We start from the raw sequence: 56,702 nt of genomic DNA on the forward strand, positions 1-56,702 counted from the left end.
ATGACGGGTGGACTGGGAGGCTATGACGCTGTGGCGGAAGCCAATGCGCAGAAAAGTGTGCTCGCCATTCACTGGTCGCGCATTTGCGAACGGCTGAAGGTCGAGGTGGGGGAAGTCGAATACCGTACGTGGCTGCGCCAGATCACGGTTGGCCCGGTGGAGGAGGACGAGATCACCCTCTACCTGCCCACCCGCTTCCTGCGTGACTGGGTGCGCGGGCAGTATGGCGACCGGCTGGGCACGCTGTGGAACGCGGAAGTGCCCGCCATCCGCCGTGTGGAACTGCAGGTTGCCCGTCCCGCCGCCGATGCGGCCCCGGCAACCGTGCCGGAAGATGCGTCCGCTGCCGCACCCGCCCGTGGCGCAATGGAAACCGCTGCCGCCCGTCCGGCCACGCCTGCCCCCGTGGCGGAGGAGCCGCGTCCCGCCGAAGTCCGCACCGACCTGGCCGCCCCGCTGGACCAGCGCTTCACCTTTGACACCTTCGTTGTGGGCAAGCCCAACGAGTTCGCCTATGCCTGCGCCCGGCGCGTGGCCGAACAGCCCTCCAGCCCCGGCTTCAACCCGCTGTTCCTGTATGGCGGTGTAGGACTTGGCAAGACGCATCTCATGCATTCCATCGGTGCCGAACTGGTGCGGGAGGGACGGGTGTCGGTGGCCTACATGTCGGCCGAGAAGTTCATGTACCGCTTCATCGCCGCCATCCGCTCCCAGTCCACCATGGAATTCAAGGAACAGCTGCGTTCCGTTGACGTGCTGATGATCGATGACCTGCAGTTCCTGATTGGCAAGGACAATACGCAGGAAGAATTCTTCCATACCTTCAATGCGCTGGTGGATGCGGGGCGGCAGATCGTGGTCTCTGCCGACAAGTCGCCCTCCGACCTGTCGGGGCTGGAGGACAGGCTGCGTACCCGCCTGGGCTGCGGCATGGTGGCGGATATCCATGCCACCACGTTCGAACTGCGTATCTCCATTCTTGAAGCCAAGGCCACGGCATCCGGCGTGGTGGTGCCCGCCAAGGTGCTGGAATTCCTGGCGCACAAGATCACATCCAACGTGCGTGAGCTTGAGGGCGCGCTCAACCGCCTGATCGCGCATGCCAACCTGTTCGGCCGCCCGGTCACGCTGGAAGCCACGCAGGATGTGCTGCACGACATCCTCAAGGCGCATGACCGCCGCGTAACCATTGAGGAAATCCAGCGCAAGGTGGCGGAGCACTGGAACATTCGGCTGACCGACATGTCATCCGCCCGCCGCGCGCGCGCGGTGGCCCGGCCCCGGCAGGTGGCGATGTACCTGGCCAAGCAGTTGACCAGTCGCTCCCTGCCCGAGATCGGGCGCAAGTTCGGCAACCGCGACCATACCACCGTCATCCACGCCGTATCGCGCGTGACGGGCCTGATGGCGGAAGACCCGGCCTTTGCCGAGGACGTGGAACTGCTGCGCCGCATGCTGGAAAGCTGAGCCCGTCGCGTTGCGGGCGGCTACGCCCTTTACCCGGGTCGGGCGCGCCTGCTAGACATGTCAGCCCCGTCATGGCGTTGCGTGAACGTGGTGGGGTGTGGAGGATATCTTACCGATGAAGTTGAAGGCCGACCGCGTAACGCTGCTCAAGGCACTGGCCCACATCCAGAGCGTTGCCGAGAAGCGCAATACCATCCCCATCCTGGCCAATGTGCTGATCAATGTCGTCGATGGCGCGATGACGCTGACCGCAACCGACATGGAAATTGCGGTGGTGGAAGGCATTGCGGCCGAAACACAGCGCGATGGCGCGGTTACGGCGCCAGCGGCCGTACTGTATGAAATCGTGCGCAAGCTGCCCGATGGCGCGCAGGTGGAGCTTGACCACGCAGGCGGCGATGCGCCGCTGGGCCTGCGGGCCGGACGGTTCGCCACCAGCCTGAACGTGCTGGACGTGGATGACTTCCCCTCCATGATGGCAGGCGCGCTGCCGCATGAATTCAGCATGCCCGCGCAGGTGCTGCGTGGCCTGATCGACCGGACGCGCTTCGCCATCTCCACGGAGGAGACGCGCTACTACCTCAACGGCATCTTCGTGCATGTGGCGGAAGGCGGGGCGGGCCCCGTCCTGCGCGCGGTCGCGACTGACGGCCACCGTCTGGCCCGGGTCGAGACCGAACTGCCCGCCGGCAGTGCCGGCATGCCCGGCGTGATCGTGCCGCGCAAGACGGTGGGCGAACTGCGCAAGCTGCTGGATGAGGGGCCGGAGCAGGTGGCGGTGGCACTGTCCGACACACGCATCCAGTTCTCGATCGGCAACATCACGCTGACCTCCAAGCTGATTGACGGCACCTTTCCCGAATACGAGCGCGTGATCCCGCATGGTAACGACAGGATCCTGCGCGTGGGCAAGAAGATCTTTTCCGATGCCGTCTCCCGCGTGGCCGCGATCAGCCAGGAGCGGTCGCGCCCGGTCAAGCTGAGCATGGCGCACAACCTGCTCACCCTGTCCGCCGCCAGTCAGGACCAGGGCACGGCAACCGAGGAACTGGACGAGAACCACGTCTCCTACGATGCGGCACCCATCGAGATCGGTTTCCAGGCCCGCTACCTGAATGATATTACTGACCAGGTGGAGCGTGAGGTCGAATTCGCCTTTTCCGACAGTTCGGCCCCCACCATCGTGCGCGATGTCGACAGTCCTTCCGCGCTGTATGTGCTCATGCCGATGCGCGTCTAGGCGCGCGCGGCCCGCGGGGGCGCATGGCCTTCATCAACCGGCTGGTCCTGACGGATTTCCGGAATTACCGGCATCTTTCGTGGCAGCCCCGCCTGCCTGTCACGGTCATTGCCGGGCCGAATGGCAGCGGCAAGACCAACCTGCTTGAAGCGGTTTCCCTGCTGGTGCCCGGCAGGGGACTGCGCGGGGCGCGCATGGATGAACTGCCCCGGCACGGCACGACCCTGTGGGGCGTGGTGGCGCAGGTGGCCGACAGGCCGGGGGATGAAGCCCTGTCCATGCAGCTTGCCACCGGGGCGGACCCGCTCCGGCCTGATCGCCGGGCATTCCGGGTGGATGGCCAGACCCTGCGCAACCGTGATTCCGTTTCCGAATATTTTTCCGCCGTATGGCTGACCCCGCAGATGGACCGCCTGTTCCAGGAGGGGGCGGGGGGACGCCGCCGCTTTCTGGACCGGCTGGTGCTGGCGCTGGAACCGGGACATGCCCGGGAGGTAGCGGCGCATGACCGTGCTATGGTGCAGCGTAACCGCCTGCTGGCCCAATCTGGCGCGGACCCGGACTGGCTGGCCGCGCTGGAACGGACCATGGCCCGCCACGCGGTGGCGGCCACGGCCGCACGCATGGACATGATTGCCCGCCTGAACACGGATGAACAGGCGGTGCTTGATGGCTTTCCCGCCGCCCGGCTTGCGCTGGAGTGCGTGATTGCCGACCGGCTGGCGCAGGAACCGGCACTTGCGGTGGAGGACTGGCTGGCTGAACGCATTGCCAGCACGCGGGCCGTGGACCGTCAGCGTGGCGGCAGCCGCTTTGGCGCCCATCGGGCGGACATGCGCATGGCGGACCGGCTGACAGGCCGCCCGGCCAGCCAGTCCAGCACCGGCCAGCAGAAGGCCCTGCTGGTGGGCACAGTGCTGTCCCACGCCCGGATCCTGACGGCGTGCCGGGGGCAGGCGCCGATGCTGCTGCTGGATGAACCGCTGGTGCATCTGGATGCGGCGCGGCGTGACAGCCTGTTCCATGCCCTGCGTCGCCTGCGGACCGGCGTGCTGCTGACGGGCACGGACGCCGAACAGTTCGCCCCGCTGCGCGAAGGCGCCGAATTCGTGACCCCGGGTGAAGGTAATCTTGTCCAGCACGCATGATTTCGATGAGGAATGCTGGTTACGCGGGGCGGTTCGGGCTATAATGCGTTCTGTTATTTTGTTGTTATCCGCTGTGGAGCATCTGCCGGCATGACCGATCAATCCAGTCCCGACCAGAAACACGATGCCGAGGTCGCGGGCGGCGTGCCGCCTGCTGCGGATTACGATGCGGCGTCCATCTCGGTTCTGCGCGGACTGGATGCCGTACGCAAGCGCCCGGGCATGTATATCGGGGATACGGATGACGGATCGGGCCTGCACCACATGGCCTTCGAGATCATCGACAACGCCGTGGATGAGGCGCAGGCCGGATTTGCCACATGCTGCACCGTGACCCTCAATGGTGACGGCAGCGTGACGGTGCGCGATGACGGGCGCGGCATCCCGACCGACATGCATCATGAGGAAGGGGTGAGTGCGGCCGAAGTCGTGCTGACCAAGCTGCATGCAGGCGGCAAGTTCAATCAGAATTCCTACAAGGTGTCTGGCGGCCTGCACGGCGTGGGTGCCGCCGTGGTCAATGCGCTGTCCGAATGGATGGAGGTGCGCATCTGGCGTGACGGGTCCGAGCACGTGATCCGCTTCCAGCATGGCGAGCGTGACGGGCCGCTGCGCCTTGTGGGCAAAAGTGACGAACCGCGTGGCACGCAGGTCACGTTCAAGCCCAGCGCCCAGACATTCGCCAAGGTGGAATTCGAGTTTGCGATTCTTGAACGCCGCCTGCGGGAACTGGCCTTCCTCAATTCCGGGCTCAGGATCATTCTGCGTGATGAGCGCCATGAACCCGCGCGGGAGGAAGCCTTCCATTACGAAGGCGGCCTGTGCGCCTTCGTGGAATGGCTGGACCAGGGCAAGACCGCCATTGTCGAGCCACCGATTACCGGCAGCCTGCAGAATGACGAAAACGGCATCAAGGTCGAGTTCGCACTGACATGGAACGACAGTTTCCATGAGACCATGCTGTGCTTCACCAACAATATCCCCCAGCGTGATGGCGGTTCGCACCTTGCCGGCTTTCGCCAGGCGCTGACCCGCGTGGTGGGCCGTTACGCGGAAGCGAATGCCACCAAGAAGGACAGCCATGCCCTCAATGGCGAGGACATGCGCGAGGGCCTGACCGCCGTGCTGTCGGTCAAGGTGCCGGACCCCAAATTTTCCTCCCAGACCAAGGACAAGCTGGTCTCATCCGAAGTGCAGCCGGTGGTGCATGCCGCCGCGGCCGACATGATCTCCCACTGGTTCGAGACCCATCCCAAGGAAGCCCGCCTGATCGTGGCCAAGGTGATGGATGCGGCTGCCGCGCGTGAGGCGGCGCGGCGCGCGCGTGAACTCACGCGGCGCAAGGGCGTGCTGGACATTTCCTCCCTGCCCGGCAAGCTGGCGGACTGCCAGGAGCGTGATCCGTCCAAATGCGAACTGTTTCTGGTCGAGGGTGACTCGGCAGGCGGTACGGCCAAGCAGGGACGTGACCGGCGCTTCCAGGCAATCCTGCCGCTCAAGGGCAAGATCCTCAATGTGGAGCGCGCGCGCTTTGACCGCATGCTCGGCTCGGCTGAAATCGGCACGCTGATCACGGCGCTGGGCACCGGTATTGGTCGGGGAGACGTGGAACATGGCGGCTTCTCGATTGATAAGCTGCGCTACCACCGTATCGTCATCATGACGGACGCTGACGTGGATGGCTCGCACATCCGCACCCTGCTGCTGACCTTCTTCTTCCGCCAGATGCCCGAACTGATCGAGAAGGGATATCTGTACATCGCCCAGCCGCCGCTTTACCGTGCCAAGCGTGGCAATGACGAGCGGTACCTCAAGGATGATGCGGCGCTGGAGACCTACCTGCTGGACAAGGCGCTGGCCAATGCGGCGCTGCGTTACGGCGACGGGCGCGAGATCGAGGGTGAGCTCATGCGCGCCGAAGTACTGTTCATCCGCGACGTGACGCGCGCGCTGTCCCGCCTTTCGGCGCGGGTGCCGGTCTGGGTGCTGGAACAGGCGGCCATCGCGGGCGTGCTGCGTCCCGACCTGCAGGCCATGCCGGAACGGATCGTGGACCTGCAGGCCCGGCTGGATGCGGTCTCTCCCCCGGCGGAGCGTGGCTGGAAGGTCGCGGTCAGTGACAGCGGGCTGGAAATGGCCCGCAGCGTGCGCGGCGTGGGGGAGGTCTACCGCCTGGAAGCCACGGCCCTGCGGAGTGCGGAAGTGCGCTGGCTGGCTGAACGCCATGCGCGGCTGGTGGCGGATTTTGCCCGGCCGATCGCCCTTGTGATTGATGGCAATGCCCAGTCCTTCGATGGCCCGGCATCGCTGTACGAGCGGATTCTGGCGCAGGGCCGCAAGGGGCTGTCCATCAACCGCTTCAAGGGGCTGGGCGAGATGAATGACGAACAGCTTTGGGAAACCACGCTCGATCCCGCGATGCGCACGCTGCTGCAGGTCAAGGTGGGCGACATTGAAAACGCGGCGCAGGTCTTCTCCACCCTCATGGGGGATGTGGTCGAGCCGCGCCGGGACTTCATCGTGGGCAATGCGCTCAAGGTCGCCAACCTGGACGTATAGCGCGTTCAGGCGGGTATGATTTCGCCTGCCAGATGCGTGACTTCGGTAATGGAATCGGCGCCAACCGTGGCACCCGCTTCCATTTCCGGCCGTCCGTACCCCCAGCGGGCGAAAATGGCGGGCACATGCGCGCCGATTGCGGCGGCCATGTCGTTATGATGGTCGCCTGTCATGATCGCGCGGCGCGGGTCACCCCCGGCCAGTGCAATGGTGTCCAGCAGGTGGCGCGGATCAGGCTTGCGGGTGTCGAAGCTGTCCCCGCCACCCACGGCCACAAACCATTTTTCCAGATCAAGAACGCGCAGGATGTGGCGCGCGGCGGCAACGGGTTTGTTGGTGCATACGGCCATGCGCCATCCATCCGCCCGCAGGCCCGCCAGCATGGTTTCCGTACCGGGAAAGGGGCGGGACAGGTCGGTGGAATGGGGCGTATAGTCGGCCATGTAGCGGGTCGTGGCTTCGGCCGGGTCAATCGCCGCGGCAGCGGGGCCGGCATGGGCAAGCAGGCGCCGGACCAGCACCGCCACACCATCGCCAATCATGGGGCGCACTAGGTCGGGGGTAATGGGGGGCAGGCTGTAATGCACCAGCAGCCTGCTGGCGCAGGCGGCAAGGTCGGGCAGGCTGTCGATCAGTGTGCCATCCATGTCAAAAACGGCCAGGCGGGGCAGGGAGGCTGTCATCATGAACTCCTTGAATGACGGTGCGGGTGGAGAAGTAGCAATCGGAAATTCTAAGTGATGGTATCGCGCATGCATAAGGGTTTGACAGGGTGCGCGGGTGCGGAGTACCCGCACACTGCCATGAATACCAAGACCGATACCGCAGTATCCGCCCCCGCTTCCCCGCTGTCGACCGCCGTCATCCTTGCGGCCGGGCGTGGCACCCGCATGAAGTCGGAGCGGCCCAAGGTCATGCATCCGCTGGCGGGGCAGCCCATGCTGCGCTACCTGCTGGATAACGCGGCGCAGGTGTTTGACCGGGTGGTGGTGGTGATCGGTCCCGGCATGGATGACGTGGCGGCCCTTGCCGCCCCGCATGCGGTGGTGGTGCAGCATGACCGCCTTGGCACCGGCCATGCCGCCCGCCAGGCGGAGGCGGCGTTTGGCGGCGGCGATGTGGCGGTCCTGTATGGTGACAACCCGCTGATCACGCCGGGTACCATGCGTGCGCTGCTGGCGCAGCGGTGTCGCGATGATACGGACCTTGCCCTGCTGGCCATGGAACCGGCGGACCCGGCGAAGTATGGTCGCGTGGTAACGCGGAACGGGCAGGTCGAGCGCATTGTGGAATGGGCGGACGCGACCCCGGCCGAGCGTGAAATCGGGTTGTGCAACGCCGGGGTGCTGTGCGCCGATGCTGCCGATTTCCGCCGCTGGCTGGATGAAATCAACAACGACAATGCGCAGGGCGAATACTATCTGGGCGATGTGGTGGCCCGTGCCGTGGCCGATGGGCGCATCGTGCGCGCGGTCGTGGCACCCGAGGATGAACTGCGCGGCATCAATTCGCGTGCCGAACTGGCACAGGCCGAAGCCTGTGTGCAGGTGCGCCTGCGGCAGGCGGCCATGGCAGGCGGCGCCACGCTGGTTGCCCCCGATACGGTGTTTCTGTGTGCCGATACCGTGCTGGAGCCCGACACGGTGGTGCATCCGCATGTGGTGTTCGGTCCGGGCGTGCATGTACGGCGCGGCACGGAAATCCATGCCTTCTCGCATGTGGAAGGGGCCATGGTCGGACCCGATGCCCAGATCGGCCCGTACGCCCGCCTGCGTCCCGGCACGGATGTGGGGGCAAAGGCGCGGGTGGGCAACTTCGTCGAACTCAAGGCCACCACGCTGGGCGCCGGGGCCAAGGCCAATCACCTGACCTATCTGGGAAATGCCACGGTAGGCAGCCGGGCCAATATCGGCGCGGGTACCATTACGTGCAATTATGATGGCGTGTTCAAGCATGTGACCGAAATCGGGGCGGACAGCTTCATCGGTTCGGATTCGGTGCTTGTGGCGCCAGTGCGGGTGGGTGACGGGACCATCACCGCCGCAGGCAGCGTGATCACCCATGATGTGCCCGACGGCGCCCTGGCCGTGGGGCGCGCCCGACAGGCCAACAAGGCGGGCCATGCCACGATGTTTCGTGACCGGCTGAAGAAAAGGAAGGAACAGGGCTGATGTGTGGCATTGTAGGGGTTGTCGGCAGCAATCAGGCCACGCCGGTCATTCTGGATGCCCTGCGCAGGCTGGAATATCGCGGGTACGATTCCGCCGGCATCGCAACGCTGGAGCACGGGCAGGTGGAACGCCGCCGCGCGGCGGGCAAGCTGGACCATCTGGCGACCCTGCTGGCGCGCATGCCGCTGCCGGGTGTGACCGGCATCGGCCATACCCGCTGGGCCACCCATGGTGCGCCAACCGAAAACAACGCCCACCCCCATGGCACGGAGCGGGTATCGGTCGTGCATAACGGCATTATCGAGAACTTCGAGGAACTGCGCCACGAACTGGAGGCGGCGGGCCAGGTCTTTTCCACCGATACGGATAGCGAGACGATCGCCCAACTGGTGGATTATCACCTCCAGCGCGGCCTTTCGCCACGGGATGCGGCGCATGAATGCCTGAAGCGGCTGGAAGGGGCCTACGCGCTGGCCATGATCTTCGCGGGGCATGATGGCATGGTCATCGGCGCCCGCCATGGCGCACCGCTGGTGGTGGGGTTCGGGGATAACGAGATGTTCCTCGGTTCCGACAGCCTGGCACTTGCCCCGCTCACGCGCCGCATCGCCTATCTGGATGACGGGGACTGGGTCGTGGTCACCCCGGCTGGCGCCACTTTCTTCGACATGGCTGGCAACGCGGTCGAGCGCCCGGTCCGGCTGACCGCGCTGATCGCGGCCTCGGTCGGCAAGGATGGCTACCGGCACTATATGGAAAAGGAACTGCACGAGCACCCGGTAGTGATCGGCCAGACCCTGCAGCGCCTGATCGACCCCGCCATCCGCCGCGTGGTGATGCCGGAACTGCCATTCGACCTGGGCCAGGTGCCGCGTGCGGTGATCACGGCCTGCGGGTCGGCTTTTTACGCGGGCATGATCGGGCGCTACTGGATCGAGCAGTATGCACGGCTGCCGGTTGATATCGATGTGGCGAGCGAGATGCGTTACCGCAATCCGCCACTGGCGCAGGGCGGGCTTGGGCTGCTCATCTCCCAGTCGGGGGAGACGGCGGATACGCTGGCCGCCCTGCGGGGCATGCGCGCTGCGGGGCAGCACATCGTCTCGGTGCTCAATGTCGAGCAGAGCACCATGGCGCGCGAGAGCGATGCCGTGCTGGGTACCGTGGCGGGGCCGGAAATATCCGTTGCCAGCACCAAGGCATTTACCGCCCAGCTTTCGGTGCTGGCATGCCTGACCATTGCCCTTGGCCGTGCGCGTGGCCTGCTGGACGCCACAACCGAGGAGCAGATGGTCACGGCACTGCTCGACCTGCCCAGCAAGGCGGCGGAAGTCTTCGAGCGGCATGACGAGATCCGCCGCATGGCCACCATCGTGGCGGAAGCGCGCGACGTGCTCTATCTGGGGCGCGGGGCCATGTTCCCCGTTGCGCTGGAAGGTGCGCTCAAGCTCAAGGAAATCACCTATATCCATGCCGAGGCCTATGCGGCGGGGGAAATGAAGCATGGGCCGATCTCGCTGATTGACAGCACCGTGCCGGTGGTGGCCACCGTGCCGTCCGGGCCCCTGTTTGAAAAAACCCTGTCCAACCTGCAGGAAGCCAAGGCGCGCGGCGGCCGGCTGCTGGTGTTTACCGATATGGCGGGTGCGCCAAGGCTGCGCGAGATTGCCGAATGCGTGGTGGCGATTCCGACGGTGGCGGAATTCGTAGCCCCGATCCTGCAGACCATACCGGTGCAGATTCTGGCCTACGAGGTAGCGCTGCTCAAGGGGACGGATGTGGACCAGCCGCGCAACCTCGCCAAGTCCGTTACTGTTGAATAGACAGACGGGAGCCGCTCGGCACAATCATCGCCAGCAGGAACGATAACAGCAGCAGGGACACGGAGCGCATGGCAGAACAAACGGCATCATCCCCCGGTGCGGGGCCGTCTGTCCTTGTGCGCGGCGCTGGTGTTTCGGGGCTGACCGCTGCCGTGACCCTGGCCGAGCGGGGGGCGCGGGTCCGTGTGCATGAAAGCGGGCCACGGGTCGGCTGGGGGGCATCATGGAAGGCGGGGGGCATGCTGGCCCCGTGGTGCGAGGCGGAATCCGCAACGCCGGAGGTTACGGCGCAGTCCCTGTCCTCACTGGACTGGTGGGATGCCCATGTGCCCGGTGTCATACGCAATGGCACCCTTGTGCTCGCCCCCGCGCGCGACGTGCGCGAAATCGCGCGCTTTGGCCGCCGGACATCACATTTCACCACCATAGGCGAGGGCGAGATCGCAGATCTCGAGCCCGACCTGGCGGACCGTTTTTCCCGCGCCCTGCTGTTTGCGGGGGAAGGCCATGTCGACCCGCGCGCGGCACTGGCGTCACTTGCCAGCCGGGTGGTGGAACTGGGGGGAAGCCTGCATTTCGGTGTGCCGCCCGACGCGGATATGACGGGGTATGACTGGGTCGTGGACTGCACCGGCATTGCCGCGCGTGAGCAGATGGCGGACATGCGCGGCGTGCGGGGTGAAATGCTGCTGCTGCGCTGCCCGGATGTCGGCCTGCACCGTCCCGTGCGCATGCTGCACCCGCGCATACCCATTTACATCGTGCCGCGCGCCGACCATGTGTACATGGTGGGCGCCACCATGATAGAAAGTGAAAACGCAGGCCCCATGACCCTGCGCTCCATGGCGGAGATGCTGGGCGCGGTCTATGCCCTGCACCCCGCCTTCGGGGAGGCCGAGATACTCGAGACCGGGACCGGGCTGCGCCCGTCCTACCCCGACAACATGCCTGCCGTCCGGCGCAATGGGCGGCATATCCACATCAATGGCATGTACCGCCATGGCTTCCTGCTCTCGCCCGTGCGGGCGGGGGAGGCGGCCGATATCGTGTTTGGCGCGTGAAGCACGCACCCTCCCCCGCACAGGAGATGGACATGCAGATTATGGTGAATGACACCCGTCACGACGTAAGGGCCACCACGCTTGCGGCCCTGCTTGAAGAACTGGGCTATGACGGGAATGCGCGCATCGCCACGGCAGTGGAAGGCAGTTTCGTGCCCAGGGGCCAGCGTATGTCCATGGTGCTGCGCGAAGGCGCGCGGGTGGAAATTCTGGCCCCGATGCAGGGAGGATGACGGCAATGACACTTTTCTATGGCACGGCGCTGACATCGCGCCTGATGCTGGGTACTGCCCAGTATCCATCACCTGAAATCCTGAGTGACGCGGTACGCCGCGCGGGTGCGGGTGTGGTGACCGTATCACTGCGGCGCGAGGCTGCGGGTTCACGCGCGGGGGAGACGTTCTGGAACCTGATCCGTGGGCTGGACGTGCCCGTGCTGCCCAATACCGCGGGCTGCCATACCGTGCGCGAAGCGGTGACCACGGCGCAGATGGCGCGTGAGGTTTTTGGCACCGACTGGATCAAGCTGGAGGTGATTGGCGAATCCGACACCCTCCAGCCCGACATGTTCGCGCTGGTCGAGGCCGCGCGGATCCTGATTGACGATGGCTTCAAGGTCTTTCCCTACATGACGGAGGACCTGGTCGGCGCCGAACGCCTGCTGCGCGCGGGGTGCGAGGTACTGATGCCATGGGGCGCGCCGATCGGGTCGGGCAAGGGGCTGAACAACCTGTTTGGCCTGCGCGCGCTGCGTGCCCATTTTCCCGATGTGCCGATGGTGGTGGATGCCGGCATTGGCGTGCCGTCGCACGCGGCGCAGGCGATGGAACTGGGTTATGACGCGGTGCTGATCAACACGGCGGTGGCCAAGGCGGGCAACCCGGCGGAAATGGCGCGTGCCTTCGCCATGGCGGTCGAGGCCGGGCGCATGGCCTATGTGGCCGACCCGATGGAGGTCCGTGACATGGCCGTGCCCTCGACCCCCGTTATCGGGCAGGCAGTGCTGTGAGCGCGGCCCTGCCATCACGCATCTACCCTGTTGTCGATGCCGCCCACTGGGTTGCCCGGCTGGGGCAGGCGGGCGCAGGACTGATCCAGCTGCGGCTCAAGGACATGGCGCCGGATGCCCTGCGCCATGAAATCTGTGAGGGGATCCGCCTGGCGCGCGCGCATGACGTGACGCTCGTGCTGAATGATTACTGGCAGATCGCGATAGAGGAAGGGGTGGATTACATCCATCTGGGGCAGGAGGATCTGGATACGGCGGATATTGCGGCCATTCGCGCGGCAGGCATCCGCCTTGGGGTCAGTACCCACAGCGATTCGGAACTGGAGCGTGCCCTGTCCGTCACACCCGATTACGTGGCGCTTGGCCCGGTCTGGCCGACCACGCTCAAGAAAATGCCGTGGGGCCCGCAGGGCACCGCCAGGCTGACGGCATGGAAGCAGCGGATTGGCGGCATACCGCTGGTTGCCATCGGCGGCATCACGCGTGAACGTGCGCCGCTGTGTCTTGCCGCCGGGGCGGACTGTGTCTCCGCTGTGTCGGATTTCATTCGCATGCCCGACCCGGAAGCACAGGTAAGGGCGTGGCTGGCCGCGACCGCAGGCCCCGTTACGGTATGACAGGACGGGGCTGTGAAGCACTGGAACATAATGTGATCCAGCCTGTGTTGTTCCTGCAACGGGTATGTGGCATTATTGATACTCGGTGCGGGGGTATGTGAAGCAACGTCTTTCGCGGCCGGATACCGACCGTGTAAGTCCCGTTTCGCTGATCCGTAATATAATGAACATAATCTGTTCATGGTCGGTCGCTAGGATTGGGCTATGATCGCCATATGGCCGTGAATCGGGGATTTTGAATGGAGATAGCGGGTCTGGCAGCAATCCTGATGGCAATTGCCGTGCTGCTTGTCGTGGTCAGCGGGGTGCAGCCGCTTGCCCGCCGCCTGGAACTGTCCGAGACCGTGCTGCTGGCCATCGTGGGCATCGTCATCGGCGGGGCGGCCGATCTTGTGCTGCGCAATTCCCATCTGGAAATATTCAATGGCGCGGCACAGACGCTGCTGGATTTCCCGCTCAACAGCGAAGCGTTCCTGCTGATCTTCCTGCCCATACTGGTGTTCCAGGGGGCTCTGGGCATTGACGTGCGCAGGCTGGCGCATGAAACCGCGACCGTGCTGCTGCTGGCGGTGGTGGCGGTTGCGGTATCCACCGCCGCGATCGGCTTCGCGCTCTATCCCTTTGCGGGCATGCCGCTGGCGGTCTGCCTGCTGCTTGGCTCCATCGTGGCCACGACCGATCCGTCGGCCGTTGCGGGCATATTCAAGGAAATCGGCGCCGCAAGCCGCCTGACCCGGCTGGTGGAAGGCGAGGCGCTGCTCAATGACGCCGCTGCCATTTCCATCTTCACTATCCTGCTGGGTTCCATCACCTCGCATCACAAGATCATGCTTGGTGGCGCGATGCTGGAGTTCCTGGTCTCCTTTGTCGGGGCGCTCATCATCGGCGTGGTGTTCGGGCGGCTTACGCTCATGGTCATTCCGGCACTGGGGGTGGCACCCGCGGCGGAGGTCACGCTGACCGTGGCGCTGCCCTACCTTTCCTATATCGTATGCGATGAATTCTTGGGCTTTTCCGGTGTGGTGGCCACGGCGGCGTCCGGGCTGACCATTTCCATCTATGGCCCGTCCACCTTCCGGCCACAGACATGGCGATTCCTGAACGAGCTGTGGCAGCAGCTTGTATTCTGGGCGGGGTCGCTGGTGTTCGTGCTGGCGTCCATGCTGGTGCCACGCCTGCTGGTGGGCATGACGAAATGGGACTGCGTGCTGATCCTGCTGGCCGCGGGCGCCGGGCTTCTGGCCCGTGGGGCGGTGGTGTTCGGCATGCTGCCCGTCCTTGCCGCGACCAAGCTTTCCCCGCCGGTACCCACACCGTTCAAGGTGACGATGGTATGGGGTGGGCTGCGGGGCGCGATCACGCTGGCGCTGGCGCTGGCGGTGACCGAGAACGAGCATGTTTCGAGTGGCATCGCCCACTTCATCGGCATCATCGCCACCGGCTTCGTGCTGATCACGCTGTTCGTCAATGGTCTTTCACTGCGCTACCTCGTGCTGTTCCTCAAGCTGGACCAGCTGCCGCTGATCGATCAGGCGCTGCGCCACCAGATCCTGGCCATCGGTCTGGGGGAAGTCCGTGACCAGACGCGCGAAGTGGCGGGTGAGCTTGGTTTTTCCCGCAATGTCACCAATACCGTGGTCGAAGTGCTGGACCGCCGCGTCCATTCGGAGGAACAGGCCAACACCTTTGACACGGCCCTGGGTGACCGCCAGCGCGTGACGCTGGCGCTGATCGTCATTGCCAACCGCGAGCGTTCCATCCTGCTGGACCTGTTCCGCATACAGGGACTGTCGCGCCGGGTGATGGAAACGCTGCTGCGTTCGGCCGAGGCCATGGTCGATGGCGCACGGCTGGAGGGGCGCTTTGGCTATGTACGCGCCCTGCGGCGCAGGCTCCGGCCTTCGCTGCGTTTCCGCGTGGCGCAGGTCATCCATCATCGGTTCAATTTCGATACACCGCTGATGTACTGCATGATGGAGCGCTTCGAAATGCTGATGATCGGCTATTTCGTCTCGCTGTCGCTCACGCGGTTCATGCGCCAGCGCATGGAGCCCACGCTTGGCACCCGTATCAGTGAAATCGTGGGGGAGGTGCTGGGCCGCCAGTGCAAGCTGCTGGATGAAGCGCTCCAGACCCTGCGGCTGCATTACCATGGCTATTCCGAAGCGCTGGAAAACCGGATGCTGCGCCAGATCGCACTCAGGCTGGAGGAGGAAAAATATGATACCCTCATGGCCGATTCGCTGCTTAGCGAGGAACTGCACCGGGAATTGCACAAGGATGTGGAGCATCGGCGCGAACAGCTTGATTTCAGGCTGAAATTCAACATCCGTGCCGGGATCGAAAGCCGTATCCACAACTTCCCGCTGTTTGAGGGGGTGCCTGATGGCGTACTCCATGACGTGGCGATGAAGATGTCCATCCACTTCTCGTCCCCCGGTGAGCGGCTGTACCGCAAGGGGCAGAAGGTGCGGACGGTCTACTTCATCAGCGCCGGGCTGGCGGAAACCCATTACCCCAAGCATGATGTCCGGTTTGGCGCGGGTGCCGTGCTGGGGGCGGAGGAAGCCCTGAAGGACGAACGTGTGACCGTAACCAGCTGCTCGTTGCAGTTCGGTCACTTCATGACCATGAGCGCACGGCATTTCCGCGCGTTGGTGGAAGAGCATCCCCGCATTGGCGAGAACCTTGAGCGCCTGGTGAAAGCCCGCAGCAAGGGTGAACTGCCCGATGCCCAGCTTCTGCCACAGGACGGAAAAGACACGCCCGAAAGCCCGCCATCCTATGACGCCATTGACCTGGCCATGGCCCCCGTCAACCGCGTCATCCCGATAAAGCATGACAATGAAGCGACCGATGCCTGAAACCCGCGCCATCCCCTGAACGCCCGCGGGCTTTTGATTCGCCCGTTGGTCGTGTCGCTGGCGACGGGTGTCAGATCGCACGCATGGACGGGAAGGATGCGCCGGGCGGCGGAGGTCAATCTGATGATAAAGGCTGGCAAAAACCACCAGCTAACGTGATACGACCGTATAATCGGGTGATCTGGCACCCGGGTCCGACATCACCGTAATGATATCATGCATGATACGGTCCGCTGTCATCAGTCGGTAATGGATGGGATCCCAGAACAGGTCACGGTCATCAGTAATGGGGCCAGGTATGTCGAAATCCAGTACCAGCGTGTGGGGAGCGGTGGCGGCAACGGATGCCACGTAGCGGTGGCATGCTTCGAACATGCTGTCATACATTGATCCCCGCGGGTTATGTCGGGTTGCCTGTACCGGCGGAAACCACAGGATACGGACCGTCGTATCCGGTACGGCGTCAAGGATGGCGGGAAGGTACGTCCGCATGGCCGGTGCCGCTTCAATCGGTGTGGGCGGCGGGCGCATGGGGTCAGGCCCCCATGCGGCAAAGACCCGGTTGGCGCGTGCGCGGGTATAGAGACTGTCGGCCGCTACGAAGTTCGTGTACCCGTCCTCGCCATAATGGTCGTGACGCAGGCCAAGCTGCAGCATGAATTCGTTGGCGGCTTCCTGCAATGCGTACAGGTTGGCCATGTGCAGGTAACCCAGCCATGATGACCCCTGATAGATCCAGTCGGGCCAGGGCTCATTATTCAGTGGAACCTGCTTGGGGCCATACAGGCACCATGATCGATCCAGGTCCACCATCAGAAACCTGGGGCTGGGATGATGGCGCAGGAACTCGCGCAGCAGTCGGTACTGCTCATGGGGCCGGGCATTGTTCATGGCCATGTTGAGGAAATGCGCGCCAAGCGGGCCATCCAGTATTTCAGGCCGCATCAGGCGTGCAGTCGATGTGCCGAGCATGACCGAATCAAACCTGTTTTTCCGGGCCAGCATCGGCATGGTAAAGCGCGCATTGCTGGTAACGGGCACCCGATGCAGTGGAAGGGAGAGCGGCAATGCCCCCCATGGGTCAATCAGGATTATAAAAAGGTAAAGGCTGCCACCAACCGCCAGTATCGATGCCAGGAACAGTATGCAGCACCGCTGCCATGGGTCTTTCCTGACTGTCTGCAAGGCTCCGTACACTCCAAATACCGGGAGTGATAGGGTATTTTATTTCCGTCGCAAAGGTCATTGCCGTTTTTTCCACTGAATACCGGCGCCTGCATCATAGCTCCGGTGTCATGACCAGCCCGCAGCCGGGAGGCACGGCCACCCGGCCATGCCGGATTACGGCACGTCGTGATCCCGGCAGTCAGAAGGCGCGGAGCAACCGGTCGAGATATTCCAGTTCCTCTGGCGGGCGGGTGCGGTCGGCATCGCGGCGGCGCAGTTCCTGTTCGATCTCGCGCGCACGTTCGCGGCTGGCCTGATCGGGCAGGTGCGTATCGTTATCCATTCCCGCATGGGTGCCCCCGGTCTTGCGGCCCAGCGGGTCACGGTCGCCGCTGCCTTCGGCCTGCTGGTCCGTATCGTCCTCGTCATCCTCGCTGGCGGGATGGTTGCCGCCGGTGCCATGGCTGCCCTTGCCGTTCTCCTGCGACAGCATGGGCAGGAAAACGGTCATGCCCCCATGGGCAGTCTGGCTGCGCATGGACTGGCGCATCTGCTGGTCGCCCTGCTGAAGGTCGGCCAGCACCTTTTTCTCGGCGGCGGCGGCGTCGGGGTCCTTGCCCGCACCCAGTGCGGCGCGCACGGCTTTCATGTCCGTCTGCGCCTTGTCCAGTGCTGGCATGTCCTTGCCAACGGCCTGCCTGAACTCGCGCTGCAGTTCATGCACGGCGCGGGCAAGGGCATGCTGCACCGCACGGTCGGCATGCTGCTGGGCGGTGCGGGCTTCGGGCGTCTCGCTGGTTGGGGGCGGTGCGCCGGCTTGCGGCCGGGGGGGCGTGGCATCGGGCGGGGTAATGCCCAGCTGGCGCAACAGGTCACCCGTGGACATGGAAGACAGGTCCGCCCCGTCCTCATCCATGTCGGTCTGGCGGCCTGCGGCCTCGCGCTCGGCCTGACGCTGGTCCTGATCCATGCGTGACTGGGCGTGATCAAGCAGCTGTGACTGGCGACTGACCAGATCACGCAGGGCGCGGCGCAGTTCCTTTGCCTGCTGGCGGGCCTGCAGCTGCCGGGCAAGCTGCACCATGTCCTGCGGGGTGGCGTTGCGCATACCCTCGGCCATGTCCTCCATCTGCTGGAGTTTGCGCATGGCGTCGGCGTTGTGGCCACCCGCCGCGTCCTCCTGCAGTTGCTGCATCATCTGTTCCAGATTCTGCTCGCCGCGCGATGTCATTTCGGGAATGGCCGGCATGGCGGAATGATCGCGCATGGCCTGCTGGGCCAGCGCCTGCATCTTGCGTGAGATCGCATCCCTGAGCGCCTGCATCCGGTGCTGGAGTTCGGCCTGCTGGTCCGGCCCCTGTCCCTTCGCACCCATTTCGCGCATGTGTTCAAGCTGCTGGCGCACTGCCTCCTGTGCCGCCTGCACGCCAAAATCGGCCTGTTCGTCATCCAGGTCATGACGGTCATGCTCGATATCCAGCGCCAGGAACCACAGCCGCCCGGTGGCCTGACTTATGGCGTAGTCATCCGTTACGTCCCCGCTGCCCAGCACGGCGGCAACACTGGTCAGCGCCACCAGCAGGCCGACACGGCGGGTCAGCATGGTATCGGCCTGCCCCAGGGCAAGCAGTTCCCGCCCGGCCTGCACACGGTTTTCACGATGCAGGGCAACGCGTTTGCGTATGTCCAGTATGGCCTTGGCCAGCGGGTTGGTGAACGGCCGCGCCCCGATGCGCAGATGCACGGGGGCAGAGGTGGCGCTGACCCCGCTGCTGCTGGTGGCGACCAGCCGGGCGGTCACGTCCTCTCCCGCCCATGGGTTCTGTGACAGGTCGGGTGTCGCGACATCATCGACCATGCGCGGATGGCCATTGAGCGGAATGGGCACGTCCAGCACATCATGCGGGCTGTCGGGCATGACCAGTTCGGCATGGATGGAGGCGATGCCGTAGGGCTGGGCGGCATGGTAGGGCAGTCGGGTGCGCCATTCCCCCTCCTGGCTGCCGGGATTTTTACCCCATGCAATGTCCGGGGCGGGATTGGGGGTGACGTGCAGATTCCATTGCGCCAGGGTGCGACCCCGGCCACGCAGGGTCACGCGGCCGGAGGCAAGCAGGGTGGCCTGCGTATTCCAGCTTCCATGGCCCAGCGCGTGGAATCCGTGCGGTCCCATGCCCGGCTGCCCGGCTGCGTGCATGCGCAGGGCGGGCTGACCGTTCAGTCCGTTCAGCGTAACACTCAGCTGCGCGCCTGCGGGAATGGTGGCGCTGTCATGCGTGGCGTCCAGGAAGACCGGCGCACCGGGGGCGTAGTCGGGCAGGGTGATCCATGCATTGATCTGCGGGGCGGGTGTATCGGCATCATCCATGCCGGGCACGAAGGCCGCCATGATCCGGCCGGGCGCATGCGCACCGCTCCATGCCATGCCCCCGGCCAGCAGCGCGGCCAGAAGCGGGGTGGCCGTCCACCATCGCCCCGGTGGTGGACGCAGGCGGGGCCACCCGCCGCGCAGGTGCCCCAGGGCGAGCATGGTGCGACGCAGATGCAGCTGCCACAGATAGGCTGTCTGCGGCGTGGGGGGGCTGGCGGGGCGGTCGTGCAGGGTGCGCAGGGGCTGGCCAACCAGTCCGGATGCCTGTTCTACCCGCCGGTCCGTCTCTGCCGCGGTGGGAGTACGTACTCCGCGCCACTGCCGCCGTGTGGCGTAGATGGCCACCGTGGCACAGCCGGCCAGCGCCAGCGCGTGCATGCTGTCAGGCAGGCTCTGGGGCAGGCGTGTCAGGCCCAGCAGGGCCACACCCATGACCGTATCGGCCACGGGCAGCATGAGCGGCCATAGCCGTTCCGCCCACAGGGCGCACCGGGCCTGCCGGCGGGCACGGGCCAGGCGTTGCGGCAGGCCGCCGCTGGGCTGTGGGCTGTGTTGCCCGGCTGTCATAGGCCTCCGCCAGATGGGAGAAGGGTTTCATCCACCCATTGGGGAATGCTGTCGGCGGCCCAGAGTTCCTCAACCGCCTGCCGTTCGCGGATCACGGCCCAGCGGCTGCCATCAACCATGACCTGTGCCGCCAGCGGGCGGGCGTTGTAGGTGGAACTCATCACCATGCCGTAAGCGCCGCAGTCCAGCAGGGCAAGGCGCGATCCGGCCTCCATGTGCGGCAGGGTGCGGTCATGGCCGAACGTATCGCCGCTTTCACAGACCGGTCCCACCACGTGTACCCGCTCGTCTGCTGCGACGGCAGTGGCGGCGGACAGCGGTATGATGCCATGCCACGCATCGTACAGGCTGGGGCGCATCAGGTCGTTCATGGCGGCGTCCAGCACCAGAAAGGGCGGCATGCCGTCATAACCGTGCTTGCGCAGGATGACGGTGCTCAGCAGTACCCCGGCGGGACCGGCCAGCCAGCGCCCCGGCTCGATGGCCAGACGGGCGCCCAGCCCGCCCAGTTCGGCATGGATCGCTGCCGCCAGCGCCTCGGGCGCGCCTTCGGTTTCATCACGATAGGAAATGCCCAGTCCCCCGCCGCAGTCCAGTACCGCAACCGTCAGTCCGCGCGCGCGGATGGCATGGACCAGTGCGGCCAGCCGGGCATAGGCCGTGCGGTAGGGCTGCATGCGCACGATCTGGCTGCCGATATGCATGGCCAGCCCCACGGGGCGGATACCGGGCAGGGTGGCGGCATGGGCATAGAGTTCAACCGCGCGATCATAGGGAATGCCGAATTTGTTGGTGGCAAGTCCGGTTGTTATCTTGGCATGGGTGCCGGCATCCACATCGGGGTTGATGCGCAGGGCAACCGGGGCTTCCACCCCTTCAGCCCGCGCCACGGTGGAGAGGAGTTCAAGCTCCTCGGCGCTTTCCACGTTGATCTGGGCGATCCCCGCGCGCAGCGCAAGCTGCATCTCGGCCACGGTCTTGCCCACGCCGGAGAAGACGATCCGGTCCGCCGCGATTCCCGCCATCATGGCCCTGCGCAGTTCGCCGCCGCTGACCACGTCCGCCCCCGCGCCCTGTGCCGCCAGCACGCGCAGGACGGCCAGATGGTCGTTGGCCTTGACGGCGAAGTGAATGGAAACCGGCAGCCCCGTGGCCCCGAATGCGGCGGCAAGGCGCCGGTAGCGCGCGCGCAGCGTGCCCGCGCTCATGACCCAGGTGGGCGTGCCCAGCGCATCGGCAATGGCGTTCAGGGGCACGTCTTCCAGTACAAGCCCGTCCATGGCATGCATGGACAGCGCCGGACGGACGGCCAGGAGTTCGGCAATGGTGGGATCCTGTCCGTGACAGGTGGGGGGAGCTTCAGCCATGATGGAACGCACGATACCGCCTTGCCCCGTCCCTTCCAAGGTGCCTGATGCAGGAAAGAACGAGAAGGACAGGCCGGTCATGGACAATAGCGCCCTGGTCAAGGCGGCGGTTGACGTACGCGCACGGGCTTATGCGCCGTATTCCCGCTTTATGGTGGGGGCGGCGGTCGAGACGGATGATGGCCGCATATTTGCCGGATGCAACGTTGAAAACGCGGCCTACCCCGAAGGAACCTGTGCCGAAGCCGGCGCGCTTGCGGCCATGGTGGCGGCGGGCGGGCGGCAGGTGCGCCATGTGGTGGTGTGTGGCGGGGGGAACGCCGCCTGCACGCCATGCGGTGGGTGCAGGCAGAAAATCCGTGAATTCGCGCGCCCCGATACCCCGGTTACCATGGTTTCGGACAGCGGGCGGGTGCTGATGGTGCGTACGCTGGCCCAATTGCTGCCCGACAGCTTCGGGCCGGACAGCCTGGCCTGACGCGGTGGCCTAGCGGTCCCGGCTGGGATAGGTCCGGTAGTAGTCGTGCGAAGTGCTGGGCTGGTGTGGCGGTCCGATGCGCCCGCAGGCCCCGAGCGTTGTGGCCACGGCCAGCAGCCCCGCAGCCACCAGCATGAGAGAGCGCAGGCGTGCGCGCAGTGTGGTCCGCATGTTCATTGTGCCGCCCCCGGTTTTTCCGCCCCCAGTGTGTCGAGCCAGCGCGTGGCCTGCGCGCGCACGTTCTGCGCCGCCGTGCCGCCATGGCTGGTGCGTGAGGCGATGGAGGAATCGACTGTCAGCACCGAGAAGATATCGGCGGTGATGCCCGGCTCCTCCGCCTGCATCTCCTCCAGCGTCAGGTCGGCCAGGCCAACCCCCCTGGCTTCCGCCCTGCCCACAAGCCGCCCGGTCACATGGTGCGCGGTGCGGAAGGGAACCTTGAGTACACGCACCAGCCAGTCGGCCAGGTCGGTGGCGGTGGAGAAACCGGACCCGGCATAGGCGCGCATCTGGTCCGCGTTCACGCCCAGATCCCGGATCATGCCATCCATCGCGGCAAGACTGAGGCTTGCCGCGTCGGTTGCGGCGAAGACGGGTTCCTTGTCTTCCTGCATGTCCTTGGCATAGGCCAGCGGCAGCCCCTTCATGACCGTAAGCAGGCCCACCAGCGCGCCGGTAATGCGCCCGCCCTTGGCGCGCACCAGTTCGGCCGCATCCGGATTGCGCTTCTGTGGCATGATGGAGGAGCCGGTGGTGAAGGCATCGGACAGGCGGATGAAGGAGAAGGGGGCCGAGCACCAGATCACGATTTCTTCCGCCAGCCGTGACAGGTGCATCGCCATGATGGACAGGGCGGAAAGGTATTCCAGCGCGAAATCCCGGTCGGACACGGCATCGAGCGAATTGGCGGTAGGGCGGTCGAAGCCCAGTGCCCTTGCCGTCATCTCCCGGTCGATGGGAAAGGAGGTGCCCGCGAGCGCCGCCGAACCCAGCGGCGATTCATTGAGCCTGCGCCGCGCATCGGCCAGTCTACCCCGGTCACGCGCCAGCATTTCCACATAGGCCATCAGGTGATGGCCGAAGGTAACGGGCTGGGCGGTCTGCAGGTGGGTGAAGCCGGGCATGGGGGTGGCCGCGTGTTCCAGCGCGCGCCGCGCCAGCGCGCGCTGCAGCGAGGCCGCCTGCTGCTCCAGCCCGTCAATCGCATCACGGACCCACAGGCGGAAATCGGTGGCCACCTGGTCATTGCGCGAGCGCGCCGTGTGCAGGCGCTTGCCCGCCTCGCCGATCCGCTCGGACAGGCGGGCTTCGATATTCATGTGAATATCTTCCAGCGCCGTGCTGAACGTGAATGTACCGGCCGCGATCTCGCCGCCGATCTGCTCCAGCCCTGCGGTAATGGCCGCGGCATCCGCCTGCGAAATGATGCCGGTCTTTGCCAGCATGGCGGCATGGGCTTTCGAGCCCGCGATGTCCTGCCGCCACAGGGCCCTGTCAAAGCCGATGGAGGCGTTGATGTCCTGCATGATGGCCGCAGGCCCGCCGGCAAACCGCCCGCCCCACTGTGCATTGGCCTTGTGCGCGTCCTGATCCGTCGGCGTTTTTGCGTTCCCCGGCATCCTGTCTTCCAGCTACCCTGAAGTGTGAAAAATGATCGTGTCGTGTCCATCGTGGCGTGTTGCCATCGCGTGCCGCACCCTACCGGGCCGGCGCGCCGGATACAATCGCTCCCGCCATCATCGTGACGGCGGGTTGTGGCAGGGGGTCTTTTACTCGCGCGGCGGGGCCTGTAGGGTTCAGTCCGAACCCGCCATGGCAGAGGACGCCCCGCTACAATGCAACATGCAGCCCTTGCGCAAGAACCGTCACGCCTGCTGGCGCATGCCGACCCCGCCCCTGTCATCCAGTTCGGCACATCGGCGATGGAGGGGCCGCTTCCGCCGCCCGGCCTGCCTTTCGTGCTGGTCAGCGATCATGCCGGTCGCGCCATTCCCACCGCCCTGGGGGACATGGGGGTCAGTGCGCAGGACCGTGCGCGCCATATCGCATGTGATCTTGGCATGGCCGAGACGGGGCGCCTGTTGGCCGGGCATCTGGACTGCGTGCTGTTCGAACAGGCCTATTCCCGTCTTGTGATCGACTGCAACCGCGCGCCGGGGCACCCCACCTCCATCGTGCGGCGCAGCGATGGTACCGTCGTACCCGCCAACACCGACATCACCGCGGCGGAGGAAGGCTGCCGGGTGGAGGAGATATTCCTGCCCTACCACAACCGGATCAGCAGCGAGATATCGACCCGCCTCGAAGCGGGATTGCCGGTGGTGCTGGTCTCGCTGCACAGTTTTACCGACAGCATGAACGGCATGGACCGCCCGTGGCATACCGGCGTGCTGCACAACCGCAATCCCGCCTTTGGCCTGCGGGTGCGCGACCTGCTTGCAGCGGAGGACGGGCTGGTGGTGGGCAGTAACGAACCCTATGCCCTGACCGACGTCAGTGACTATACCGTGCCGGTGCATGCCGAAGGGCGGGGCCTGCCCTATCTGGAAATCGAGATACGCCAGGACCTGATCGCCACGGCGGATGGACAGGCCGAATGGGCGCAGCGGCTTGCCCGCATCCTGCCGCAGGCATGGCACGAGTTCAGCCACTAGGCTCCGTGCATGTACAAGGGGAAACCGTGATGGAAAAGGCAGGAAAAGGCAGGCGAGGGATTGACGGGCATACGCTTCTGGCCGGGGTGATCGGCTGGCCGGTGGCCCATTCCCGTTCGCCGCTCATGCATAACTGGTGGCTGGAACAGTACGGGATCAATGGCGCCTATGTGCCGCTGCCCGTGGCGCCGGGGCAGTTCGACACGGCGGTGCGCGGCCTGCAGGCAGCAGGCTTCCGGGGGGCGAATGTCACCATCCCGCACAAGGAAGCCGCTTGCCGGATCGTGGACCGGCTGCATCGTTCCGCCCAGCGTTCGGGCTCGGTCAACACGCTGGTCTTTGCCAGCGATGGAAAGATCGAAGGATATTCCACCGATGGTGACGGCTTTGTCGCCAATGTGGAGGCGCATGGCGTGAGCGTGAAAGGGGGCCGCGCCCTGCTGCTGGGGGCCGGCGGTGCCGCGCGCGCCATAGCCGCCAGCCTGCTGGACCGGGGTGTCGCGGTGGTGATGGCCAACCGCACCCGTGCGCGTGCCGACGCCCTTGCGGCGATGCTGGAGGGGATAACCGTTGTCGACTGGGAGCAGGCGGGGGATATCCTGCCGTCATGCACCATGCTGGTCAATACCACCTCCATCGGCATGGAGGGCGCGGCCCGGGCGCGCTTCCCGCTTGATCTGGCGCAGGCCGATCCGGCGCTTGTGGTGTGCGATATCGTTTATGTTCCCCGGCAGACCGCCCTGCTGGAATGGGCTGCGACCCACGGGCTGCGCACGGTTGACGGGCTGGGCATGCTGATCCACCAGGCCGGGCTGGGGTTTGAAAAATGGTTCGGCGTGACCCCGGTTGTCGGGCCGGAGGTCGAGGCGCTGCTGGATGCCGACCTGCACCACCCGGCGGCCGATGGCGCGGGCTGAGCATGCGCGTACTGGGGCTGACGGGCGGCATCGGCATGGGCAAGTCCACCACGGCGCGGCTGCTGGTGCAGGCGGGGATAAGGCTGTTTGACGCCGATGCCACGGTGCGTGCCCTGCAGGGCCCCGGTGGCGCGGCGCTGCCCGCCATTGCCCGGCTGGTGCCCGGCTGCGTGCGGGACGGGGTGCTGGACCGGGCGGCGCTGCGGGCCGCGGCCCTGGCCGACCCCGCGGTCATGCGCGGGCTGGAGGTGATCATCCACCCGCTGGTGCGCAGGGCGCGCCAGCGTTTTCTCGCGCGTGCGCGGCGTGACGGGTGCCGCTGGGTGGTTCTTGATATTCCGCTCCTGTTCGAGACGGGGGCCGAGCGCCTGTGCAACCGCGTGGTCGTGGTCAGCGCGCCTGCCGCCATCCAGCGTGCGCGCGTCCTGCGCCGTGGCACCATGACGCCGGGGCAGATCGATGCCGTGCTGGCCCGGCAGATGCCGGATGCCACGCGTCGGCGCAGGGCGGACATGGTGATTGAAACCGGCCTGTCGCGACACGAAACGGTGCGGCAGGTCAGGCGTTTGCTGCATGCAATGCGTGAGGGAAGTCCCGCCGCGTGGGCAGCAGCGGGGGGGAAGCCAGCATGAAACGGACCATCCTGTTCGATACCGAGACAACCGGGCTTGATCCGCTCAGGGGGGACCGGGTGATCGAGATCGCGGCGCTGGAACTGATGGGGGACCTACCCACGGGTCGCAACTTCCATGTGCTGATCGACCCCGAGCGCGACGTGCCGGAAGAAGCGTCCCGCGTGCATGGCTTTACCCGTGCCGACCTGGAGGGAAAGCCGAAATTTGCCGAGGTGGCATCCGGCTTCCTGGAATTCGTGGGGAATGATCCGCTGATCGCGCATAATGCGCGCTTTGACTTCGGCTTCCTGAACGCGGAACTGTCGCGCGCGGGCCGGCCGGAACTGGATATGGCGCGCATGGTCGATACGCTGGACATGGCGCGCGAGCGCTTTCCGGGCATGCCGAACAGTCTCGATGCGCTGTGCCGCCGCTTTTCAATCGACCTGTCGGAACGTACCACCCATAATGTCCTGCTGGACTGCAGGCTGCTGGCCGCGGTCTATCTGGAACTGACCGGTGGCCGCCAGCGTGGACTGGGCCTGGCGGTGGAGGATGGCGGCGGCGGCATCGCCACCTATGACTATGTCCGCCCGGCGGGGCGTGTGGGCGTGCGGGTGCAGCCTGATACGGCTGAAATCGCGGCCCATCAGGCCTTTGTCTCCCGTCTGTCCAGCCCGCTCTGGACGGGCTGAATGGGCGCTATGTAACAAAGACGGTGGTCGCCCCGGTCCATCTGGGGTACATTGGCGCCATTACGCGTAACGGATGTCTTGAACAGGAAGAGAGCATTGTCCACGGACGAGATTGTCGATCCCACGATTGCCCCTTCTGACCAGGCCAGGCGTTTCCTGTTCCATATCGGCATCCCGGTGGCCGGGGTGGTGTCGGCCATAGCCATCATCGCCGGCGTGGGGTGGCATTCCTACCGCACCGTGCGCACCGGTGCCCTGACCCTGACGCACGACCTGCTGGTCAGTCAGCAGGACTATATTGCCAAGGAAGTCAGCTCCTTCCTCATGCCGGCCTCATCCGGGGCCATTGTCGCGCGTGACATGCTCGAACATGGCGCGCCGGAGGTCGAGCAGAAGATATTCACCGGCTACAGCAGCACCATGCTGCGCAACGTGCAGCAGATCCAGTCCTTCTACATTGCTGACAGTGACGGCAATTTCAGCACGCTTGAACATGGTGACAACAGTCAGGATGTCACCATAACCACCCTGCACGACGTGGGCACGCCCAAGGCGATGTTCACCCACGAACTGCGCGACCCCAATGGCAAGGTGCTCAAGCAGTGGCAGACGGCGGCGGGAAGCTACGACCCGCGTGGCCACGCCTGGTTTGCCGATACGGTCAAGGCCGGGCAACTGGCATGGACCCACCCCTATGTGGTGGAGGTGACCAAGCAGATCACCATTACCGCCGCCGTGCCGTACAAGGGGCTGAATGACAAGACGTATGTCTATGCCATCAACATGTCCCTCAACCACCTGAACAATTTCCTGAACTCGCTCCGCATCGGTGAAAGCGGCACCGCGATCCTGCTGGACCAGAACGGGCATGTCGTGGCCGGGCATGGCATGGCCGAAACGCAGGCCAGGGCGCATGGTGATTCGGACAAGATGACCCTTGACCCGGCCAATTTCCCGGTCATGACCAAGGCATTCGACCAGTATCGCGTGCATGGATACGGTGCGCGCACGGTTACGGTAAAGGACAGGAAATACGTCACCATTACCGCCCAGCTGCCGGTGGGCAAGGATAGCTGGGTCCTGCTGCTGGTGGCCCCGGAGGACGATTTTTCCCGCTTTGCCATGGCGGATGGGCGGCAGAACCTGCTGTTCTTCGTACTGGTCGTGATGATGGCATCAGGATTCGGGCTGCTTCTGTTCCTGCAGGCCCGGCGTGCCGATCGCATGCGGGGCCAGATCACGCAGGCCCGTGCGGTAGCCAGTTACGAGAGCCATGCCCTGCAGTCCGTTGCAAGCTATCCCGACCTGTTCAATCCCGAGGACAATGCCCTTGTCCTGACCGAGACGCTGGCCGACCAGTCCCAGGCGCGCCGTGCCGCGGTATGGCGCATCCTGCATGACGGGCATACCCTGATGTGCATCGATTCGTATGACCGCCAGCAGGACGTGCATTCCGGTGGTTTCGAAATGTCGACCACCGATCTCAAGAGCTTTTTCGACTCCGTCTCCCATGGCGATGCGCTGGTTACGACCGATGCCGCGAAGGATGAGCGGACCGTGGCGTTCTACCGCGTGTACATGCGCAGCTTTGGCAGTTCCGCGCTGTTCTGCAACCCGATTCTGGGCAGCAGCGGCCCTGTGGGCGTGATAACGCTGGAAGATGCGCCGCGTGCGTCCATGGTCTCGCATTTCGTGGACATGATCGCGGGGGTTGCCGCCGCGCGTTTCTCCGCCCAGCATTACAGCGCCGTTGCCGCGGCGAAGGAGGAGCTGGATTCCGAGCCCGCAGCGGATGAAGTGCAGCGTGACCCCAGCCAGGGCTTTCTGCTCACCCCCGGCGCGCTGGCCATGCACGGGGCATCCGGCACGTCCGACCCTACGTCGACGGAAGGATTCTATCCCGCCGTCGCCATCATGGTCATCAGCCTGTCCGATGTGGTTATGACGGCCCAGAACGATCCGGCGGCCAATATCAAGCTGCTCGATTCAATGGCGATCATGCTGCAGGACATCGCCCATCAGTGCGGCCTGTTTTCCATCCGCATGCTCGGTCACCGTGTGGTGTGCGTGGCCGGGTGTTCGCGCACGCCAGACAAGGGCGCGGTCTACCGTATCGCCAATGCGGCGCTCATGATGCGCGAGAGCACGCTGGCAGCACTTTCACAGGCGGACCTGGACCCGGTCTCCCGTATCGGCATTGACGTGGGACCGGTCTATGGCGGCATGCTGGGCAAGGAACCGCAGGCCTTCAACCTGTGGGGCGACGCCATGGGCATGGCGGAAATGATGGCCCAGGGCGCACCGGACGTGGGCACGATCCAGGTGTCGGAGGATGTCTATCTCAACCTGCGGCAGAATTTCCTGTTCCGTGAACGCGGGCGCTTCTTCATACCCGGTGCGGGGCTGACCCGGACCTACGTGCTGGCCGGGCGGCGATGACCGATACCCCGACCAACACGGCAGGGGGGGACGCGGCCCTGCCCGGTGGCATGACACCCCCCCCGCCGCAGGCCGCACCCGACAGTGCGGGGCGGATGGTCCTGCTGCTGCGGCGTTTTGCGCCATGGCTTGCGGCCATAGGCCGGCTGACGCGCCACCAGGTCCGTTTCACGCTGCTGCTGATCGGGGCGGGGTGGGGCACGCTGCGCGAAAGCATGCGCCCCAATTCATGGCGCAGGCCGGTTGTGTACGAATTCCGTGCCACCCTGCGGCAGGTGGTCAGCGGCGGGTTCCTCAGCATCGTGATCACCGCCACGCTGACAGGGCTCATGGTGGTGTCACAGGCGGCGTACTGGCTGGGTTATGCCGGCATGGCGCAGATGACCGGGTCCATCCTGGTCTCGGTGCTGGTGCGTGAAATCTCGCCCATCCTTGTGGGGATCATCCTCATGGGGCGCAGCGGCATGCTGTCCCTGACCGAAATCGGGATGATGGTGCTGGGGGGGGAAGTGCGGGGCCTGCAGGCCCGGGGCATCGACCCGTTCCTGGCACTGGTCATGCCACGTACCTTCGCCTTCACGCTGGGGGGCTTCACGCTGGGCATGATCTTTGCCGTGGTCTCGCTGCTGATGGGGTTCGTGGTGGCGCATGCCAACGGGGCCATCACGTCCTCGGTATGGACCTTCTTCTTCAACGTCCTTGCGGCCATGACCACCTGGGATTACCTGATCATCCCGCTCAAATTCGTGCTGGTTGGCTTCTTTGTCGGGCTGGGGGCCTGTATCTCGGGCCTGACTGTCAGCACCAGTGACACGATGGCCACCATCATGCCGCGCGGCTTCGCGCGCGGGATCATGCTGGTGCTGGTGGTCAATATCCTCTTCATGCTGGATTTCTGACCATGACAGCAAACGCCCCCCTGCTGGAACTGCGTGATGTCATGCCCTCGTTCGAGGAAAGCGGCCTCATGCCCGCGCCGTACAATCTGCGCATCATGCCCGGTGAATGTGCGGTCATAGACTGCCGCGATGTAGAGCGCGCGGCTATGTTTGCCGACCTGTGCACGGGCATGGTCTCGCTTACGCAGGGCAGCATCAAGTTCATGGGGCTGGACTGGAGCACGCTGCGTGACCGGCAGCTCAATGCGCTGCGCGGGCGTATCGGCCGCATTTCGCGCCATGGCGGCTGGCTGGACATGTTCGGCACGCATCTCAACATCATGCTGCCGCATCTGTACCATACCACGGACCCGTTCGATAACGTGGTCCGCCACGCAACAGAACTGGGGTACAGGTTTGGCCTGCCCGGCCTGCCCATTTCGGCACCGGACCGGCTTTCGGGCGCGGATCTGGCGCGGGCGGCGTGTGTGCGTGCCTTCATGGGGCGGCCGGAACTGCTGGTGCTGGAGGACATATCCGACATGTTGCCCGAAGAGACGGCGCTGCCGTTCCTTGAAATGCTGACCGCCGCGCGCGACCGGGGGTGTGGCGTGCTATGGCTTGTCCGCTCGGCAGCGGCATGGCGTGAATATCGCAAGGCGGTGAATATCCACATGCGCCTTCTCGACGAAGGTCTTTTTTCCATGCGGGTGGTGTAATGGTCCAGAAACAGCAGTCAGACGGTATCCGGCAACTCGTGCGGGTCCGTTACACCGACGAATGGGTGGGGATTCTTGTCCTTGTGGCCCTTGTCATCCTGCTGGGCGCGGTAATCGAGGCCGGTGTGCTCCGCGACTGGCTTACGCCTGCGGGCAGGCTGAGGATCGTGCTGCCCGAAGATGGGGTCAGCGGCCTTTCGGTCGGTGATGACCTGGAGGTAATGGGCATCCATGCGGGCACCGTGCGCCGGGTGCGGATCAATCCTGCCGGCGGCATGTACGCCATTGCCGAGATCGACCCGGATATCGAGCCCTATATCCGCCGTGACAGCACCGCCATCATCCGCAAGCGCTTCGTCGTGGCCGGGGCGAGCTATATCGACGTGTCACGCGGGGTGGGTGACAAGCTGGACTGGAGCTATGCCGTGCTCAGCGCCACCAATGCCCCCAACCCGGCGGATACCATTACCCAGACATTCAGCGATATCCGCGACCGGGTCATCCCGGTCCTGGACAATGCCCAGCACATGATGGCAACGCTTGATGCCACCATTACGGACATGCATGCGGGCAAGGGGTCCATCGGGCGGCTCATGACCAATGATGACCTGATCCGCCAGGCCGAGCAGATGATCACCAGCCTGAACGCCACGATCAGCCAGCTTACGCCGATTGAAAAGCAGCTTGGCACCGTGATGGACCGGGCCAATGCCAGCATGGCCAACGTGCAGAAGGCGACGGGCGACCTGAGCAATGCGACACCGGGCATTACCCGGAACCTGACGGATGCCAGCCAGCAGCTTCCCGTGCTTCTGGTGCAGGCACAGACAACCGTAAGCAGCCTGCAGAAGCTGGTCGACCAGATGCGTGGCCTGTGGATACTGGGTGGAAGCGGCAACAAGGCAAAGACAGGACATGCCCGCCTGTCGCCGCAGAAGGTGCAGCCATGAAGATGAAGAAAGAATGCCTGGCGCTGGGTCTTGTCCTTGCCCTGGCCGGATGTGGCGGCGGGGGCGGGCAGGCCGGTTCCCCCACGGATACGACCCTGTCGCAGGACATGGATACCGGGCGTGATGCCGTGGGGCTGGAGCGTCTGGCCGTGGCGGAACAGCAGTACCGCGCGGCGGGCAAGCGTGCCCTGGCCCGTGATGACGTGACCGCCATAGGCGATGCCGGCTACAACCTTGCCACCGTCCAGCTTAACGAGAACAAACCCGCTGACGCGCTGACCACCATCACGGCCACCCGCTCCGCGCTGGCCGTGCGTGGGCAGACAGCGGATGATGCCGGGCTGGATCTGGTGCAGGCGGGTGCACTTCACCGTCTTGGGCGGGAGAGCGAAGCCGCTGCCGCCGCTGCCCGCGCCGCCGCCGGGCAGGATACGGACGTTACGGAAAAGGCACAGCTTATGCGTGGCCTGATTGCAGATGATAGCGGGGACCATGCAACCCTGGCCTCTGTCGCGGCTTATTTTGCCACCCTGACGGGCAAGATACCCGAGAGCTGGACGGCTGATGCCAGGGAGATCGAGGCCCGCAACCTGCTGGCGACTGCTGGCAGCAGCCAGACGGCATGGCAGGACGCCATGCAGGCCGCAACCATCCGGCAGTCACAGGTGAACTATCGTGACATGGCGCGCGCGCTGGGGGTGGCCGCCCGTGCGGCTGACCGTTCGGGTAACGCACAGGCGGCGGCCCAGCTTTATGCCCGCGCCAGCCAGAGTGCCCGGCAGGCCGGTGACACGGTTGCGGCGGATCGCTGGGCAAAGCAGGCGGGTTCGGCCGCGGCGGTTGACCCCTTTGTCGAACCTGCGGTCCCCGCACGCAAGAAGTAGGGGGAGTGCCCGAAAGGCCTCCCGCTACAGCGCGCTGTAAATCGAAAAGAGGTTTTTGGTGAAGCTTATTTCAAAAAGCTTCAGGGAACGCCGCCTCTCCAGAAAGGCGACGCCCGCAAATCTTCATTTATTGCCAATGGTCGTTTATCAGCCCCCTGACCGCAGGCGTCAGGCCAGGTTCTTCAGACCCGTGTGCCGGCTGAGCAGCGTGCTGGTGGCCGTGTTCAGGCCGACCAGATTGACCTGCATGCCCTGTGTCTTCATCTTTCCCACCAGTTCTTCCAGCATGCCGGCCGCCGTCATGTCCCACAGATGGGCGTGGGTCAGGTCGATCGTGATGTGACGGGCCGTATCGTGCAGGTCGAAGGCATCGGCAAAGCTGTCGGATGAGGCAAAGAAGACCTGCCCGTTCACGACATAGGTACGGGCCGTGCCATCGGCGGAAAGTGTATTGCTGACCGAAAGCATGCCGGACACCTGAAAGGCAAAGAACAGCCCGTTGAGCAGCACGCCTACCGCCACGCCTGCCGCCAGGTCATGCGTGCCGACAACCACCGCAACCGTGGCCAGCATGATGATGCTGGTCGTGCGTGGATGATGCGCCAGGTCCCGTAGCGACGACCATGAGAACGTGCTGGCCGAGACCATGATCATGATCGCCACCAGCGCTGCCACCGGCACCTGTGCCACCCATGGCCGCAGCACGACCATCAGCAGCAGCAGGAAGGCCCCTGCCACAAAGGTGGAAAGCCGCCCCCGCCCGCCATAGCGCAGGTTGCCCACCGTCTGGCCGATCATGCCGCAGCCCGCGATGCCACCAAACAGGCCGACCGCGATGTTGGCCACGCCAAGCCCCATGCATTCCTGCCGCTTGCTGCTGTGGGTTTCGGTCAGGTCATCCACCACGCGGGCGGTCATCATGGATTCCAGCACCCCCACGCTGGCCATGGCCAGCGCGTAAGGGGCGATGATGTGGAGTGTCGCGAGTGAGAAGGGCACGTCAGGCCAGACCAGATGCGGCAGGCTGTCGGGCAGGCGGCCAAGATCAGCCACCGTGTGCAGCGGCATGGGGCACAGGATGGACACCACCGTCAGCACCAGGATGCAGATCAGCGGTGAGGGAATGGCCGAAAAGAAGCGCGGCACGGAATAGATGATCGCAAGCCCCAGCGCAATCATGGCATAGGTATGCCACGTTACATGCAGCATATGCGGCACCTGGGCTGAAAAGATCAGGATGGCCAGTGCATTGACGAAGCCCGTGCGCACCGGGCGCGAGACATAGCGCATGAGCACATGCAGCCGCAGGATGCCGAACATCACCTGCAGCAGCCCGCACAGCAGGGTTGCCGCCAGCAGGTACTGCACGCCATGGGCGCGCACCAGGGCGGCTGCCACCAGGGCGACCGACCCTGCCGCCCCCGATATCATGCCCGGCCTGCCGCCGGTCAGCGCGATGACCACACTTATGACAAAGGATGCGTAAAGCCCGACCGCCGGGTCGACCCCCGCCACGAAGGAGAACGCGATCACTTCGGGAATCAGCGCGAATGTCCCGACCATGCCGGCCAATGTGTCGCGCGTGATGTTGCCGAACCATTCCTGGCGGTAACGGGTAAGGGCTGACATGGGTGAGGCGGAACCTTTCAGGACTGGATATTCAGGTATCGGCGATGGTCATGTCCGCGCGGCGCCACCAGCATTGCGGCGCGGGCCGCGGCTGCGGCAGGACCACAAGCGGGTCGCCACTGTAGCGGACGGTGTTGGTGGGCGTTTCGTCAATTTCCAGGGTGGCGCAGGTCAGCAAACCGCCATCGGCGGCAAGGAAGGCGTTGAGCTTGGACATGAGCAGGCAGGCCAGCAGTTCCGTCGTGGGGTCGCCCGGTGTGACCAGTATGCGCCGGGCGCGGCAGGGTTCATGCTGGCGGAACCAGCCCAGCAGCGGGTCGTCCTGCGCCAGTTGCAGGGCATGATCAACATGGTTGTCAATGAACCGGTGCCACACGCCCTTCGCACGATGGAAGGGCAGGACCATGTTCATGCGCCCATCCAGCGGGGCGGGTGCCGTGGCATGCAGGCTGGCACGGATATATTCATTATGGCCATGGGGCAGGGCGCAGCGTTCGCTCTCGCCGGCCAGCAGGCGGTGCGCCATGGAAAAACGCCGTGTGAAGACCAGTTCAAACATGGGAGCGTTCCTTCACGAAGCGCTCCCAGCCAGCCTTGCGCAACTGGCAGGCAGGGCAGGTGCCGCAGCCATGGCCCCATGCATGCGGCGTGCCGCGCGTGCCCAGGTAGCAGCTGTGGCTCTCACGGTTGATCAGCCCGACCAGCGCGTCGCCACCCAGAGTGCGGGCCAGGTCCCATGTTTGCGCCTTGTCCAGCCACATGAGCGGCGTGTGCAGCACGTAATGGCTGGCCATGCCCAGATTGAGGGTGACCTGCAGGGACTTGATCGTATCATCCCGGCAGTCGGGATAGCCCGAGTAATCCGTCTCGCACACGCCGGTGATGATGTGGCGGATATTGCGCCGGGCCGCCAGGGCCGCGGCAAAGGTCAGGAATATGAGGTTACGGCCGGGGACGAAGGTGTTGGGCAGGCCATTCCCGTTCATCGTGATCTCGGCCTCACGCGTCAGCGCGGTGTCCGATACATGGCCAAGGGCCGCAAGGTCCAGTGTATGGTCCATCCCCAGACGCTGCGCCCATTGCGGGTTTTCGGCCGCCATGCCCCTGCGCAGGGTGTCGCGGCATTCCAGTTCCACCGCATGGCGCTGCCCGTAATCGAAACCCAGCGTTTCCACCCGGCCAAACCGCGCCAGCGCCCATGCCAGGCAGGTGGCTGAATCCTGCCCGCCGGAGAACAGGACCAGTGCGGCTTCCCGCGCGGGAATGGAGGGGGGAGGGGAGACGCTCATGTCAGGGTATCCCGATCAGCTTGTGGGTCTGCAATGACAGACGCCATTGCGGATGATGCAGGCAATAGTCAACCGCCGCGCCGGTATTGTGATCGCGGCTGGCATCATCCATTGGCTGTAGCCAGAACTGGTGGAAGTCCAGCCCCGCCACCTGTTCGGGCAGCAGGTCCGGCTGGGGGTAGACCAGCTTGAGTTCATGGCCATGTGTCTGCACCAGTGGCGCGCCCGCCTTGGGGCTGACACAGATCCAGTCGATTCCGGCGGGGGCGGCCAGCGTACCGTTGGTTTCCACCGCAATCTCGAAACCGCGCGCATGCACGGCCGCCACCAGCGCATCATCAAGCTGGAGCAGGGGTTCGCCACCCGTAAACACCACGAAGGCACGCCGCCTGTCCGGTGCGGGCCACCGGGCGGCAATGGCGTCGGCCAGCAGGTCGGCGGTGGCAAACCGCCCGCCGCCGGGACCATCCGTGCCGATGAAATCCGTATCGCAGAACCGGCACGCCGCCCCGGCCCGGTCACGCTCCAGCCCCGACCACAGGTTGCACCCGGCAAACCGGCAGAACACCGCCGCACGGCCAGCCTGCGCGCCTTCACCCTGCAGGGTGGGGAATATTTCCTTTACGGTGTAGGACATGTTCCGGATTTCATGCTGCGCGCGGCCAGCACGGGTCAGCGTGGGAAAATGTCCCAGCCGGTCCCGCGCCCGGCTGCGTCGGGTTCAGCCCTGCTTGTGGGATGTATGCATGCCCAGCCGGTCCAGCAACTGCCGGTCGCGCAGGGCGGCGGGATTCGGGGTGGTCAGCAGGCGTTCGCCATAGAAAATGGAATTGGCGCCCGCCAGGAAGCACAGCGTCTGTGCCTCGTCCGTCATGTCCTCGCGGCCTGCCGCCAGGCGTACGCGGCTTGTGGGCATGGTGATGCGGGCAGCGGCGATGGTACGGACGAATTCGATCGGGTCGACCGTCTCGTCCGTCCTGTCCGCCAGGGGGGTGCCTTCCACACGCACGAGCATGTTGATCGGCACGCTCTCGGGGTGGCGGGGCAGGCTGGCCAGCGTCGCGATCATGCCCGCGCGGTCGGTGCTGTCCTCTCCCATGCCGACAATGCCGCCACAGCAGACATTGATGCCCGCGTCCCGCACGTTTTCCAGCGTATCCAGCCGGTCCTGAAAGGTGCGCGTGGAGATGATGTCGCCATAATATTCGGGCGAGGTATCGATGTTGTGGTTGTAGTAGTCCAGCCCGGCCGATTTCAGCCTGTGGGCCTGCGTATTGTCCAGCATGCCCAGCGTTACGCAGCTTTCCAGCCCCAGTGCCTTTACGCCCTCGACCATGGCGCACACGGTTTCCAGATCATGGTCCTTGGGGCTGCGCCAGGCGGCCCCCATGCAGAAGCGCGCGGCCCCGGCGGCCTTTGCCGCACGGGCTTCCTTCAGCACTTCCTCCACCGCCATCAGGCGGCTGGCCTTCACGCCGCCATCCTCGTGCATCGCGCTTTGCGGGCAGTAGGCGCAGTCCTCGGGGCAGCCGCCGGTCTTGATGGACAGCAGGGTGGAAATCTGCATTTCCGTGGGGTCGAAGCGCGCGCGGTGGACCGTCTGCGCCCGGTAGATCAGGTCGGGAAAGGGCAGGGCCATGAGGGCCGCGACTTCATCGCGCGTCCAGTCCGTCCTGACGGCAGGCAGGCTGGTGGGGCCGACATGCGGCAGGGTGTCCGGGCTGCTCCCATCGGGCATCGGTCTGGCTCCTGTGGCGGTGATGAAGGTGGAAAACGGCACAGGCTGTGCCATAGAAAACCGGCAATGACTACATTTTTATCATTATGGAGCCATTGCCGGGACAGGGGTTTCAGCCCAGCACGCGGGCAAGCGTGGTGCCCAGTTCCGCGGGGCTGCGGGAGATGTGGATGCCCGCCTCCCGCATGGCCTCGATCTTGGCGCTGGCGGTTTCGTGCCCGCCGGTAATCACGGCGCCGGCATGGCCCATGCGGCGGCCCGGCGGCGCGGTGGCACCGGCAATGAAGCCCACCACCGGCTTGCGCGTGCCGCTGGCGCGGATCAGTTCGGCGCCCTCGATTTCGGACGTGCCGCCGATCTCCCCGATCATGACGATGGAATGCGTGTCCGGGTCCGCGATCATGCGTTCGAGCACATCGGTGAAATCCATGCCCTTGACCGGATCGCCGCCAATGCCGACGCAGGTGCTCTGCCCCTGCCCGATGGCGGAAGTCTGGGCCACGGCCTCATAGGTCAGGGTGCCCGAGCGCGAGACGATGCCCACATGGCCACGGCGGTGGATGGGGCCGGGCATGATGCCGATCTTGCATTCATCGGGGGTGATGATGCCGGGGCAGTTCGGGCCGATCAGCAGGCTGCCGGACTGCTCCAGTGCTGCGCGCACGCGCACCATGTCCTGCACCGGGATGCCTTCGGTAATGCAGACAATCAGGGGAATTCCGGCGGCAATCGCCTCCAGTATGGCATCGGCGGCCCCGGCAGGCGGCACGTAGATGACGGAAGCCTCGGCCCCCGTGGCCTCACGCGCCTGGTTTACCGTGTCGAACACGGGCAGGCCCAGATGCGTGCTGCCGCCCTTGCCCGGGGTTACGCCACCGACCATGTGGGTGCCATAGGCCAGTGCCTGTTCGGTATGGAAGGTACCCTGCGCGCCGGTAAAGCCCTGGGTAATGACCTTGGTGGACTTGTTGACAAGAATGGACATTCAATCAGGCTCCCGCATTACGGACGGCGGATACGATCTTGCGGGCGGCATCGCCCAGGTCATCGGCGGGGATGATGGTCAGGCCGGATTCCGCCAGCAGCGCCTTGCCGCGTTCGACATTCGTGCCCGCCAGCCGCACCACCAGCGGCACGTTCAGCCCGGTTTCGTGCGATGCGGCGATGATGGCCTCCGCAATCACGTCGCAGCGCATGATGCCACCGAAAATGTTGACCAGGATGCCGCGTACCTTCGGGTCACCGATCAGGATGCGGAAGGCCGCCGCCACGCGCTCCTTTGATGCGCCACCACCGACATCGAGGAAGTTGGCCGGCTCCTCGCCTTCCATCTTGATGATGTCCATCGTCGCCATGGCCAGACCCGCACCGTTGACCATGCATCCGATGTTGCCGTCCAGCCCCACATAGGCCAGCCCGTAGCCTGCGGCTTCGCGCTCACGCGGGTCTTCCTCGTGCTCGTCACGCAGTTCTGCCAGTTCGGGGTGGCGGAACAGGGCATTTTCATCGAACGACATCTTGGCGTCCAGCGCCAGCAGGTCACCGCTGCCCGTCACCACCAGCGGATTGATTTCCACAATGGCGGCATCCAGGCCGGTAAAGGCGTCATAGGCGGAACGCACGACGTTCTGGAACGCTCTGATCTCACGCCCCGTCAGGCCAAGGCGTACGGCGAGGCCACGCGACTGGTAATCGCACAGGCCCCTGGCCGGGTCGACATATTCCTTGAGGATGCGTTCGGGTGTGCGGGCGGCGACTTCCTCGATCTCCATCCCGCCATCGGGGGAGGCAACAATCACGATGCGGCCGCTCACCCGGTCCACCAGCATGGAGAAATACAGTTCACGTGCGATGTCACAGCCGGACTCGACATACAGCGTGCGTACCTTCCGGCCCGCGGGCCCGGTCTGTTTCGTGACCAGCACTTCATCCAGCATGGCATGGGCCGCACTGTCCACATCGTCCATGCTGCGGGCCAGCCGGACGCCGCCGCCGCCATCGGGCCGGCCTGCAAAATGCCCGGCACCGCGTCCACCGGCATGGATCTGTGCCTTGACCACGGTCACGCGGGTGGCAAGGCTGCGGGCTGCTTCCACGGCTTCCGCAACGGTGGTGGCGGCACGTCCGTCGGGTACGGGCATGCCGTATGAGCGCAGCAGCGCCTTTGCCTGATATTCGTGAATATTCATTTGGCGACCCAATCTGTCGTTCTTATTGGCGGTGTCGGGCAACGGCACTAGCACGATTTGACCGCGCAATGACAGGGGTGGGGTTGAAGGCAGGATTGGCGTAAAGATGAAACATGTGTCATGTCCTCCCCATGCAATGGCACGCGTGGCGCGCCGTCATGGAGAAAACGCAGAAGAAACGCAGAAGACAGGTTGAGATGAAACACTGGCGCATTGAACAGATGAACTGGAAGGATTTCGACCCGCGACGGGTGGATCCCGACATTGTCCCGTTGGTCAAGGCCGCATCGGTGGTGGAACGTAACGGCCTTGATTATGCCCGGTACCTCAAGAACGTCTTTGCCGATGACCCTGACTTCCGCCAGGCGGCGGACAACTGGGCGCAGGAGGAAGTCCAGCATGGTGACGCGCTGGGCCGATGGGCCATGCTGGCCGATCCCACGTGGAACTACATGGAAGCCTTTGCCCGCTACCGGCAGTCCTACCGGCTGGAACTGGATGTGGATGCCTCCATCCGCGGTTCGCGCACCGGGGAACTGATCGCGCGCTGCATGGTGGAAACCGGCACGTCATCCTTCTACACCGCGCTGGGCGATGCGACGGACGAGCCGGTGCTTAAGGCGATATGCAGGCAGATCGCGGGGGATGAATACCGGCATTTCAAGCTGTTCTATGATCATATGAACCGCTACCTGCACCGCGAACGGCTGGGTGTATGGCAGCGCGCCCGCATAGCGCTGGGACGTGTGACGGAAAGCGAGGACGATGAACTCGCATCCGCCTACCACACCACCAACGATCCCGCTGGCCTGCCCTATGACCACGGGCGCTGCATCGCGGCCTACATGTCGCGTGCACTGCGCTTTTACAGGCCACGGCATGCGACAAGGGTGATGGGCATGATCCTCAAGACCATAGGCTGGACACCCCATGGCCGCCTGCATGCGCTGCTGGCGCGCGGGCTGTACCGGCTGCTCATGATGCGTCAGCGCAAATTCGCCCGCATCATGGCCGCGACATGACCCGCCCCTTATGAACACACGACAGGATTGAAGACACACGGCAATGATGGTTGTTCAGGACATGAAAACGTGGTGCACCCCCCTTCTGGCCGCAGGCTGCCTGTTGCTAGCCGGTGCCGCGCGGGCGGATGCCCCGGCCACTTCCGCCCCCACCACGGCGGATTCATCGCCTGAGACCCAGGTCAGTGACGCCACGCGCGCGGAGCGGCTGCTGGCATCACAGATCGGGCTGCGCACCTTTACCTCCGCCGGGTTCCATCCCGGCATGGTGCGCCATATCGTCATGTTCCGTTTCCTGCCCACCATTACCGACGCGCAGCGCGCCGAGGTAGTGCGACGCTTCATGGCGCTGGGACAGGTTTCGCGCCGCGAGGATGGTTCCCCCGTCATTTCCGCCATCGAGACCGGGGCGCAGATCAGTGGCGAAGGCGTTGATGAGGGGCTGCAGCAGGCCTTTCTCGTCACCTTCCGCTCCGAAGGGGACCGCAACTACTATGTCGGCCGCCCGGTGGTGACCGATCCCGCCTATTTTGACCCGGCGCATGAAGCATTCAAGAAATTCGCGGCCCCCTATATCGTATCGGTGGTCGTGTTTGACTATGCCCTTCCCACCACCCATCCCCAGCGTTCGGCGCCGGTCCGGACCGGCCGCGCGCAGGTTCCCCAGCAGCAGGGCTGACGGGCCGGATATCCCCATCAAGGAGTGACACCATATCATGACAACCGTGACCCTCGGGCATCTGGACAGCACCGTGCAGCAGGCGGGTGCCGCAGCGGTGGCGCGCGTGCTTGAAGCCTATGACCTTGAAATCGAATATGTCGTTGCCGCCCGTGCGGAGATGGTGGAGCACATGCGCCAGGGCGATGTGGACCTGTTCGTCTCGGCCTGGCTGCCTGATATCGATGCGGGCTTCATGGCGCCCGGACTGGGCATGGAGCCGTTCGGTCAGCTTTACCGCCCCGCCTTTGGCTGGTGCGTGCCCGAAGCCGCGGCCACCGGCATGACCTCCATTGCCGCACTGGCGGCGGAATCCTGCCCTGTCGGGCGTGAAATCGTGGCGCCCGCATCGGCCATAGACCTGGTGCGTCAGGTCGTGGCCGCCTATAACCTGACCGAAGCCGGATACACCATCGCCACCCGTCCGGATGAACAGGCCGCGGACCATGCGGCGCATGTGCTGGAAAACAGCCTGCCCGAGATCATTCCCGTCTGGCAGCCTTCCTTCGTGCATTACGGCCAGCGTGTGGTCCAGCTGGAAGACCCCAAGGGCGCCTGTGGACCCGAACAGGACGCCCGTATCCTGATCCGCTCCGCCATCCGTGCGGACATGGACCAGGACCTGCTGGATGAACTGGACGAACTGACGCTGGGCAACAAGGTCGTCAGCGCGCTTGACCATGCCATGCGCACCGAAGGCATGAGTGCCGAGGACGCGGCGGAAGCCTGGCAGCGCGGCAAGCTGCTGCCCCGCTGAGGCCTGTGCCATGACCATGCATGACGGTGACACGCCCCCCGGCCATGACGCGCGCGACGCCGGCCTGCGGGCCCAGTACGAGCATTACCCCTATCCCGCCCGCGACCCGCGGGAGGAAAAAAGCAGGCTGCTGATCGGCAGCCCCAGCCACCTGCGGGAAATCGACTACTGGGTATTTGGCGCCACCCGCCCGCAATCCACCCCGCTGCGGGTGCTGGTGGCCGGGTGCGGCACGGGCGATGGCGCGATCATGCTGGCCACCCACATGGCACGTGCGGGACGGGTGGGTGAGGTGCTGTGCCTTGACCGCTCTCCCGCCGCACTGGATACGGCCCGGGCCCGCGCGGCGGTGCGCGGGCTGGAAAACATGCGTTTCGTGCAGGGCGACCTGACCGATCTTGCCACGGTCGCGCCCGGCCCGTTCGACTACATCGACTGCTGCGGCGTGCTGCATCACCTGCCGGACCCCGATGCCGGGCTGGCGGCGCTGGAGGGCGTGCTGGCCCCCGGCGGGGGCATGGGGCTCATGGTTTATGCCCCTTACGGGCGCACCGGTGTGTACATGCTGCAGGACGCGCTGGAACGTCTGGCGCCGGTGGCGGATGCGCCCCGGCAGCGGCTGGACGTGGCGCGCCGGGTCATGCGCCACCTGCCCGCCACGGCATGGCTGCGGCAGAACACCAATTTTGGCGACCATCTGAGCGGTGGCGACGCGGGACTGTATGACCTGCTGCTCAACCCGCGGGACCGGGCGTATGACATCACCGCCTTCCATGCGCTGCTGGAGCGCGCGGGACTGGCTGCGGCCTGTCTTATGGAACCCGCCCGTTACGATCCCGCCCTGCTGCTGCCCGACCCGCGCCTGCGTGAACGTATCGCGGCCCTGCCCGAACGTGCGCGCCAGGCGGTGGCGGAGGATGTGGCGGGCAACATGGCGACCCATGTCGCCTATGTCCGCCGTGTAAGTGAACCGGTGGCGCGCGCGGATGCGCTGGCACCCGGCGCCGTGCCGGTCATGCGCGAGATTCCGGGTCTGGAACTGGCCCGCATGATGGGGCCGGACGATCGCCTGCCCTTTGCCTTTGGCACCCTGCAGGTTGCCATTTCGCTTCCGCCACAGGCGCGCGGCATCCTGCCGCTGATTGATGGCGAGCGCACGCTGGCCGATATCGCGGCGATAATGGAAACGCGCGGCCTGTCCGCCACACGTTTCGCCCGGGTGTGGGAACAGATGTTCACCACGCTGGAATCGCTCAACCGGGTGCTGCTGCGCGCACCACGCTGACGGGCATGGAACCGCCGGCCGTCCCCATGCTGCCAGTCGTCATATTCGGCGCGAAGCTGCGGCCCGACGGCACGGCAGGCCGCACGCTGCTGCACAGGGTGGAGGCGGCCTGCGCCTTTGGCCGCGCGCGGAAGCGGGTTGTCTATGTGCCCACCGGTGGTCCGTGCCCGCCTTCCGGCGTGACGGAGGGGCATGTGATGGCCCGCCTGCTCCATGATGCCGGTGTGGCGTCCGGGCATGTGCTGGTGGATGAGACAGCGCCGGACACGCTGGCGTCCGTCATCGCCTGCACGCGGCTTTTGCGTGCGGCGGGCCATATGGGGCCGGTGGCCGTGGCCTCCAGCGCCTATCACCTGCCACGCTGTATCGTGCTCATGCGGATGATGGGGTGGGACCGTGTGATCCGGGTGCCGCCACCGCCCGTGCCCGCCGCGCGGGGGTGGCGCAAACGCTGGTTCTGGCGCCTGCGCGAAGGGGCAGCCCTGCCATGGGACGTACTGCTGCTGGCCATATGGCGGCTGCGGGGCGGGCATGATGGTGATTGACACTGCCTGCCCAAGCCCGCATCACGCGGGTGATGCGAAAAACAACATGAGTGTGGATGGAAGTCATGCCTGTGCAAGCCTTTGTTTTTCCCGGTCAGGGAAGCCAGTCAGTGGGAATGGGCCGTGACCTGGCCGAAGCCTTCGCCCCCGCGCGCGAAGTGTTTCAGGAAGTCGATGATGCACTGGGCCAGCATCTCTCCACGCTCATGTTCGAAGGGCCGATGGAGGAACTGACCCGCACCGACAATGCCCAGCCTGCCCTGATGGCCGTCTCGCTTGCCGTGCTGCGGGTGCTGGAGCGCGAAGGTGGTGTTGATCTGAAGCGGGACGTGGCGCTGGTCGCGGGGCATTCGCTGGGGGAATATTCCGCCCTTGCCGCCGCCGGTGCGCTGGGTATTGCCCAGACCGCGCGCCTGCTGCGCCTGCGCGGTAATGCCATGCAGGAAGCCGTCCCCCCCGGAGAGGGCGGGATGGCGGCGCTGATCGGTGCGGACATGGACATGGCGCGCGCCGCCGGCCTGTGCGCCGAAGCCGCGACCTTTACCGATGACACCGGCAAAACCCGCACGGAGGTGCTGGAAGTCGCCAACGACAATGGTGGCGGCCAGGTGGTCGTGGCGGGGCAGATGGCGGCGATTGACCGCGTGATCGCCCTGGCCAGGGAGCAGGGTGTCAAGCGCGCGCTCAGGCTGCCGGTCTCGGCCCCCTTCCACTGCTCCATGATGGCACCGGCGGCGGCGGCGATGCGCGCGGCCCTGGCCGATACGGACATCGCGGCCCCCGTCGTGCCCGTGGTGGCGAATGTCACGGCGGCCAAGGTCACGGACCCTGCCGCCATCCGTGACCTGCTGGTCCGTCAGGTGACCGGCACCGTGCGCTGGCGCGAAAGTGTCGATGCCATGGTGGGCATGGGTGTCGACAGCTTTGTCGAGATCGGGGCGGGCAAGGTGCTGGCCGGGCTGGTGCGGCGCATAAACGGCGATGTGGCGACCCGTTCGGTCGGCACCCCCGCCGATATCGAGGCCTATCTGGCCGCACGCTGAAAAAACCACGCGCCCGTGGCACCGGACCCCGGGCGTGTCTGATTGATGGATACCAAAGGGGAACGGACAGGTCATGTTCAGGCTGGACGGAAAAGTCGCGCTGGTTACCGGCGCATCGGGTGGAATCGGGCGCGAGATTGCCCGCGCATTGCATGCGCAGGGGGCTGCTGTCGTGCTGTCCGGCACCCGCCAGGGCGTGCTGGATGACGTGGCGGCCGAAATCGGCGCGCAGGGCGGGGCGGAGCGGGTGCATGTCTGTGCCGCCGACCTGTCAGACCCGGCGGCGGCGGATGCGCTGGTGGCGGGCGCCGAGGAAAAGGCAGGTGCCCCGCTGGCCATTCTGGTCAACAACGCGGGCCTGACACGCGACACGCTTGCGATTCGCATGAAGGACGAGGACTGGAACCGCGTGCTGGACGTGGACCTTGCCGCCCCCTTCCGCCTGTGCCGTGCGGCACTGAAGGGCATGCTGCGGCGCCGGGCAGGGCGGATCGTCAGCATCGCCTCCGTCGTGGGGGTGACGGGCAATGCGGGACAGGCCAATTATGCCGCAGCCAAGGCCGGGATGATCGGCATGGGCAAGTCGCTGGCGCAGGAAGCAGGCAGCCGTGGGGTGACCGTGAACACGGTGGCCCCGGGCTTTGTCCAGACCGCGATGACCGACGTCCTGCCTGATGCGCAGAAGGAAAAGCTGGTGGGTGCCATTCCGCTTGGCCGCATGGGCCAGCCACAGGATATCGCTCCCGCCGTGGTCTATCTTGCCTCTGACGAGGCAGGCTGGATCACGGGGGCCACGATTCATGTCAATGGCGGCATGGCGATGCCCTGAGGGATGTGATATTCTGCTGGACAGCCGTGTTGCAGGTGACACAAAAAAGGGTCCTGACAGCCCGGGCTGTCCCTGAATTGCGGGGCATGCGGACAGGAAATGCAATCACTGCCTTGGCGATTGTACCAAAACCGTGCTAATCGCCCGCAGCTTCGTCCGAAGCGGGCCGGTACGCAACACCGGTTTGCAGGGACGTAACAGGATGACCACGTTTCGAACCGCCCGTTTCTTTCAGGGGCAGACAGGAAGCAGAGACAGATGAGCGAAATCGCTGATAAGGTTAAGAAGATCGTAGTCGAGCACCTCGGTGTGGACGAAAGCAAGGTCACCCCCGATGCATCGTTCATCGACGATCTGGGTGCGGACAGCCTCGACACGGTTGAGCTGGTCATGGCTTTCGAAGAAGCGTTCAGCGTCGAAATCCCCGAGGATGCGGCTGAAAAGATCACGACCGTGAAGGACGCGATCGACTACATCGAGAAGCAGAAGGCTGCCTGATCGGTTTTTTCCGGTCACGTTTTTACGAATTCAGTCAGGTATCGTTACTTTCAGGAGCAGGACGGGTTGATGCAGTCTACCGGATTGACGTCTGGACAGCGGCGCGTTGTCGTAACCGGTATGGGTATTGTCAGCCCGCTTGGACTGGGGGTTGAACGCAACTGGTCACGCCTGCTGGCCGGGGAAAACGGTTTTGGCCGTATTTCTGCGTTTGATGCGTCCGACCTGCCGGCACAGGTGGCGGGCGAAGTGCCCGCCGGCCCCACGGGAAGTGGCGGCCTGACCCTTTCGGACTGGGTGCCGGTCAAGGACCAGAAGAAGATGGACCGCTTCATCCATCTTGGCCTTGTCGCGGCAACCGAGGCGGTCGAGGATTCGGGCTGGAAGCCGGAATCGGAGGAAGACCGCTGCCGCACCGGCGTCATGATCGGTGCCGGCATCGGCGGCCTGCAGACCATCTACGAGGCATCGGTGACGGTAAAGGAAGGACGGGCCCGCAGGCTCTCGCCTTTCTTCATTCCGTCCGCCCTGATCAATCTGGTCTCGGGGCATGTCTCGATCAAATACGGATTCAAGGGACCGAACCATTCGGTCGTGACAGCGTGCGCCACCGGCGTACATGCCATCGGCGACGCCGCCCGCATGATCATGCTGGGCGATGCCGACGTGATGGTGGCCGGTGGGGCGGAAGCCGCCGTATGCCCGCTGGGCATTGCGGGCTTCTGCTCGGCCAAGGCGCTGTCCACCCATTTCAATGACACGCCGGAAAAGGCATCCCGCCCATGGGACCGCGATCGCGACGGTTTCGTGATGGGTGAGGGATCGGGCATTGTCGTGCTGGAAGAATACGAGCATGCCAAGGCCCGTGGCGCCAAGATCTATGCCGAAGTGATCGGCTATGGCATGTCCGGTGACGCGCATCACATCACCGCACCCGCACCGGGGCATGAAGGTGCTTTCCGCGCCATGCAGAATGCCGTGCGCAGCGCGGGCCTGACCACGGCAGACATCCAGTATGTCAACGCCCATGGCACATCCACCATGGCCGATGACCTGGAACTGGAAGCCGTGGAGCGCCTGTTTGGCGATGATGCGCGCAGGCTGGCCATGTCTTCCACCAAATCGGCCACGGGCCACCTGCTGGGGGCCGCCGGCGCCGTGGAAGCGATCTATTCCATCCTGGCCATTCGCGACAACGTCGCGCCCCCTACGCTCAACCTGGACAATCCATCTCGGGAAAGCGTGATTGACCGCGTGGCCCATACGGCACAGGAGCGGAAGATCGATACCATCCTGTCCAACAGCTTCGGCTTTGGCGGGACCAATGCCAGCGTGATCCTGCGCGGCGTATGAGACCGGGGCGCCTGCGGGCGCCCTTTCCATTTCCAGCAATATAATGGGTAAGGAGACGGTGTGCGCAGGATTCTGGCGGCATTGGGGCTGGTATTCCTTCTGCTGGTCCTGTCAGGTCTTGGCATCGGCTTCCTGGGCATAAGGCATTACGATGCACCCGGACCGCTGGCGGAACAGCGTGCGGTTGTCATCCCGCATGGGGGGACGGCGCAGGTGCTGGCCACGCTGCAGGATGCCGGCGTGCTGCAGCGCGACTGGTCCACGCAGCAGGTGTTCACGGCCGCAACGGCCCTGACGCGGGTGGACGGGGCCTTCCATGCGGCTGAACTGGTGTTTCCCGCGCATGGGTCCATCCATCAGGTACTGCTGGTGCTCCGGCACGGCAGGCCGGTCATACACAGGCTGACCATCCCCGAAGGCCTGTCCGCCATCCAGATTGCGGCCCTGCTGGAACAGGCACCCTACATGGATGGCAGTTTCCCGTTCCCTGCCGAAGGGTCGGTCATGCCGCTGACCTATGATTATGAATGGGGCATGTCACGCGCGCAGATGCTGGCCCGCATGCAGCATGCCATGGACCGCGCTCTTGATCACGCATGGGAAGGGCGCGAGACTGATCCTGCCATCATGGACCGCCATGCCCTGCTGGTACTGGCTTCCATGATCGAACGCGAGACGGGCAGCGCGGATGAACGCCCACTGGTGGCGCGCGTGTTCCTCAACCGGCTTCATCAGGGCATGCGGCTCCAGTCGGACCCGACGGTGGTCTATGGCCTGAACCACGGGGTGGGGCCATTGGGCCACGCCCTGTCCCATGCCGACCTGCTGCAGCCGACACCGTACAATACATATGTCATTACCGGCCTGCCGCCGGAGCCGATCTGTTCGCCGGGCATGGCATCGCTTGAGGCGGCTGCCCATCCGGCACAGGGGGGGGCGCTCTATTTTGTAGCCAATGGCCATGGTGGCCACGATTTCGCGGCCACGCTGGGGGACCATAACCGCAATGTCTCGGCTTTCCGGGCTGCAAGGCGGGGCCAGGTCCCTGCCGGAAAATAGGGGCCGCCCGCGCAGGTTTACTGCGGTGGCAGGCTCTGGCTGCTGACCGAACCCGATGGAGCCGTTGCCATGGGCTGCTGGGCAGCCGGGCTGGCTGTTGTGGTGTTCGTGGTGGTCTGTCCATTTTTGTCCGGTCGGCTCTGGGCGGTGCTGAGCACCTCGCTCAGGGCGGAACGCAGCGGGTCGGCGCCAGAGTTGTTGACGCGCATGGAGACGACGATGTCCTCCGGCCCGACGATCTGATTGTAATAGGCACGGTTGGCGGCGCTGTTTACCCGCATCTTGGAGCCACCCAGGGCGGCCCCGGCGAACAGCCCCTTGGATTTCTGCACGCCCTTGATGCTGGTATTATGCTCGCCTGCCGTTCCGCTTTCCAGCCCTGAACCGGATGAGGCAAACGACGTGCCTACATCCGCGCTCAGCTTGAACTGGCTGTCCAGCAGCGACTGCACGCCATCGTCCGTCATGACGAACAGCATGACCTCCACATCCTGCATGCCAAGCTGCAGCCCGAAATTGGCCGAGGACATGCGGTAGAACGCAGGATCGGACCATGAGCCATGGGCGTCGCGCGTCAGGAACACGCAGCCCCCGCCGCCGCCACCAAAGGCGATGGACATGCGGAAGACGGACGGGCAGACAATCACGCCGCGTGCCGCGGCAAGGTAACGGGTGACCTTGCTGTTCGCCGTGGCGGTGGAGAACATGTCCCTTACGGTCAGGGTGGCACGGTCCACCAGGCTCTGTTCTTCCTCCATGCTTGCTGCAAGGGCGGTATGGAGCGGCATCATCAGGGCCATGGTGGCAAGTGATGTCCTGATGAAATGAGATGTGCGCAAAACCGTGCTCCCTTTCCGATTCGTAACGGCAGATCCACCAAAACGGCCCGTGCCATGGAGTGGTCTGTTTTCATGGCCGAATCATGGCCCGGAAGGCAAGCCCATCGGGCCGGCTGCCGCCATATATTGCCGTTATTTAAGGGATACCCCGACCGCCTGCGAAAACGCATCGGCAATGCCGGGGGCGGCGGCAAGGATGCTGATGCCATCCGTCAGTCCACCATCGCGCAGGAAGGGGGAAACGCATGCGCCCGCTTCCTCCAGCAGTACCAGGGCGGCGGCGACATCCCACAGGTTGATGCGGATTTCCAGATAACCATCCTGCCGCCCGCAGGCGACCTCGGCCAGGGCGATCGCGCCCGAACCGCCCGAACGTGGCATGGCGCCAAGGTTCAGGATCGCATCGATCTTCTGCTGGAACACGCCGGGCGGCACGCGATTGCTCCATCCCATCTCGATCAGGGAGGATGCCGTATCGGTCACGGGTGAAGCCTTGATGCGCTGGCCGTTGAGAAAGGCGCCATGCCCACGCACCGCCGTATAGGTCTCGCCCAGGGCGGGCGCCTCGATAATGCCCGCGACAGGGGTATCCCCGTCCAGCAGGCCGAGTGAGACACACCAGCGGTTGCGGCCGCGTGCGTAGTTGGACGTACCATCAATGGGGTCCACCACCCAGCGCAGGGCGCCGGTGCGGGTGCGGCCTTCCTCCTCACCCTGAAAGCCATCTTCGGGGAACAGCGTGCCGATTCGCTCTGAAATGAAGGATTCCACCGCGCCATCAGCTTCCGTCAGCCAGTCCTGCGCGCTTTTCAGGGTGCCTTTGGGCCCACCGGGGGCGGGGCGCATCTTCATGGCAAGGGCGGCCGCGTCGCGCACGATGGAGCGCGCGGCCTCAAAACGGGTCAGGATGGCTTGGGTCATGGCAAAATCCTTTCAGCTATCGGGAATGTCATTCCACGCGCAGTGCCGTCTTTACCGCGCGGTCCAGTTGCGGCATTTCCGCCCGGCCCAGCCGTTCGGCGGCCTGCATGGCAAACTGCAGGGTAAGCCGCCGCCTGCGCGCGGGCGCCAGGGCCATGCGTGGCGGGTGGCGGATGATGGCGCAGTCCTGGCAGGTCGGCATGCCATCTGCCCCGTTGCCGGTCGCGGCAATGATCAGGCCGGTGGTATCGGGCAGCACGGCGTGGGGAAAATCCTGGTTGACCGCAAAATACATCTGGTCACACCACGGCAGGTAATCGGGCCATTTATGGTCGGCCCGGAAATCGGGCAGTCCGGACTTGATCTCGATGCAGATCAGATCACCTTTTGCGGTCAGCGCCATGATATCGGCACGCCTGCGGTCGGGCAGGGTGAATTCATGCAGGACCGCCCATCCATGCAGCCTGCATATCCGGCTTGCACCCGTGCGTATGGCCATCTGGATATGGGGGGCAGGCAGGGGGCAGGGCATCGGGAGATGGCGAATCGGATCAGGTGGCAGCGGCAGTGGAAAGCAGGTGGGTGACCAGTTCAAGATCGGCCGGCTTGTCCACGTCCACCGCTGCCCGGCCATCGGGTAGCGGGACCAGGGCCACGCGGGCGTGGGAAAGCTGGCCGATGCGGCGGCAGACATCCGCGCGCGTCAGGCGCCTGAAGACAAAGCGCAGCAGGATGCCGATACCCAGGATACGGGCCATTTTAAGCGGTTTCTTACGATCTGCCTCCAGCTTCTGCCACAGCCGGATCACCCCCCTGGCCGCGGGCGTGCGGAACAGGAACATGTTGCAGCCGGAAAATGCGCCATCGGCCAGCCGGATCATGGTGCGCTTCGTGCCCGGTACATCGCGCAGGATGGCCTGTTCCATGGCAATGCCCGCGGCGACATCGCACCCGCTTTCCTGCGCGGCCTGCACGAAGCGGCGCACCCAGCCCGGTTGCAGCAGGGCATGATCGGCGGTGGTGACCAGCAGTGGCGTGCCCAGCATGTCCAGCGCCTGCATCACGCTGGCGCTGGGACCGGCGGCCGGCGGGATGAAGGTCACGTCATCGGGTACGATGCCCGCCAGCACGTCCGGGCGCTCGATGCATATGGCGATCCTGCCGACTGTCTCCACCGACCGCAGCGCGGTGATGACCCGGCTGATCATGGGGGTGCCACAGACGGGCAGCAGCGCCTTGTGCGAAATGCCGGCGGCCTGCGCCATCGGGTCAACCCGGCCGGCCCTGCTCCCGGCCAGCACAAGGACATTCAGCCCTGTTTTCATGCCGCGTTACGTGTCGTGTTGGCGCCATCGGGGCGGTCGCGCGGGGGGGAGCCGGTCTCCTCCATCACCCACGGATACTGCTGGGCTTCCTTCACGTCGTAACCGAGGTTGAACACCGTCGGGCTGCGCGGGCAGCCGCGTGCGTCGCGGTAATAGCTGCGGAACAGGCGGTCGGCAACAAAGCTGGTGATGCCGTAATTGCCGTTTTCATTATGGAAATGATGCAGGACGTGACGCTGCTTCATGCGCTGGATCCAGCCCATGCGGGGCTTGTAGTTCAGGTGCTGGATGCAGTGGAAGAATTCATAGATGCAGGTGATGGTCAGCCCGGCGCCGAAGGCGGCCCCCGCCGCCGACATGCCGCCAATCGCGTAACCAATGGGAATGGTCACGATGGCAATGGTGGGAATGGTGTTCAGCGGTGAGCCGAACAGCACGTCAAGCAGGTGGGGGTCCTGATGGTGGTCGAAATGGATCCGCTTCCACAGCGATGCGCTCCATTTCATGCGGTACAGGAAGCGCCCGTGAAGAATGAAGCGGTGGATGGCATACCATACCAGCGGGTAGACCAGGATGACCGCCGCGATGCTGATCACCACCGGGGTCACGGCGGTACAGGTGCATGCCATCACGGCAAAGCTGCCCAGTGCCAGCGCGAAATACAGCAGGATGGTGGGATAGGTCAGGTAGGCAATCCAGAGCTGGGACAGGTTCATCTTGCCCAGATCAAAGCTTCGGCCCGTGCGGATTGAACTGTTCTTCAGGGTATTGGTAATCATCGCTCTTCGATCCTCAGTAGCACGGTGATGACGCCAAGGATGAAAATAAGGATCCCGACGAATATCGCCATAAGCGAGGGCAGCGTTCCCGCGTTTCCCAGTGCGCGCAGCAGCCCCTGGAATACGACAAACAGCAGGCCGGCGCCCAGGCACCATACCGGCAGCCAGCTGCGGATGCCAGCCCGTGGGGGGATATAGACCACAGGCACGGCCAGTAACAGCATTACCGTAAAGGTCACGGGTAACATGATGCGTCCCAGTATTTCCGTAAGGAAAAAGGACGGGGACTGGCTGGAGGGCAGGCTGCCATTCTGTTCGGCCAGCATCGTGCCGGTGGACTGGGTGAAACTTATGGTCAGCTGCGTGATGTAGCCCGGCGTCATCGTGTCGGGCCAGTCAAGCCGCACGCTCTGGCCGGGGGGGGTGTCAAGCAGGTCGATACGGGTGGGATTGACAACGCTGAGCATGCGTGAGGGCGTACCGTACCAGCGCCCATGCACGTAGCGTACCGTGTCCAGCGTGGTGACCTTCTTCAGCAGGTCCTGGTGGTCCCGGTGATAGATGGTCACATCCCTGAGGAAACTGCCCCCGCCCGCAAGGTGGTGGATGCTGATCAGGTCATGGCCCGAGCGGATCCAGTAATTGTGCCATTCGGCAATCATGCCCGGCGTGGTCGCGTTCCACCACTGGGCCAGCGCCTGCTCGCTGCGCGGGGTGATCTGGTCATTCACAAAGCCGCACAATATGCCCAGCACGATGGTCGATGGCAGGAACAGCTTGATCAGTCCCGGCGTGGACAGGCCCGCCGCGCGCATGATCGCGATCTCGTTGGACGTGGTCAGCTGCACCAGTGCCAGCAGGGCGCCAATCAGCACGGCAATCGGCATGGCGTTGCAGAACAGCAGCGGCAGGCGCATCACGGCGTAATACAGCACCCCGCTCATGCCCATGTGGCGGTGCATGATCTCCGTCACCTGCTCCAGCAGTGCCAGGATTTCCATGAGCGACACCACGATGATGGCGGTGGCGAACACCTTGCTCATCATCTCGCGCGTAAGATAGCCCAGCAGGACCGTGCCACTGGCCAGGCGCAGCCGCAGCTTCATGCCTGGTGTTCCATCATGTGGCGGGGCAGGCCATCGGCGGAAAGCTGGCGCGGGGGCATGGCCGGCCCCCGTGTCAGCAGGATGCGCAGGCCGCCGGCCTGCCGGATCAGCGCGCCAACGCAGATGAGGCTGAACACGAGGGTCGGCAGCCAGATCACCAGCAGCGGCGATATATGCATGTTGGCGACAAAACTCATGCCCATCTGCAGCGTATGGTCGAATCCGACCAGCGTTATGGCGGCAATGGCCAGGCCGGGGTTGTTTTTCTGCCGCTTGCGCACACCCGCCAGCGCGCAGGCCAGAATGGGGATGAAGGGAATGGCCGCCGTGCGCGCAAGACGGAAGTTCAGTTCGGCGATCATGTAAGAATGGCTGATGGCGGGATTGCCGTGCTTTATGCCGTAGTACAGTTCCGGCACCGTCAGTTCGCGCTCGGTTTCACCCCGCGTGCGGTAGGCCTCGGTGTCCAGCTTGCTTTTTGACGTGATCATGCGCGTGGTCCGGCTGAAGCCGGTAATGCTGGGCGCCTTGTCCAGGCTGTCGGTCACGATGGTGCCGTTGACCAGATCGAGGCGCACTTCCGAACCATCCGCCGGGTTGAAGATGTATCCCTTCTCCGCCGAGATGAAGCGGACATGCGCCTTGTCCGTCCCGTCACGGATGAAGACATTCCACATGCGCGAACCGGCATGGTCGACGTTTTCCGCCGTCAGCACGATATCGTCCGATATGGCGAACATCTTGGACTGCAGATGGGGCGTCCAGCCTGCGTGGCTGGCAAAATAGAATGCCGAGCGGTAATCGTAGCGGGCATAGGGCTGTATGAACCCGTAAAGCGAAAAGGCCAGGAAGCCGAATACCGCACCCGTCACCACAAAGGGCTGGCAGATGCGGAAGATCGAGACCCCGCTTGCCATCAGCGCATCGATCTCGTGGTTGGCGCTCATGCGGCGGATGACGGAAAACACGCTTACGCACATCGCCGCCGGCAGCGCCAGGCCAAGGTAATGGGGGATCAGGTCACTGAGCAGCGCGAAGAAGGTTTTCATCGAACTGCCATTGGCGGCCAGCAGGTTGAACAGGACCAGCAGCCGTTCCAGCAGCAGTGCCGCCATGACAACGCCCAGCGCGATTGAAAACGGCGGCACGACCTGGCGCAGCAGGTAGCGGTCCATGGTGCCTGGAGCAGCCCTCTCCCATATCCGGTGCAGAAACGACGTGCGGTTCATGGGGGCGTGCTTATACCGGGAAAGGTGCGGGAAGATGGAAGCGGTTCAAAAATGGTTTCCTGACTGGTACCGGCCTGCGCATCATCAGGGAAGAAACGTCTTGTAACACCCAGTGCATAACCTGTCTCGCACGCGCTGACCGTAATACGATTCCACCCCGCCGCGCGCAGTGGATCACGCGACCGCGCCGAAGCCGAGGCTATCCCCAGTACCGGCACGGCCCCCCGTGGCCCCGGGAGGGAGGACACGGTAGAGGTATGGATATGCCCGTGCAGTACCATCTCCGCCCCTTCGCGCGCAATACAGGTGGCAAAATTATCCGGATCGGTAAGCGCCTTGCGGGTAATGGCAAGCCCGGGTACCGGCGGGTGATGGATCATGACGATCCGGCACAGCCCCTGGCGGCCGGTTTCGTGCAGCAGCGCGCGTAGCCTTGCCGCCTGCCGCGCGCCCATGGTGCCGGTGGCCCGGAACCAGGGTGTCGGCACCGCCGAACTGACCCCGATCAGGGCGACAGGCCCCACACGGCGCACGAAGGGAAAGGGGAGGCGACCCATCCATGGCTGCCACAACCCGACGGTCCGCTGCCAGTTATCATGCACAAGGGTGTCATGATTGCCGGGTATGACTGTACATGGTGCGGGCATCTGTTCCAGCCAGCGCAGCGCGTTGCGGCATTCCCCCGGCAGGCCCATGTTGGTCAGGTCGCCCGTCAGCGCGATCATGCTGACATGACTGGCGGCAATATCCGCCATGACGCGGGCCAGAACCTCGGGGCGGTGCACGAAACGGCGGTGCCGCCGCCATGACAGGTAGCTGAACATGCGCTTGTTAAGGCGTTCCGCAAGGCGGGGAGGCGTCATTTCCGTAGGGAGATGGGGGTCCGACAGATGTGCAATGGTGATGGGATTCACGCTCGCCTCTTTCCTTGCATCATGCCCGCGCGTATGGACACGGACATCTGTTGTGCCAGACCGCACGGGGGCGGACGCCATCTTTTCGTGCCTTGCAATAGGAGGCAGATGGTTGCTTATGGCCTGTAAGTCAAATTTCAGACAGGGATGGAATCATCAGTGACCGGATGTTTTGCGCTTGTTTATAACCCGCGCAGCCGGCGGAACATGGGCGATACGAGTGGATATGCTCAGGCCGCCCGTGACCTGCTGGGAAACAATTTCATTGATCCGGCTGACCGTTCCCGTCTGGATGCCCACATCGCGGCACTGGCCGCACGTGGCATGGACTGCATTGTCATTGACGGTGGCGATGGCACGGTCAGTGATGTGCTGAGCGCCATACACCGCCATTATGCGCCTGAACGCCTGCCAGCGGTTGCCGTGCTGCCTTCGGGTAATACCAATCTCATTGCAGGGGATGTCGGGTTTGGGCTGCGTGGTACCCCCGCACTGGAGCGGCTGCGGCAGCTTGCGGCAGCCGGCCGGTTGCGGCGCAGCGTGCGCAGGCGGTGCGGGCTGGTGGTGCAGTGGCCAGACAGCGAGAACCGGCTTCCTGTCGTTGGCATGTTTCACGGGGCGGCAGCCTTCACGCGTGGGATCGAGCTGGCCCACCAGCCAGCGATCCTGAACAATTATTCGCATGAGATGGCGGTGATCGTTTCCTTCCTGTCATCCGTGGGCCGGCTGCTGACGCGCCGTTCCCGGCAGGAATGGATGCAGGGCGACCCGATGACGGTTCTGGCAGGGGACAAGACACGGCTGGAAGGGAACTGCTTCCTGTTCCTTTCCACCACGCTCCAGCGTCTGCCCTATCGTATCTGGCCGTTCTGGACAGCACGCGGCGTGCGTGACGCGCCCATCAATTTCCTGCATGTGGGGGGGCATCCCTCCCGTCTGGCGGCGGCGGCGTGGGCGCTGCTGCGCGGGCGGCAGC

The 56,702-nt window shown here is 64.8% G+C and carries 54 protein-coding genes (1 of these 54 running past the window's edge); 32 read left to right on the top strand and 22 right to left on the bottom strand.

Features of this window, described 5'->3' with window-relative positions; genetic code table 11:
• The 4 genes from dnaA to gyrB all read left to right on the top strand — a co-directional run.
• Positions 1 to 1,467 (top strand): chromosomal replication initiator protein DnaA (dnaA, locus tag LDL32_RS00005; RefSeq protein WP_233062865.1); only part of this gene is annotated, 1,467 nt, incomplete at its 5' end.
• A 115-nt stretch (positions 1,468 to 1,582) separates the two neighbouring features.
• Positions 1,583 to 2,707 (top strand): DNA polymerase III subunit beta, encoded by a 1,125-nt coding sequence (gene dnaN / locus LDL32_RS00010; protein ID WP_233062868.1) that lies wholly within the window; start codon positions 1,583 to 1,585, stop codon positions 2,705 to 2,707.
• 23 nt (positions 2,708 to 2,730) lie between these two features.
• Positions 2,731 to 3,855 carry a DNA replication/repair protein RecF gene (gene recF, locus LDL32_RS00015; protein WP_233062870.1) on the top strand — a complete coding sequence of 375 codons (1,125 nt, stop codon included), beginning with the start codon at positions 2,731 to 2,733 and terminating at the stop codon, positions 3,853 to 3,855.
• A 90-nt stretch (positions 3,856 to 3,945) separates the two neighbouring features.
• Positions 3,946 to 6,414 carry a DNA topoisomerase (ATP-hydrolyzing) subunit B gene (gyrB, locus tag LDL32_RS00020; protein WP_370636599.1) on the top strand — a complete coding sequence of 823 codons (2,469 nt, stop codon included), beginning with the start codon at positions 3,946 to 3,948 and terminating at the stop codon, positions 6,412 to 6,414.
• 5 nt (positions 6,415 to 6,419) lie between these two features.
• Here the strand turns inward: gyrB and gph are convergent, their stop codons facing one another.
• A complete protein-coding gene (gph, locus tag LDL32_RS00025; protein WP_233062875.1) occupies positions 6,420 to 7,100 on the bottom strand; it encodes a phosphoglycolate phosphatase in 681 nt (226 codons plus the stop codon).
• A 117-nt stretch (positions 7,101 to 7,217) separates the two neighbouring features.
• Here gph and glmU point away from each other — a divergent pair, with 117 nt between their 5' ends.
• The 7 genes from glmU (at position 7,218) to LDL32_RS00060 (ending at position 15,959) form a co-directional block, all read left to right on the top strand.
• Positions 7,218 to 8,585 carry a bifunctional UDP-N-acetylglucosamine diphosphorylase/glucosamine-1-phosphate N-acetyltransferase GlmU gene (gene glmU, locus LDL32_RS00030; RefSeq protein WP_233062877.1) on the top strand — a complete coding sequence of 456 codons (1,368 nt, stop codon included), beginning with the start codon at positions 7,218 to 7,220 and terminating at the stop codon, positions 8,583 to 8,585.
• Entirely contained in the window at positions 8,585 to 10,408 is a 1,824-nt protein-coding gene (glmS, locus tag LDL32_RS00035) for a glutamine--fructose-6-phosphate transaminase (isomerizing) (protein ID WP_233062885.1), read from the top strand. Before glmU ends, glmS begins: the two co-directional genes overlap by 1 nt.
• Positions 10,409 to 10,476: 68 nt before the next feature.
• Positions 10,477 to 11,469, top strand: a complete 993-nt coding sequence (locus LDL32_RS00040; RefSeq protein WP_233062907.1) for an FAD-dependent oxidoreductase — start codon at positions 10,477 to 10,479, stop codon at positions 11,467 to 11,469.
• Between the two features lie 32 nt (positions 11,470 to 11,501).
• Positions 11,502 to 11,702 carry a sulfur carrier protein ThiS gene (thiS, locus tag LDL32_RS00045; RefSeq protein ID WP_233062909.1) on the top strand — a complete coding sequence of 67 codons (201 nt, stop codon included), beginning with the start codon at positions 11,502 to 11,504 and terminating at the stop codon, positions 11,700 to 11,702.
• A 5-nt stretch (positions 11,703 to 11,707) separates the two neighbouring features.
• On the top strand, positions 11,708 to 12,478 hold the full coding sequence (locus LDL32_RS00050; RefSeq protein ID WP_233062918.1) for a thiazole synthase: 771 nt from the start codon (positions 11,708 to 11,710) through the stop codon (positions 12,476 to 12,478).
• Positions 12,475 to 13,095, top strand: a complete 621-nt coding sequence (locus LDL32_RS00055; RefSeq protein WP_233062920.1) for a thiamine phosphate synthase — start codon at positions 12,475 to 12,477, stop codon at positions 13,093 to 13,095. Before LDL32_RS00050 ends, LDL32_RS00055 begins: the two co-directional genes overlap by 4 nt.
• 239 nt (positions 13,096 to 13,334) lie before the next feature.
• Positions 13,335 to 15,959, top strand: a complete 2,625-nt coding sequence (locus tag LDL32_RS00060) for a cation:proton antiporter (RefSeq protein WP_233062929.1) — start codon at positions 13,335 to 13,337, stop codon at positions 15,957 to 15,959.
• A 150-nt stretch (positions 15,960 to 16,109) separates the two neighbouring features.
• Here the strand turns inward: LDL32_RS00060 and LDL32_RS00065 are convergent, their stop codons facing one another.
• The 4 genes from LDL32_RS00065 to lysA all read right to left on the bottom strand — a co-directional run bounded on the left by LDL32_RS00065 (position 16,110) and on the right by lysA (position 21,431).
• The gene (locus LDL32_RS00065; protein WP_233062931.1) at positions 16,110 to 16,931 is read right to left on the bottom strand and encodes a hypothetical protein; all 822 of its coding nucleotides are present in this window, start codon (positions 16,929 to 16,931) and stop codon (positions 16,110 to 16,112) included.
• 109 nt (positions 16,932 to 17,040) lie between these two features.
• Positions 17,041 to 17,205, bottom strand: a complete 165-nt coding sequence (locus tag LDL32_RS00070; RefSeq protein ID WP_233062940.1) for a hypothetical protein — start codon at positions 17,203 to 17,205, stop codon at positions 17,041 to 17,043.
• Positions 17,206 to 17,325: 120 nt separating this feature from the next.
• Positions 17,326 to 20,064: a DUF4175 domain-containing protein gene (locus tag LDL32_RS00075; protein ID WP_233062942.1), complete on the bottom strand. Its 2,739-nt coding sequence runs from the start codon at positions 20,062 to 20,064 to the stop codon at positions 17,326 to 17,328.
• Positions 20,061 to 21,431 (bottom strand): diaminopimelate decarboxylase, encoded by a 1,371-nt coding sequence (lysA, locus tag LDL32_RS00080; RefSeq protein ID WP_233068594.1) that lies wholly within the window; start codon positions 21,429 to 21,431, stop codon positions 20,061 to 20,063. Before lysA ends, LDL32_RS00075 begins: the two co-directional genes overlap by 4 nt.
• A gap of 79 nt (positions 21,432 to 21,510) precedes the next feature.
• Here lysA and LDL32_RS00085 point away from each other — a divergent pair, with 79 nt between their 5' ends.
• Positions 21,511 to 21,909: a cytidine deaminase gene (locus tag LDL32_RS00085; protein WP_233062951.1), complete on the top strand. Its 399-nt coding sequence runs from the start codon at positions 21,511 to 21,513 to the stop codon at positions 21,907 to 21,909.
• A gap of 9 nt (positions 21,910 to 21,918) precedes the next feature.
• Here LDL32_RS00085 and LDL32_RS00090 read toward each other — a convergent pair whose 3' ends face one another.
• Positions 21,919 to 22,080, bottom strand: a complete 162-nt coding sequence (locus LDL32_RS00090) for a hypothetical protein (RefSeq protein WP_233062954.1) — start codon at positions 22,078 to 22,080, stop codon at positions 21,919 to 21,921.
• A gap of 2 nt (positions 22,081 to 22,082) precedes the next feature.
• Positions 22,083 to 23,528, bottom strand: coding sequence for an argininosuccinate lyase (gene argH, locus LDL32_RS00095; RefSeq protein ID WP_233062963.1), 1,446 nt, complete (start codon positions 23,526 to 23,528; stop codon positions 22,083 to 22,085).
• 216 nt (positions 23,529 to 23,744) lie between these two features.
• Between argH and LDL32_RS00100 the strand changes: the two genes are divergently transcribed.
• The 9 genes from LDL32_RS00100 to LDL32_RS00140 all read left to right on the top strand — a co-directional run bounded on the left by LDL32_RS00100 (position 23,745) and on the right by LDL32_RS00140 (position 32,659).
• A complete protein-coding gene (locus LDL32_RS00100; protein WP_233062972.1) occupies positions 23,745 to 24,563 on the top strand; it encodes an N-formylglutamate amidohydrolase in 819 nt (272 codons plus the stop codon).
• Positions 24,564 to 24,592: 29 nt separating this feature from the next.
• Complete coding sequence (locus tag LDL32_RS00105) at positions 24,593 to 25,480, top strand: shikimate dehydrogenase (protein ID WP_233062989.1); 888 nt, start codon at positions 24,593 to 24,595, stop codon at positions 25,478 to 25,480.
• Between the two features lie 2 nt (positions 25,481 to 25,482).
• On the top strand, positions 25,483 to 26,112 hold the full coding sequence (gene coaE / locus LDL32_RS00110; protein ID WP_233062991.1) for a dephospho-CoA kinase: 630 nt from the start codon (positions 25,483 to 25,485) through the stop codon (positions 26,110 to 26,112).
• On the top strand, positions 26,109 to 26,789 hold the full coding sequence (dnaQ, locus tag LDL32_RS00115) for a DNA polymerase III subunit epsilon (RefSeq protein WP_233062993.1): 681 nt from the start codon (positions 26,109 to 26,111) through the stop codon (positions 26,787 to 26,789). The genes coaE and dnaQ overlap by 4 nt, the downstream gene beginning before the upstream one ends.
• Before the next feature lie 96 nt (positions 26,790 to 26,885).
• Complete coding sequence (locus tag LDL32_RS00120) at positions 26,886 to 29,228, top strand: adenylate/guanylate cyclase domain-containing protein (protein ID WP_233062995.1); 2,343 nt, start codon at positions 26,886 to 26,888, stop codon at positions 29,226 to 29,228.
• Positions 29,225 to 30,127 carry an ABC transporter permease gene (locus tag LDL32_RS00125; RefSeq protein ID WP_233062997.1) on the top strand — a complete coding sequence of 301 codons (903 nt, stop codon included), beginning with the start codon at positions 29,225 to 29,227 and terminating at the stop codon, positions 30,125 to 30,127. The genes LDL32_RS00120 and LDL32_RS00125 overlap by 4 nt, the downstream gene beginning before the upstream one ends.
• Before the next feature lie 2 nt (positions 30,128 to 30,129).
• Entirely contained in the window at positions 30,130 to 30,825 is a 696-nt protein-coding gene (locus LDL32_RS00130; RefSeq protein ID WP_233062999.1) for an ABC transporter ATP-binding protein, read from the top strand.
• Positions 30,825 to 31,775 carry an MlaD family protein gene (locus LDL32_RS00135; protein ID WP_233063072.1) on the top strand — a complete coding sequence of 317 codons (951 nt, stop codon included), beginning with the start codon at positions 30,825 to 30,827 and terminating at the stop codon, positions 31,773 to 31,775. The genes LDL32_RS00130 and LDL32_RS00135 overlap by 1 nt, the downstream gene beginning before the upstream one ends.
• The gene (locus LDL32_RS00140; protein WP_233063087.1) at positions 31,772 to 32,659 is read left to right on the top strand and encodes a hypothetical protein; all 888 of its coding nucleotides are present in this window, start codon (positions 31,772 to 31,774) and stop codon (positions 32,657 to 32,659) included. Before LDL32_RS00135 ends, LDL32_RS00140 begins: the two co-directional genes overlap by 4 nt.
• 168 nt (positions 32,660 to 32,827) lie before the next feature.
• Here the strand turns inward: LDL32_RS00140 and LDL32_RS00145 are convergent, their stop codons facing one another.
• From LDL32_RS00145 to sucC, 7 genes are all read right to left on the bottom strand, one after another.
• A complete protein-coding gene (locus LDL32_RS00145; RefSeq protein WP_233063090.1) occupies positions 32,828 to 34,288 on the bottom strand; it encodes a SulP family inorganic anion transporter in 1,461 nt (486 codons plus the stop codon).
• Positions 34,289 to 34,319: 31 nt separating this feature from the next.
• Positions 34,320 to 34,847, bottom strand: coding sequence for a 6-carboxytetrahydropterin synthase (locus LDL32_RS00150; protein WP_233063092.1), 528 nt, complete (start codon positions 34,845 to 34,847; stop codon positions 34,320 to 34,322).
• Positions 34,840 to 35,577, bottom strand: coding sequence for a 7-cyano-7-deazaguanine synthase QueC (gene queC / locus LDL32_RS00155; RefSeq protein ID WP_233063101.1), 738 nt, complete (start codon positions 35,575 to 35,577; stop codon positions 34,840 to 34,842). Before queC ends, LDL32_RS00150 begins: the two co-directional genes overlap by 8 nt.
• A gap of 1 nt (position 35,578) precedes the next feature.
• Positions 35,579 to 36,214, bottom strand: coding sequence for a 7-carboxy-7-deazaguanine synthase (gene queE / locus LDL32_RS00160; protein WP_233063110.1), 636 nt, complete (start codon positions 36,212 to 36,214; stop codon positions 35,579 to 35,581).
• A gap of 84 nt (positions 36,215 to 36,298) precedes the next feature.
• Positions 36,299 to 37,315: a biotin synthase BioB gene (gene bioB / locus LDL32_RS00165; protein ID WP_233063118.1), complete on the bottom strand. Its 1,017-nt coding sequence runs from the start codon at positions 37,313 to 37,315 to the stop codon at positions 36,299 to 36,301.
• A gap of 112 nt (positions 37,316 to 37,427) precedes the next feature.
• The gene (sucD, locus tag LDL32_RS00170; RefSeq protein WP_233063127.1) at positions 37,428 to 38,300 is read right to left on the bottom strand and encodes a succinate--CoA ligase subunit alpha; all 873 of its coding nucleotides are present in this window, start codon (positions 38,298 to 38,300) and stop codon (positions 37,428 to 37,430) included.
• A 4-nt stretch (positions 38,301 to 38,304) separates the two neighbouring features.
• Positions 38,305 to 39,504 carry an ADP-forming succinate--CoA ligase subunit beta gene (gene sucC, locus LDL32_RS00175; RefSeq protein WP_233063140.1) on the bottom strand — a complete coding sequence of 400 codons (1,200 nt, stop codon included), beginning with the start codon at positions 39,502 to 39,504 and terminating at the stop codon, positions 38,305 to 38,307.
• Positions 39,505 to 39,701: 197 nt separating this feature from the next.
• On the opposite strand from sucC, the gene LDL32_RS00180 reads away from it, so the two are divergent.
• The 10 genes from LDL32_RS00180 to mltG all read left to right on the top strand — a co-directional run bounded on the left by LDL32_RS00180 (position 39,702) and on the right by mltG (position 48,613).
• On the top strand, positions 39,702 to 40,526 hold the full coding sequence (locus tag LDL32_RS00180; protein WP_233063142.1) for a ferritin-like domain-containing protein: 825 nt from the start codon (positions 39,702 to 39,704) through the stop codon (positions 40,524 to 40,526).
• 61 nt (positions 40,527 to 40,587) lie between these two features.
• Positions 40,588 to 41,205, top strand: a complete 618-nt coding sequence (locus LDL32_RS00185) for a Dabb family protein (RefSeq protein WP_370636725.1) — start codon at positions 40,588 to 40,590, stop codon at positions 41,203 to 41,205.
• A gap of 37 nt (positions 41,206 to 41,242) precedes the next feature.
• Positions 41,243 to 42,001: a glycine betaine ABC transporter substrate-binding protein gene (locus tag LDL32_RS00190; RefSeq protein ID WP_233063144.1), complete on the top strand. Its 759-nt coding sequence runs from the start codon at positions 41,243 to 41,245 to the stop codon at positions 41,999 to 42,001.
• 10 nt (positions 42,002 to 42,011) lie between these two features.
• Positions 42,012 to 43,286, top strand: coding sequence for a bifunctional 2-polyprenyl-6-hydroxyphenol methylase/3-demethylubiquinol 3-O-methyltransferase UbiG (locus LDL32_RS00195; RefSeq protein ID WP_233063153.1), 1,275 nt, complete (start codon positions 42,012 to 42,014; stop codon positions 43,284 to 43,286).
• 26 nt (positions 43,287 to 43,312) lie between these two features.
• Positions 43,313 to 43,831 (top strand): YdcF family protein, encoded by a 519-nt coding sequence (locus tag LDL32_RS00200; protein WP_233063155.1) that lies wholly within the window; start codon positions 43,313 to 43,315, stop codon positions 43,829 to 43,831.
• Between the two features lie 56 nt (positions 43,832 to 43,887).
• A complete protein-coding gene (gene fabD, locus LDL32_RS00205; RefSeq protein WP_255673747.1) occupies positions 43,888 to 44,874 on the top strand; it encodes an ACP S-malonyltransferase in 987 nt (328 codons plus the stop codon).
• A 73-nt stretch (positions 44,875 to 44,947) separates the two neighbouring features.
• The gene (gene fabG, locus LDL32_RS00210; protein WP_233063159.1) at positions 44,948 to 45,703 is read left to right on the top strand and encodes a 3-oxoacyl-[acyl-carrier-protein] reductase; all 756 of its coding nucleotides are present in this window, start codon (positions 44,948 to 44,950) and stop codon (positions 45,701 to 45,703) included.
• Between the two features lie 258 nt (positions 45,704 to 45,961).
• Entirely contained in the window at positions 45,962 to 46,201 is a 240-nt protein-coding gene (locus tag LDL32_RS00215) for an acyl carrier protein (RefSeq protein WP_003618476.1), read from the top strand.
• 69 nt (positions 46,202 to 46,270) lie between these two features.
• On the top strand, positions 46,271 to 47,554 hold the full coding sequence (gene fabF, locus LDL32_RS00220) for a beta-ketoacyl-ACP synthase II (RefSeq protein ID WP_233063176.1): 1,284 nt from the start codon (positions 46,271 to 46,273) through the stop codon (positions 47,552 to 47,554).
• 60 nt (positions 47,555 to 47,614) lie between these two features.
• Complete coding sequence (gene mltG / locus LDL32_RS00225) at positions 47,615 to 48,613, top strand: endolytic transglycosylase MltG (protein WP_233063192.1); 999 nt, start codon at positions 47,615 to 47,617, stop codon at positions 48,611 to 48,613.
• Between the two features lie 17 nt (positions 48,614 to 48,630).
• On the opposite strand, the gene LDL32_RS00230 is transcribed toward mltG, so the two are convergent.
• From LDL32_RS00230 to LDL32_RS00265, 8 genes are all read right to left on the bottom strand, one after another.
• Positions 48,631 to 49,404, bottom strand: coding sequence for a lipid-binding SYLF domain-containing protein (locus LDL32_RS00230; protein ID WP_233068599.1), 774 nt, complete (start codon positions 49,402 to 49,404; stop codon positions 48,631 to 48,633).
• 180 nt (positions 49,405 to 49,584) lie between these two features.
• Complete coding sequence (locus tag LDL32_RS00235; RefSeq protein WP_233063194.1) at positions 49,585 to 50,373, bottom strand: inositol monophosphatase; 789 nt, start codon at positions 50,371 to 50,373, stop codon at positions 49,585 to 49,587.
• A gap of 28 nt (positions 50,374 to 50,401) precedes the next feature.
• Complete coding sequence (locus tag LDL32_RS00240; protein ID WP_233063203.1) at positions 50,402 to 50,905, bottom strand: MmcB family DNA repair protein; 504 nt, start codon at positions 50,903 to 50,905, stop codon at positions 50,402 to 50,404.
• Positions 50,906 to 50,924: 19 nt separating this feature from the next.
• Positions 50,925 to 51,698 (bottom strand): nucleotidyltransferase family protein, encoded by a 774-nt coding sequence (locus LDL32_RS00245; RefSeq protein ID WP_233063205.1) that lies wholly within the window; start codon positions 51,696 to 51,698, stop codon positions 50,925 to 50,927.
• Positions 51,695 to 52,477 carry a sterol desaturase family protein gene (locus LDL32_RS00250; protein ID WP_233063207.1) on the bottom strand — a complete coding sequence of 261 codons (783 nt, stop codon included), beginning with the start codon at positions 52,475 to 52,477 and terminating at the stop codon, positions 51,695 to 51,697. The genes LDL32_RS00245 and LDL32_RS00250 overlap by 4 nt, the downstream gene beginning before the upstream one ends.
• Positions 52,474 to 53,583 carry an LptF/LptG family permease gene (locus LDL32_RS00255; protein WP_233063209.1) on the bottom strand — a complete coding sequence of 370 codons (1,110 nt, stop codon included), beginning with the start codon at positions 53,581 to 53,583 and terminating at the stop codon, positions 52,474 to 52,476. Before LDL32_RS00255 ends, LDL32_RS00250 begins: the two co-directional genes overlap by 4 nt.
• On the bottom strand, positions 53,580 to 54,812 hold the full coding sequence (locus tag LDL32_RS00260) for an LptF/LptG family permease (protein ID WP_370636601.1): 1,233 nt from the start codon (positions 54,810 to 54,812) through the stop codon (positions 53,580 to 53,582). The genes LDL32_RS00255 and LDL32_RS00260 overlap by 4 nt, the downstream gene beginning before the upstream one ends.
• A complete protein-coding gene (locus LDL32_RS00265; RefSeq protein WP_233063211.1) occupies positions 54,809 to 55,726 on the bottom strand; it encodes a metallophosphoesterase in 918 nt (305 codons plus the stop codon). Before LDL32_RS00265 ends, LDL32_RS00260 begins: the two co-directional genes overlap by 4 nt.
• Before the next feature lie 147 nt (positions 55,727 to 55,873).
• Between LDL32_RS00265 and LDL32_RS00270 the strand changes: the two genes are divergently transcribed.
• Positions 55,874 to 56,702: the 5' portion of an acylglycerol kinase family protein gene (locus LDL32_RS00270; protein WP_255673749.1), read on the top strand. It continues 164 nt past the right edge of the window; the window shows 829 of its 993 coding nt (coding positions 1-829); its start codon is at positions 55,874 to 55,876; the stop codon falls past the right edge of the window.

Origin of the sequence: Komagataeibacter sp. FNDCF1 (genome assembly GCF_021295335.1) — a bacterium.
Classification (GTDB): domain Bacteria; phylum Pseudomonadota; class Alphaproteobacteria; order Acetobacterales; family Acetobacteraceae; genus Komagataeibacter.

Bases quoted from the DNA above. Each gene is read 5' to 3' on its own strand.
- LDL32_RS00195 (WP_233063153.1), top strand. From the start codon at position 42,012: ATGACCATGCATGACGGTGACACGCCCCCCGGCCATGACGCGCGCGAC.
- LDL32_RS00135 (WP_233063072.1), top strand. From the start codon at position 30,825: ATGGTCCAGAAACAGCAGTCAGACGGTATCCGGCAACTCGTGCGGGTC.
- LDL32_RS00060 (WP_233062929.1), top strand. From the start codon at position 13,335: ATGGAGATAGCGGGTCTGGCAGCAATCCTGATGGCAATTGCCGTGCTG.
- LDL32_RS00085 (WP_233062951.1), top strand. From the start codon at position 21,511: ATGGACAATAGCGCCCTGGTCAAGGCGGCGGTTGACGTACGCGCACGG.
- LDL32_RS00125 (WP_233062997.1), top strand. From the start codon at position 29,225: ATGACCGATACCCCGACCAACACGGCAGGGGGGGACGCGGCCCTGCCC.
- glmS (WP_233062885.1), top strand. From the start codon at position 8,585: ATGTGTGGCATTGTAGGGGTTGTCGGCAGCAATCAGGCCACGCCGGTC.
- LDL32_RS00040 (WP_233062907.1), top strand. From the start codon at position 10,477: ATGGCAGAACAAACGGCATCATCCCCCGGTGCGGGGCCGTCTGTCCTT.
- LDL32_RS00070 (WP_233062940.1), bottom strand. From the start codon at position 17,205: ATGACCTTTGCGACGGAAATAAAATACCCTATCACTCCCGGTATTTGG.
- LDL32_RS00240 (WP_233063203.1), bottom strand. From the start codon at position 50,905: ATGCCCTGCCCCCTGCCTGCCCCCCATATCCAGATGGCCATACGCACG.
- fabF (WP_233063176.1), top strand. From the start codon at position 46,271: ATGCAGTCTACCGGATTGACGTCTGGACAGCGGCGCGTTGTCGTAACC.
- LDL32_RS00185 (WP_370636725.1), top strand. From the start codon at position 40,588: ATGAAAACGTGGTGCACCCCCCTTCTGGCCGCAGGCTGCCTGTTGCTA.
- LDL32_RS00075 (WP_233062942.1), bottom strand. From the start codon at position 20,064: ATGACAGCCGGGCAACACAGCCCACAGCCCAGCGGCGGCCTGCCGCAA.
- LDL32_RS00140 (WP_233063087.1), top strand. From the start codon at position 31,772: ATGAAGATGAAGAAAGAATGCCTGGCGCTGGGTCTTGTCCTTGCCCTG.
- LDL32_RS00230 (WP_233068599.1), bottom strand. From the start codon at position 49,404: ATGATGCCGCTCCATACCGCCCTTGCAGCAAGCATGGAGGAAGAACAG.
- thiS (WP_233062909.1), top strand. From the start codon at position 11,502: ATGCAGATTATGGTGAATGACACCCGTCACGACGTAAGGGCCACCACG.
- recF (WP_233062870.1), top strand. From the start codon at position 2,731: ATGGCCTTCATCAACCGGCTGGTCCTGACGGATTTCCGGAATTACCGG.
- LDL32_RS00245 (WP_233063205.1), bottom strand. From the start codon at position 51,698: ATGAAAACAGGGCTGAATGTCCTTGTGCTGGCCGGGAGCAGGGCCGGC.
- LDL32_RS00235 (WP_233063194.1), bottom strand. From the start codon at position 50,373: ATGACCCAAGCCATCCTGACCCGTTTTGAGGCCGCGCGCTCCATCGTG.
- argH (WP_233062963.1), bottom strand. From the start codon at position 23,528: ATGCCGGGGAACGCAAAAACGCCGACGGATCAGGACGCGCACAAGGCC.
- coaE (WP_233062991.1), top strand. From the start codon at position 25,483: ATGCGCGTACTGGGGCTGACGGGCGGCATCGGCATGGGCAAGTCCACC.
- LDL32_RS00100 (WP_233062972.1), top strand. From the start codon at position 23,745: ATGCAACATGCAGCCCTTGCGCAAGAACCGTCACGCCTGCTGGCGCAT.
- LDL32_RS00260 (WP_370636601.1), bottom strand. From the start codon at position 54,812: ATGAACCGCACGTCGTTTCTGCACCGGATATGGGAGAGGGCTGCTCCA.
- sucC (WP_233063140.1), bottom strand. From the start codon at position 39,504: ATGAATATTCACGAATATCAGGCAAAGGCGCTGCTGCGCTCATACGGC.
- LDL32_RS00145 (WP_233063090.1), bottom strand. From the start codon at position 34,288: ATGTCAGCCCTTACCCGTTACCGCCAGGAATGGTTCGGCAACATCACG.
- gyrB (WP_370636599.1), top strand. From the start codon at position 3,946: ATGACCGATCAATCCAGTCCCGACCAGAAACACGATGCCGAGGTCGCG.
- queE (WP_233063110.1), bottom strand. From the start codon at position 36,214: ATGTCCTACACCGTAAAGGAAATATTCCCCACCCTGCAGGGTGAAGGC.
- LDL32_RS00050 (WP_233062918.1), top strand. From the start codon at position 11,708: ATGACACTTTTCTATGGCACGGCGCTGACATCGCGCCTGATGCTGGGT.
- bioB (WP_233063118.1), bottom strand. From the start codon at position 37,315: ATGCCCGATGGGAGCAGCCCGGACACCCTGCCGCATGTCGGCCCCACC.
- lysA (WP_233068594.1), bottom strand. From the start codon at position 21,431: ATGGCTGAAGCTCCCCCCACCTGTCACGGACAGGATCCCACCATTGCC.
- sucD (WP_233063127.1), bottom strand. From the start codon at position 38,300: ATGTCCATTCTTGTCAACAAGTCCACCAAGGTCATTACCCAGGGCTTT.
- LDL32_RS00180 (WP_233063142.1), top strand. From the start codon at position 39,702: ATGAAACACTGGCGCATTGAACAGATGAACTGGAAGGATTTCGACCCG.
- LDL32_RS00190 (WP_233063144.1), top strand. From the start codon at position 41,243: ATGACAACCGTGACCCTCGGGCATCTGGACAGCACCGTGCAGCAGGCG.
- LDL32_RS00250 (WP_233063207.1), bottom strand. From the start codon at position 52,477: ATGATTACCAATACCCTGAAGAACAGTTCAATCCGCACGGGCCGAAGC.
- fabD (WP_255673747.1), top strand. From the start codon at position 43,888: ATGGAAGTCATGCCTGTGCAAGCCTTTGTTTTTCCCGGTCAGGGAAGC.
- LDL32_RS00200 (WP_233063155.1), top strand. From the start codon at position 43,313: ATGCTGCCAGTCGTCATATTCGGCGCGAAGCTGCGGCCCGACGGCACG.
- fabG (WP_233063159.1), top strand. From the start codon at position 44,948: ATGTTCAGGCTGGACGGAAAAGTCGCGCTGGTTACCGGCGCATCGGGT.
- LDL32_RS00130 (WP_233062999.1), top strand. From the start codon at position 30,130: ATGACAGCAAACGCCCCCCTGCTGGAACTGCGTGATGTCATGCCCTCG.
- LDL32_RS00105 (WP_233062989.1), top strand. From the start codon at position 24,593: ATGGAAAAGGCAGGAAAAGGCAGGCGAGGGATTGACGGGCATACGCTT.
- dnaN (WP_233062868.1), top strand. From the start codon at position 1,583: ATGAAGTTGAAGGCCGACCGCGTAACGCTGCTCAAGGCACTGGCCCAC.
- LDL32_RS00215 (WP_003618476.1), top strand. From the start codon at position 45,962: ATGAGCGAAATCGCTGATAAGGTTAAGAAGATCGTAGTCGAGCACCTC.
- LDL32_RS00065 (WP_233062931.1), bottom strand. From the start codon at position 16,931: ATGCTCGGCACATCGACTGCACGCCTGATGCGGCCTGAAATACTGGAT.
- queC (WP_233063101.1), bottom strand. From the start codon at position 35,577: ATGAGCGTCTCCCCTCCCCCCTCCATTCCCGCGCGGGAAGCCGCACTG.
- glmU (WP_233062877.1), top strand. From the start codon at position 7,218: ATGAATACCAAGACCGATACCGCAGTATCCGCCCCCGCTTCCCCGCTG.
- LDL32_RS00255 (WP_233063209.1), bottom strand. From the start codon at position 53,583: ATGAAGCTGCGGCTGCGCCTGGCCAGTGGCACGGTCCTGCTGGGCTAT.
- LDL32_RS00090 (WP_233062954.1), bottom strand. From the start codon at position 22,080: ATGCGGACCACACTGCGCGCACGCCTGCGCTCTCTCATGCTGGTGGCT.
- LDL32_RS00150 (WP_233063092.1), bottom strand. From the start codon at position 34,847: ATGTTTGAACTGGTCTTCACACGGCGTTTTTCCATGGCGCACCGCCTG.
- dnaQ (WP_233062993.1), top strand. From the start codon at position 26,109: ATGAAACGGACCATCCTGTTCGATACCGAGACAACCGGGCTTGATCCG.
- gph (WP_233062875.1), bottom strand. From the start codon at position 7,100: ATGATGACAGCCTCCCTGCCCCGCCTGGCCGTTTTTGACATGGATGGC.